Origin of the sequence: Pseudomonas eutrophicaquae (assembly GCF_023544715.1) — a bacterium.
Classification (GTDB): domain Bacteria; phylum Pseudomonadota; class Gammaproteobacteria; order Pseudomonadales; family Pseudomonadaceae; genus Geopseudomonas.
In genome coordinates this window covers 1-56,285 of the sequence record NZ_JAMJEZ010000001.1, presented here as the reverse complement: position 1 = coordinate 56,285, position 56,285 = coordinate 1, and the positions used below count along the sequence as shown (strand labels likewise).

54 protein-coding genes and 4 tRNA genes (1 of these 58 running past the window's edge) are annotated in these 56,285 nt (G+C 65.8%); 12 read left to right on the top strand and 46 right to left on the bottom strand.

What is annotated here, in order from left to right; translation table 11 throughout:
- The 11 genes from lipB to MXC11_RS00240 form a co-directional block, all read right to left on the bottom strand.
- On the bottom strand, positions 1-180 hold the start of the coding sequence (gene lipB / locus MXC11_RS00290) for a lipoyl(octanoyl) transferase LipB (protein WP_462938078.1). It extends 465 nt beyond the left edge of the window; only the first 180 of its 645 coding nucleotides appear in the window; it begins with the start codon at positions 178-180; the stop codon falls past the left edge of the window.
- Positions 180-461 carry a DUF493 domain-containing protein gene (locus tag MXC11_RS00285; protein ID WP_462938077.1) on the bottom strand — a complete coding sequence of 94 codons (282 nt, stop codon included), beginning with the start codon at positions 459-461 and terminating at the stop codon, positions 180-182. The genes lipB and MXC11_RS00285 overlap by 1 nt, the downstream gene beginning before the upstream one ends.
- A 70-nt stretch (positions 462-531) precedes the next feature.
- Positions 532-1,683 carry a D-alanyl-D-alanine carboxypeptidase family protein gene (locus MXC11_RS00280; RefSeq protein WP_250003973.1) on the bottom strand — a complete coding sequence of 384 codons (1,152 nt, stop codon included), beginning with the start codon at positions 1,681-1,683 and terminating at the stop codon, positions 532-534.
- A 72-nt stretch (positions 1,684-1,755) separates the two neighbouring features.
- On the bottom strand, positions 1,756-2,715 hold the full coding sequence (locus MXC11_RS00275; protein WP_250003740.1) for a septal ring lytic transglycosylase RlpA family protein: 960 nt from the start codon (positions 2,713-2,715) through the stop codon (positions 1,756-1,758).
- Positions 2,716-2,717: 2 nt separating this feature from the next.
- Positions 2,718-3,719 (bottom strand): lytic murein transglycosylase B, encoded by a 1,002-nt coding sequence (mltB, locus tag MXC11_RS00270; RefSeq protein ID WP_250003738.1) that lies wholly within the window; start codon positions 3,717-3,719, stop codon positions 2,718-2,720.
- A 17-nt stretch (positions 3,720-3,736) separates the two neighbouring features.
- Positions 3,737-4,840, bottom strand: a complete 1,104-nt coding sequence (rodA, locus tag MXC11_RS00265) for a rod shape-determining protein RodA (protein ID WP_250003971.1) — start codon at positions 4,838-4,840, stop codon at positions 3,737-3,739.
- A gap of 41 nt (positions 4,841-4,881) precedes the next feature.
- Positions 4,882-6,798, bottom strand: coding sequence for a penicillin-binding protein 2 (mrdA, locus tag MXC11_RS00260; protein ID WP_250003737.1), 1,917 nt, complete (start codon positions 6,796-6,798; stop codon positions 4,882-4,884).
- 9 nt (positions 6,799-6,807) lie between these two features.
- On the bottom strand, positions 6,808-7,275 hold the full coding sequence (rlmH, locus tag MXC11_RS00255) for a 23S rRNA (pseudouridine(1915)-N(3))-methyltransferase RlmH (RefSeq protein WP_250003735.1): 468 nt from the start codon (positions 7,273-7,275) through the stop codon (positions 6,808-6,810).
- A gap of 9 nt (positions 7,276-7,284) precedes the next feature.
- Positions 7,285-7,638, bottom strand: a complete 354-nt coding sequence (gene rsfS / locus MXC11_RS00250; RefSeq protein ID WP_250003969.1) for a ribosome silencing factor — start codon at positions 7,636-7,638, stop codon at positions 7,285-7,287.
- 10 nt (positions 7,639-7,648) lie between these two features.
- Positions 7,649-8,305 carry a nicotinate-nucleotide adenylyltransferase gene (nadD, locus tag MXC11_RS00245; protein ID WP_250003733.1) on the bottom strand — a complete coding sequence of 219 codons (657 nt, stop codon included), beginning with the start codon at positions 8,303-8,305 and terminating at the stop codon, positions 7,649-7,651.
- Positions 8,305-9,570, bottom strand: a complete 1,266-nt coding sequence (locus MXC11_RS00240) for a glutamate-5-semialdehyde dehydrogenase (RefSeq protein WP_250003731.1) — start codon at positions 9,568-9,570, stop codon at positions 8,305-8,307. The genes nadD and MXC11_RS00240 overlap by 1 nt, the downstream gene beginning before the upstream one ends.
- Positions 9,571-9,698: 128 nt before the next feature.
- Between MXC11_RS00240 and MXC11_RS00235 the strand changes: the two genes are divergently transcribed.
- Positions 9,699-10,412, top strand: coding sequence for a DedA family protein (locus MXC11_RS00235; RefSeq protein WP_462938076.1), 714 nt, complete (start codon positions 9,699-9,701; stop codon positions 10,410-10,412).
- Here the strand turns inward: MXC11_RS00235 and MXC11_RS00230 are convergent.
- Positions 10,409-11,107: an LrgB family protein gene (locus MXC11_RS00230; protein ID WP_250003730.1), complete on the bottom strand. Its 699-nt coding sequence runs from the start codon at positions 11,105-11,107 to the stop codon at positions 10,409-10,411. The two genes, MXC11_RS00235 and MXC11_RS00230, sit on opposite strands and share 4 nt — an antisense overlap.
- Positions 11,104-11,466: a CidA/LrgA family protein gene (locus tag MXC11_RS00225; protein ID WP_250003728.1), complete on the bottom strand. Its 363-nt coding sequence runs from the start codon at positions 11,464-11,466 to the stop codon at positions 11,104-11,106. Before MXC11_RS00225 ends, MXC11_RS00230 begins: the two co-directional genes overlap by 4 nt.
- A gap of 112 nt (positions 11,467-11,578) precedes the next feature.
- Between MXC11_RS00225 and MXC11_RS00220 the strand changes: the two genes are divergently transcribed.
- Positions 11,579-12,223: a Rossmann-fold NAD(P)-binding domain-containing protein gene (locus MXC11_RS00220; protein ID WP_250003726.1), complete on the top strand. Its 645-nt coding sequence runs from the start codon at positions 11,579-11,581 to the stop codon at positions 12,221-12,223.
- A 69-nt stretch (positions 12,224-12,292) separates the two neighbouring features.
- Here MXC11_RS00220 and MXC11_RS00215 read toward each other — a convergent pair whose 3' ends face one another.
- From MXC11_RS00215 to rnr, 9 genes are all read right to left on the bottom strand, one after another.
- Positions 12,293-14,560: a YgiQ family radical SAM protein gene (locus MXC11_RS00215; protein ID WP_250003724.1), complete on the bottom strand. Its 2,268-nt coding sequence runs from the start codon at positions 14,558-14,560 to the stop codon at positions 12,293-12,295.
- 77 nt (positions 14,561-14,637) lie between these two features.
- Positions 14,638-15,711 carry an alanine racemase gene (gene alr / locus MXC11_RS00210; RefSeq protein WP_250003722.1) on the bottom strand — a complete coding sequence of 358 codons (1,074 nt, stop codon included), beginning with the start codon at positions 15,709-15,711 and terminating at the stop codon, positions 14,638-14,640.
- Between the two features lie 49 nt (positions 15,712-15,760).
- Positions 15,761-17,155: a replicative DNA helicase gene (gene dnaB, locus MXC11_RS00205; protein ID WP_250003721.1), complete on the bottom strand. Its 1,395-nt coding sequence runs from the start codon at positions 17,153-17,155 to the stop codon at positions 15,761-15,763.
- A 115-nt stretch (positions 17,156-17,270) separates the two neighbouring features.
- Positions 17,271-17,717 (bottom strand): 50S ribosomal protein L9, encoded by a 447-nt coding sequence (gene rplI, locus MXC11_RS00200; RefSeq protein ID WP_250003719.1) that lies wholly within the window; start codon positions 17,715-17,717, stop codon positions 17,271-17,273.
- A 23-nt stretch (positions 17,718-17,740) separates the two neighbouring features.
- Positions 17,741-18,634: a hypothetical protein gene (locus tag MXC11_RS00195; RefSeq protein WP_250003717.1), complete on the bottom strand. Its 894-nt coding sequence runs from the start codon at positions 18,632-18,634 to the stop codon at positions 17,741-17,743.
- 36 nt (positions 18,635-18,670) lie between these two features.
- Positions 18,671-18,901 carry a 30S ribosomal protein S18 gene (rpsR, locus tag MXC11_RS00190; protein WP_250003715.1) on the bottom strand — a complete coding sequence of 77 codons (231 nt, stop codon included), beginning with the start codon at positions 18,899-18,901 and terminating at the stop codon, positions 18,671-18,673.
- A gap of 31 nt (positions 18,902-18,932) precedes the next feature.
- Positions 18,933-19,343 (bottom strand): 30S ribosomal protein S6, encoded by a 411-nt coding sequence (gene rpsF, locus MXC11_RS00185; RefSeq protein ID WP_250003714.1) that lies wholly within the window; start codon positions 19,341-19,343, stop codon positions 18,933-18,935.
- Between the two features lie 161 nt (positions 19,344-19,504).
- Positions 19,505-20,257 (bottom strand): 23S rRNA (guanosine(2251)-2'-O)-methyltransferase RlmB, encoded by a 753-nt coding sequence (gene rlmB / locus MXC11_RS00180; RefSeq protein ID WP_250003712.1) that lies wholly within the window; start codon positions 20,255-20,257, stop codon positions 19,505-19,507.
- Positions 20,254-22,905: a ribonuclease R gene (gene rnr / locus MXC11_RS00175; RefSeq protein ID WP_250003710.1), complete on the bottom strand. Its 2,652-nt coding sequence runs from the start codon at positions 22,903-22,905 to the stop codon at positions 20,254-20,256. Before rnr ends, rlmB begins: the two co-directional genes overlap by 4 nt.
- A 207-nt stretch (positions 22,906-23,112) precedes the next feature.
- Between rnr and MXC11_RS00170 the strand changes: the two genes are divergently transcribed.
- From MXC11_RS00170 to MXC11_RS00155, 4 genes are all read left to right on the top strand, one after another.
- A tRNA-Leu gene (locus MXC11_RS00170) sits at positions 23,113-23,199 on the top strand.
- Positions 23,200-23,275: 76 nt separating this feature from the next.
- Positions 23,276-23,362, top strand: a tRNA-Leu gene (locus MXC11_RS00165).
- 76 nt (positions 23,363-23,438) lie between these two features.
- Positions 23,439-23,525, top strand: a tRNA-Leu gene (locus tag MXC11_RS00160).
- Positions 23,526-23,601: 76 nt separating this feature from the next.
- Positions 23,602-23,688, top strand: a tRNA-Leu gene (locus tag MXC11_RS00155).
- 136 nt (positions 23,689-23,824) lie between these two features.
- Here the strand turns inward: MXC11_RS00155 and MXC11_RS00150 are convergent.
- From MXC11_RS00150 to MXC11_RS00095, 12 genes are all read right to left on the bottom strand, one after another.
- A complete protein-coding gene (locus MXC11_RS00150) occupies positions 23,825-25,120 on the bottom strand; it encodes an adenylosuccinate synthase (RefSeq protein ID WP_250003708.1) in 1,296 nt (431 codons plus the stop codon).
- A 54-nt stretch (positions 25,121-25,174) separates the two neighbouring features.
- Positions 25,175-26,362: an ATP phosphoribosyltransferase regulatory subunit gene (locus tag MXC11_RS00145; RefSeq protein ID WP_250003706.1), complete on the bottom strand. Its 1,188-nt coding sequence runs from the start codon at positions 26,360-26,362 to the stop codon at positions 25,175-25,177.
- A gap of 32 nt (positions 26,363-26,394) precedes the next feature.
- Positions 26,395-26,580, bottom strand: coding sequence for a DUF2065 domain-containing protein (locus MXC11_RS00140; protein WP_250003704.1), 186 nt, complete (start codon positions 26,578-26,580; stop codon positions 26,395-26,397).
- 106 nt (positions 26,581-26,686) lie between these two features.
- Positions 26,687-27,556 (bottom strand): protease modulator HflC, encoded by an 870-nt coding sequence (gene hflC / locus MXC11_RS00135; protein WP_250003702.1) that lies wholly within the window; start codon positions 27,554-27,556, stop codon positions 26,687-26,689.
- On the bottom strand, positions 27,556-28,725 hold the full coding sequence (gene hflK, locus MXC11_RS00130) for an FtsH protease activity modulator HflK (RefSeq protein ID WP_250003700.1): 1,170 nt from the start codon (positions 28,723-28,725) through the stop codon (positions 27,556-27,558). The genes hflC and hflK overlap by 1 nt, the downstream gene beginning before the upstream one ends.
- A 99-nt stretch (positions 28,726-28,824) precedes the next feature.
- Positions 28,825-30,126, bottom strand: a complete 1,302-nt coding sequence (hflX, locus tag MXC11_RS00125; protein WP_250003697.1) for a ribosome rescue GTPase HflX — start codon at positions 30,124-30,126, stop codon at positions 28,825-28,827.
- Positions 30,127-30,141: 15 nt separating this feature from the next.
- Positions 30,142-30,384, bottom strand: a complete 243-nt coding sequence (gene hfq / locus MXC11_RS00120) for an RNA chaperone Hfq (protein ID WP_250003695.1) — start codon at positions 30,382-30,384, stop codon at positions 30,142-30,144.
- Positions 30,385-30,471: 87 nt separating this feature from the next.
- Positions 30,472-31,437, bottom strand: a complete 966-nt coding sequence (miaA, locus tag MXC11_RS00115; RefSeq protein WP_250003693.1) for a tRNA (adenosine(37)-N6)-dimethylallyltransferase MiaA — start codon at positions 31,435-31,437, stop codon at positions 30,472-30,474.
- A 20-nt stretch (positions 31,438-31,457) separates the two neighbouring features.
- A complete protein-coding gene (gene mutL, locus MXC11_RS00110; RefSeq protein ID WP_250003692.1) occupies positions 31,458-33,347 on the bottom strand; it encodes a DNA mismatch repair endonuclease MutL in 1,890 nt (629 codons plus the stop codon).
- A complete protein-coding gene (locus MXC11_RS00105) occupies positions 33,347-34,888 on the bottom strand; it encodes an N-acetylmuramoyl-L-alanine amidase (RefSeq protein ID WP_250003690.1) in 1,542 nt (513 codons plus the stop codon). Before MXC11_RS00105 ends, mutL begins: the two co-directional genes overlap by 1 nt.
- A gap of 1 nt (position 34,889) precedes the next feature.
- Positions 34,890-35,357 carry a tRNA (adenosine(37)-N6)-threonylcarbamoyltransferase complex ATPase subunit type 1 TsaE gene (tsaE, locus tag MXC11_RS00100; RefSeq protein WP_250003688.1) on the bottom strand — a complete coding sequence of 156 codons (468 nt, stop codon included), beginning with the start codon at positions 35,355-35,357 and terminating at the stop codon, positions 34,890-34,892.
- A complete protein-coding gene (locus MXC11_RS00095) occupies positions 35,345-36,850 on the bottom strand; it encodes an NAD(P)H-hydrate dehydratase (RefSeq protein ID WP_250003680.1) in 1,506 nt (501 codons plus the stop codon). Before MXC11_RS00095 ends, tsaE begins: the two co-directional genes overlap by 13 nt.
- Before the next feature lie 62 nt (positions 36,851-36,912).
- Here MXC11_RS00095 and queG point away from each other — a divergent pair, with 62 nt between their 5' ends.
- On the top strand, positions 36,913-38,007 hold the full coding sequence (queG, locus tag MXC11_RS00090; protein WP_250003678.1) for a tRNA epoxyqueuosine(34) reductase QueG: 1,095 nt from the start codon (positions 36,913-36,915) through the stop codon (positions 38,005-38,007).
- An 11-nt stretch (positions 38,008-38,018) separates the two neighbouring features.
- Here queG and orn read toward each other — a convergent pair whose 3' ends face one another.
- The gene (gene orn, locus MXC11_RS00085) at positions 38,019-38,561 is read right to left on the bottom strand and encodes an oligoribonuclease (protein WP_250003676.1); all 543 of its coding nucleotides are present in this window, start codon (positions 38,559-38,561) and stop codon (positions 38,019-38,021) included.
- Positions 38,562-38,644: 83 nt separating this feature from the next.
- On the opposite strand from orn, the gene rsgA reads away from it, so the two are divergent.
- The 3 genes from rsgA (at position 38,645) to asd (ending at position 41,437) form a co-directional block, all read left to right on the top strand.
- Complete coding sequence (gene rsgA, locus MXC11_RS00080) at positions 38,645-39,676, top strand: small ribosomal subunit biogenesis GTPase RsgA (protein WP_250003674.1); 1,032 nt, start codon at positions 38,645-38,647, stop codon at positions 39,674-39,676.
- 70 nt (positions 39,677-39,746) lie between these two features.
- A complete protein-coding gene (locus MXC11_RS00075; RefSeq protein ID WP_250003672.1) occupies positions 39,747-40,562 on the top strand; it encodes a rhodanese-like domain-containing protein in 816 nt (271 codons plus the stop codon).
- 8 nt (positions 40,563-40,570) lie between these two features.
- A complete protein-coding gene (gene asd, locus MXC11_RS00070) occupies positions 40,571-41,437 on the top strand; it encodes an archaetidylserine decarboxylase (RefSeq protein ID WP_250003670.1) in 867 nt (288 codons plus the stop codon).
- 81 nt (positions 41,438-41,518) lie between these two features.
- Here the strand turns inward: asd and serB are convergent, their stop codons facing one another.
- A complete protein-coding gene (serB, locus tag MXC11_RS00065; protein ID WP_250003668.1) occupies positions 41,519-42,733 on the bottom strand; it encodes a phosphoserine phosphatase SerB in 1,215 nt (404 codons plus the stop codon).
- Between the two features lie 128 nt (positions 42,734-42,861).
- On the opposite strand from serB, the gene MXC11_RS00060 reads away from it, so the two are divergent.
- Positions 42,862-44,592, top strand: a complete 1,731-nt coding sequence (locus MXC11_RS00060) for a histidine kinase (protein ID WP_250003666.1) — start codon at positions 42,862-42,864, stop codon at positions 44,590-44,592.
- Between the two features lie 44 nt (positions 44,593-44,636).
- Here the strand turns inward: MXC11_RS00060 and MXC11_RS00055 are convergent, their stop codons facing one another.
- The 10 genes from MXC11_RS00055 to MXC11_RS00010 form a co-directional block, all read right to left on the bottom strand.
- Complete coding sequence (locus MXC11_RS00055; protein WP_250003665.1) at positions 44,637-45,359, bottom strand: PqiC family protein; 723 nt, start codon at positions 45,357-45,359, stop codon at positions 44,637-44,639.
- An 8-nt stretch (positions 45,360-45,367) separates the two neighbouring features.
- Positions 45,368-46,315, bottom strand: coding sequence for an MlaD family protein (locus MXC11_RS00050; protein WP_250003663.1), 948 nt, complete (start codon positions 46,313-46,315; stop codon positions 45,368-45,370).
- Positions 46,312-47,091 carry an ABC transporter ATP-binding protein gene (locus MXC11_RS00045; RefSeq protein WP_250003661.1) on the bottom strand — a complete coding sequence of 260 codons (780 nt, stop codon included), beginning with the start codon at positions 47,089-47,091 and terminating at the stop codon, positions 46,312-46,314. The genes MXC11_RS00050 and MXC11_RS00045 overlap by 4 nt, the downstream gene beginning before the upstream one ends.
- Positions 47,092-47,093: 2 nt before the next feature.
- A complete protein-coding gene (locus MXC11_RS00040) occupies positions 47,094-48,230 on the bottom strand; it encodes an ABC transporter permease (RefSeq protein WP_250003658.1) in 1,137 nt (378 codons plus the stop codon).
- A 19-nt stretch (positions 48,231-48,249) separates the two neighbouring features.
- Positions 48,250-50,499, bottom strand: a complete 2,250-nt coding sequence (gene parC, locus MXC11_RS00035) for a DNA topoisomerase IV subunit A (protein ID WP_250003657.1) — start codon at positions 50,497-50,499, stop codon at positions 48,250-48,252.
- Positions 50,500-50,607: 108 nt separating this feature from the next.
- Complete coding sequence (gene parE, locus MXC11_RS00030; RefSeq protein ID WP_250003655.1) at positions 50,608-52,503, bottom strand: DNA topoisomerase IV subunit B; 1,896 nt, start codon at positions 52,501-52,503, stop codon at positions 50,608-50,610.
- Positions 52,504-52,557: 54 nt separating this feature from the next.
- Entirely contained in the window at positions 52,558-53,145 is a 588-nt protein-coding gene (locus MXC11_RS00025; protein WP_250003653.1) for a YqiA/YcfP family alpha/beta fold hydrolase, read from the bottom strand.
- A 70-nt stretch (positions 53,146-53,215) separates the two neighbouring features.
- A complete protein-coding gene (gene cpdA, locus MXC11_RS00020; protein WP_250003652.1) occupies positions 53,216-54,028 on the bottom strand; it encodes a 3',5'-cyclic-AMP phosphodiesterase in 813 nt (270 codons plus the stop codon).
- 59 nt (positions 54,029-54,087) lie between these two features.
- Positions 54,088-54,561, bottom strand: coding sequence for a DUF1249 domain-containing protein (locus MXC11_RS00015; RefSeq protein ID WP_250003650.1), 474 nt, complete (start codon positions 54,559-54,561; stop codon positions 54,088-54,090).
- Positions 54,552-55,169 (bottom strand): NUDIX domain-containing protein, encoded by a 618-nt coding sequence (locus MXC11_RS00010; RefSeq protein WP_250003648.1) that lies wholly within the window; start codon positions 55,167-55,169, stop codon positions 54,552-54,554. The genes MXC11_RS00015 and MXC11_RS00010 overlap by 10 nt, the downstream gene beginning before the upstream one ends.
- Before the next feature lie 171 nt (positions 55,170-55,340).
- On the opposite strand from MXC11_RS00010, the gene MXC11_RS00005 reads away from it, so the two are divergent.
- A complete protein-coding gene (locus MXC11_RS00005; protein ID WP_250003646.1) occupies positions 55,341-56,093 on the top strand; it encodes an RsiV family protein in 753 nt (250 codons plus the stop codon).
- Positions 56,094-56,285: the final 192 nt, after the last annotated feature.

Genomic DNA, 56,285 nt, shown 5'->3' with positions numbered 1-56,285 from the left:
ACCGGGCAGCAACAGGTGCTCGGGCTTGCCGGCCTGGCCCTGGGTGAACACCGGCTCATGCTCGAGCAGCCAGATTTCGTCGGGCGTATCCGGGCCGCGCTCGTTGGTAAAGCGCTGCATGGCCTGCCAGACCGGCAGATACGGCTGAAGGCCCAGCCAGCGCACCCGCAGTGCGGCCATCAGAGCACCATATGTACGCGCCCGGTGGCGCGCAGATCACCGTGGATGGCCTGCAACTGCTCGACACCAGTGGCGACGATCGCCAACTGCACCGAGACAAAGCGGCCATTGCTGCTGTCGCGCACCTTGAGGGTGGTGACATCCAGATCCGGCGCGTGGCGCTGGATCACCTCGATGACCAGGTCATGGAAACCGGCGCCGGCATCGCCGATCACCTTGATCGGATAACCAGCACAGGGGAACTCGATTTTCGGGGCTTCGGTCTGCTTGTCGCTCATCATCACACTCGCGGCCGGCTTATGGCCGGCAGTCAGGACGGCCTCCCGGATCGGCAGGCCGCAGTCTCATCACTCAGCCCAACAAGCCTGAGAAAAACAGTCGGATACTATCCCACAGGCGGCGCAGCAGGCCACCCTTCTCGACCGCTTCGATGGCTACCAGCGGGGCGGTGTGCACCAGCTCCTCGCCCAGACGCAGCTCGACGCGGCCGATTTCCTGTCCGGCGGCAATCGGCGCCTCCAGCATCGGCTGCAGGCTGGTGCTGGCCTTGAGCTGATCCATCTGCCCGCGCGGCAGGGTCATGACCAGATCCTCGGCAAGCCCGGCACGCACCTGACGCTCGGCACCCTTCCACACCGGCGCACGCGCCAGCTCAGCACCTTGCTGATAGACCGGACGGGTCTCGAAGAAGCGGAAGCCATAGGTCAGCAGCTTCTGCACTTCCGCCGCACGGGCCTGCTCGCTGGCCGCCCCGAAGACCACGGCAATCAGACGCTGGCCATCGCGCACCGCCGAGGCCACCAGGCAGTAGCCCGCCTCATCGGTGTGACCGGTCTTCAGGCCATCAACGGTCTTGTCACGCCACAGCAGCAGGTTGCGGTTCGGCTGCTTGATGCCGTTCCAGAAGAACTCCTTCTGGGCGTAGATGGCGTAATGCGCCTGATCTTCGCGGATGATCGCCCGCGACAGCAGGGCCATGTCGCGCGGCGAGGAGTAATGCTCGGGGTGTGGCAGGCCGGTGGCGTTCATGAACTGCGAATTGCCAAGGCCCAGACGGCGGGCATGGCTGTTCATCAGGTCGGCAAAGGCTTCCTCGCTGCCGGCAATGTGCTCGGCCAGCGCCACGCTGGCATCGTTGCCGGACTGGATGATCACCCCGTGCAGCAGGTCATCGACCGACACTTCCTTGCCGACCTCGATGAACATCCGCGAACCCCCGGTGCGCCAGGCGCGCTCGCTGACCCGCACCATGTCGCTCTCGCGGATCTGGCCGCGGTTGATCTCCAGGGTGGCGATGTAGGCGGTCATCAGCTTGGTCAGGCTGGCCGGCGGCAGGCGCTCGTCGGCATTCTGCTCGACCAGTACCTTGCCGCTGTCAGCATCCATCAGGAACCAGGCCGTGGCGGCCAGCTGTGGCGCTTCCGGTACGGCCTGCTCGGCCAGGGCCAGCGGCGCCGTACCAAGCACGACCAGCAGGCACAGACGCTGCACAAGGTGGGTAATCTTCTTCACGCTCTCGAATCCTCTGGGTGAATGAGCCCGCCGGGCAGGCAGTGTGCCGGCGGGCAGTCGGGGTCAGTCGGCCTGCACCAGGGTCGGCTGGCCGAGGCTGGCGGTGCGCAGCGTATCCTGCAGGCGACGCGCTTCGGCCTCGCTGCCCAGCGGCCCCAGGCGCACGCGATGCAGCACCTGCTCGCCCCGGGCGATCGGGCTGATGAACGCCTGGGTACCGACCGTCCCCTGCACGCGGGCGCGCAACAGCTCGGCCGCATCGGGGTTGGCGAAGGCGCCCAGCTGCAGGTACAGCCCGGACGCCACCGGCGCTGCCGTCTGCTGCCCAAGCTCAGCCGCTGACAGGGCACCGGCGTGCTGGGTGGGCGGCGGCGTGTAGCGCTCGAAGGTCGCCGCACTCGGCTGGGCCATCACCGTGGCGGCGGCCACGGGCTGCGCCGCGCCCTGCCCGGCGATCCAGCGCTGCGGATCGATGCCCTCGATCCGCACCCGCGCCGTGCCACGCTCGGCAAAGCCGAGCTTCTTGGCGGCGGCAAACGACAGGTCGATGACGCGATCGGAATAGAACGGCCCGCGGTCATTGACCCGCACGATGATGCTGCGCCCATTCTCAAGACTGGTCACCCGCACGTAGCTGGGCAGCGGCAGGGTCTTGTGGGCGGCGGTCATGCCGTACAGGTCATAGGTCTCGCCGTTGGCGGTGGCCTGACCGTGGAACTTGGTGCCGTACCAGGAGGCTGTGCCCTCGACACGGTAGTTGCGGGCGTCCTGGATCGGGAAGTAGGACTGCCCCAGCACCGTATAGGGGCTGGCCTTGAATGGCCCGTGATGGGGCGTCGGTACCGCGTCGGGGATCTGCGAGACATCCACATCCCACCAGGGCGCACCGTCATTGAGCGGGCGGACATAACTGCCTTTGGCTGCCGGCGCTTTGGCGCTCGGCGCCGGGGCATCGCGCCCGGCACAACCAGCCAGCAGCAGGCTGCCGAGGGTGACCAGGGTCAGTGCGCGCAGCGCGTTCATGCTCAACGCTCCTGATGCCGGGCGCGCAGCGCCTCGGAGAGCTGATGCACGGCCATTGCATACATCACGCTGCGGTTATAACGGGTGATGACGTAGAAGTTGGGCAGGCCCATCCAGTACTCGGCACCGGCCTCCCCCTCCAGACGAAACGCGGTCACGGCCAGATTACCCTCGACCTTGTCCTCAGCCTGCCAGCCGAAGGCACGCAGATCCTGCACCGAGCGAGTCGGCTCCAGCCCCTGGGTCAGCCCCTGCTCGACCTTGCGACCCTGCACCCGGGCGCGGCTGACCACCGGATCCCCAGCCACCCAGCCATGGCGCTGGAAATAGCTGGCAACACTGCCGATAGCATCCACCGGGTTGTTCCAGATATCGATGCGGCCATCGCCATCAAAGTCCACCGCATAGGCGCGGAAGCTGCTAGGCATAAACTGCGGCAGGCCCATGGCGCCGGCGTAGGAGCCCTTGAGCGCCTGCGGATCCACCTGCTGCTCGCGGGTCAGCAGCAGAAACTCGCGCAGCTCCTTGCGGAAGAAGTCGGCGCGCGGCGGGTAGTCAAAGCCCAGCGTCGCCAGCGCATCCAGCACCGGCCAGGTGCCGGTGTGCCGGCCATAGAAGGTTTCCACCCCGATGATCGCCACGATCACCTCGGCCGGCACGCCATACTCGCGCTCGGCCCGCGCCAGCGCCTCGGCATGCTGCTGCCAGAAGGCAGCGCCCTGACTGATCCGCGCCTCGGTGATGAAGATCGGCCGGTACTCCTTCCAGGGCTTGACCCGTTCGGCCGGGCGCGAGATGGCGTCGAGGATCTTCTGCTGGCGCGTGGCACCGGCAAACAGCTCGCGCAGACCCTCTTCGGCAAAGCCGTGCTCACGGGTCATCTCGGCGATGAAGGGCTCCAGCTGGGCCGGGTTGTCGTAGGCCATGGCCACGCCGGGCGCAATGCCGACGGCACCGAGCAGGCCAAGGCCCGCCCCTCTGACCCACTGTTGCAATCTGTGCATGTTGTTCACTGTCAGCCTCAAGCCTGGGCGATCCATTTGCGATGGGTATGGATCGCCATCAAAATTCCGAACCCTGACATCAGGGTCACCAGCGAAGTTCCACCGTAGCTGATGAAGGGCAGCGGCACGCCTACCACCGGCAACAAGCCGCTGACCATGCCGATGTTCACGAAGACGTAGATGAAGAAGGTCAGGGTGATGCTGCCCGCCAGCAGCTTGCCGAACAGCGTCTGCGCCTGTATCGCGATGAACAGGCCGCGCGCCACCAGCAGCAGATAGACCACCAGCAGCAGACACACGCCGACCATGCCGAACTCCTCGGCCAGGACGGCAATGATAAAGTCCGTGTGGCTTTCCGGCAAAAAATCCAGATGCGACTGGGTACCCTGCAGCCAGCCCTTGCCCAGTACCCCGCCCGAGCCGATCGCCGCCTTGGACTGAATAATGTTCCAGCCGGTGCCCAAAGGATCACTTTCCGGATCCAGGAAGGTCAGCACCCGGCGCTTCTGGTAGGGGTGCAGCACGAAGTACCACATGCCGACCGCAATCGGCACCACCGCCGCCAGCGCCGTGGCGATCCACCACCAGCGAAGGCCGGCCAGAAACAGCACGAAGCCCCCCGGCACCAGCACCATCAGCGCGGTGCCCAGGTCCGGCTGCTTGAGGATCAGCACACAGGGCACCAGGATCAGCAGCAGGGCAATCGCCAGCTGCTTGAGGCTCGGCGGCAGGGTGCGCGTCGAAAGGTACCAGGCCACGGTGATCGGCATCAGCAGCTTCATGAACTCCGAGGGCTGGAAGCGGATCACCCCAGGGATGTTGATCCAGCGCGTGGCGCCCATCGCCGTATAGCCGAACAGTTCGACGATGATCAGCAGTAGCACACCGATGCCATAGGCCAGCGGCGCCCAGCGCGCCATGAAGCGCGGCTCGAACTGGGCGATCACGCACAGCGCCGCCAGACCGATGCCCAGCGAAGTGGCCTGGCGTTGCAGCAGCTCCCAGCTCTTGCCGCCGGCCGAATACAGCACGAACATGCCGATCACCGCGAGCGCCAGCAGCAACAGCAGCAAGGGGCCATCCAGGTGCAGACGCTGCAGCCAGCCACCGCGGCGGCGCAGCACATCTTCGCTGGAGAGGATCCGGTCAAAGGTCACGTTGCTCACGGCATATTCTCCTGCGCAGGGCGCATCCCGCCCGGATCAGCCTTGAGGCGGCCCTGCTCGTCCAGCAGCCAGGCATCCATCACCTGACGGGCAATCGGTGCCGCCACGCCCGAGCCGGACTCGCCGTTCTCGACCATCACCGCCACAGCAATCTGCGGGTTCTCTGCCGGGGCAAAGGCCACGAACAGCGCATGATCCCGGTGACGCTCGCGCAGCTTGTCACGGTCGTAGCGCTCGCCCTGACGAATGGCCACCACCTGCGCGGTGCCACTCTTGCCGGCGATCCGGTAGACCGAATCCTTGCCGACCTTAAACCCCGTACCACGCGGGCCATGCAGAACTTCGACCATGCTCTGGGTCACCTGATCCCAGTAACGCTCATCCTTGGCGACGAGATCGGGCGGCGTCTCGCGCGGCTCCAGCAGGCCCTGGGCCATCAGCTGCTCGGGACTCAGCCCTGCGGCATCGCGCAGCAGACGTGGACGGGTCCAGCGGCCACGGGTAGCAATCAGGGTGGTGGCCTGGGCCAGTTGCAAGGGCGAGGTGAGCATGTAGCCCTGACCGATACCGGTGATCACCGTCTCACCGGGGAACCAGGCCTGACGACGGTTGAGGCGCTTCCACTCGCGCGAGGGCATCAGGCCCGCCGCTTCCTCGAACAGATCGAGCGCCACCCGCTGGCCAAGGCCAAAGCCGCTCAGGTAATGATGCAGCCGATCGATGCCCAGCTTGATCGCCAGATCGTAGAAATAGGTGTCGTTGGAGCGCGCCATAGCCAGATTCAGATCGACCCAGCCATCGCCGCTGCGGTTCCAGTTGCGGTATTTGTGGGTGTTGCCGGGCAGCTGGTAGAAGCCCGGGTCCCAGACCCGGCTGAGCGGCGTGATCAGCCCGGCATCTAGACCGGCCAGCGCCACCTGTGGCTTGACCGTGGAGCCCGGCGGATAGAGGCCGCGCAGCGCGCGGTTGTACAGCGGCCGGTCGATGGAATCGCGCAGCTCAGCATAGTCCTTGAAGCTGATCCCGGTGACGAACAGGTTCGGGTCGAAACTCGGCTGGCTGACCATCGCCAGCACGCCCCCGGTGGCCGGCTCGATCGCCACGATCGCCCCGCGCCGCCCGCCCAGCGCCGCCTCGGCGGCCTTCTGCAGCGCAAGGTCCAGGTGCAGGGTGATGTCACGGCCGGGAATCGGTGCGGTGCGCTTGAGTACCCGCAACACCCGGCCACGGGCGTTGGTCTCCACCTCCTCGTAGCCGACTTGCCCGTGCAGCACGTCCTCGTAGAAGCGCTCGGCCCCGGTCTTGCCGATGTGGTGGGTACCGCTGTAATTGATGGTGTCGAGGCGCTTGAGCTCCTGCTCATTGATCCGCCCGACATAACCGACCGAGTGGGCAAAGTGCGCACCCTGCGGGTAATGACGCACCAGCTGGGCCGCCACATCGACCCCCGGCAGGCGGAACTGGTTGACCGCGATACGCGCGATCTGCTCCTCGGACAGCTCGAACATCACCGGCACTGGCTCGAACGGCCGACGCCCCTGGCGTACCCGGCGTTCGAACAGCGCGCGCTCCTCCTCGCCGAGCGCCAGTACCTCGACGATCACGTCCAGCACCTGCTGCCAGTCGCCGGCACGCTCGCGAGTCACGGTCAGGCTGAAACTTGGCCGGTTGTCGGCGAGGATCACCCCGTTGCGGTCATAGATCAGGCCGCGGGTCGGCGGCAGCGGCTGGACGTGGATGCGGTTGTTTTCCGCCAGCGTGGTGTGGTGCTCGTACTGGATCACCTGCAGGTAGAACATCCGCGCCACCAGCCCGAGCGCCAGCGCCAGCAGAATCGCTGCACCGACCAGTACCCGCGCACGCACCAGGCGGGCGTCGTGTTCGTGGTCCTTGAGCGGGATCGGTTGCGGCATGGGCGCGGGCTACTTGTGGTACGGATGGCCGGACAGCACGGTCCAGGCCCGGTAGATCTGCTCGCCGAGCAGCACCCGCACCAGCGGATGCGGCAGGGTCAAGGGCGACAGCGACCAGCGCTGCTCGCTGCGCGCGCAGACCTCCGGTGCCAGCCCCTCGGGGCCGCCGACCATCAGGTTGACGGTGCGCGCATCCAGACGCCAGCGCTCCAGCTCGCGGGCCAGCTGCTCGGTGCTCCACGGCTTGCCCTGCACTTCCAGCGTGACGATGCGCTCACCGGGCTGCACCCGGGCCAGCATCGCCTCACCTTCCTGACGGATCAGCCGGGCGATGTCGGCGTTCTTGCCGCGGGTGCTGAGCGGAATCTCCACCAGCTCTAGGGTCAGTTCGGGCGGCAGGCGCTTGACGTACTCCTGCCAGCCCTCCTCGACCCAGCGCGGCATCCGCGAGCCGACCGCGATCAACCGGATGCGCATGCCGGCTCCTTATTCCTGCAGCATCTGGATACGGTTCTGCTCGGCACCGCGCCACAGGCGCTCCAGATCATAGAACTCGCGGGTAGCCGGCTGCATGACATGCACCACCACATTACCGAGGTCGATCAAGCCCCACTCGCCGCCCTCCAGACCTTCGCTGCCGACCGGGCGGATGCCCTGTTCCTTGGCCTTTTCCAGCACGTTATCGGCCAGCGCCTTGACCTGGCGGCTGGAGCTACCGGTGGCGATCACCATCACGTCGGTGATGCTGGTCTTGTCACGCACGTCGATGCTGACGATGCCCTGGGCCTTGAGGTCCTCGAGGGCGGCAATCACCAGTTCGACCAGCTGTTCGGTTTGCATTGTCATGAAATCACTCTTGAGTCACAGAATCGGCACGGTACAGGCCGTGCGCATGGATGTAATGAAGTACCGCATCGGGTACCAAAAAACGGATTGAATGCCCAGCCGCCAGCCGCTCACGCAGCTGGGTAGCCGAGACTGCCAGCGGCATCTGCCAGACAAAGGCGATCTGCCCGGCCGGGCCGCTCAGTGCGCGCGGGTCGTTGACGCTGCGCGCGGCCAGCAGGTTGCGCAGGGCTTCGGGCGCCTCACTGTCGGCATCCGGGCGCTGCAGCACCAGAATGTGACAATGCGCCAAAAGCTCCTGCCAGCGGTGCCAGCTGGGCAGCCCACAGAAGGCATCCCAGCCGAGCAGCAGAAACAGACGCACCTCAGCGCCCAGCTCCAGGCGCAGGGATTCGAGGGTGTCGATGGTCCAGGAGGGCCGTTCGCGGTGCAGCTCACGATCATCCACACACAGCGGCGCCACGCCCTCGACCGCCAGTCGCACCATGTCCAGGCGCTGCTGGGCACTGACCTGCGGCGTGCCACGATGCGGCGGACGCGCGCTGGGAATCAGCCGCAGTTCATCGAGGGCAAACTGCTCGGCCACTTCCAGCGCGGCGCGCAGATGGCCAATGTGGATGGGGTCGAAGGTGCCGCCGAGCAGACCAATGCGCCGGCTCATCAGGTGCGCACGTGACCGTCGCCGAACACCACGTACTTCTCGCTGGTCAACCCTTCCAGACCGACCGGGCCGCGGGCATGCAGCTTGTCGGTGGAGATGCCGATCTCAGCGCCGAGGCCATACTCGAAGCCATCGGCAAAACGGGTCGAGGCGTTGATCATCACCGAGCTGGAATCCACTTCGGTGAGGAAGCGCCGTGCATCGGTGAAGCTCTCGGTGATGATCGCGTCAGTGTGATGCGAGCCGTAGTGGTTGATGTGCTCCATCGCCGCCTCCAGCGAGTCGACCACACGGATCGCCAGGATTGGCGCGTTGTATTCGGTGTGCCAGTCGTCCTCGCTCGCCTCCCGCACGTCCGTGCCGAGCAGCGCACGGGTCGCCGGGCAGCCGCGCAGCTCGACGCCCTTGGCACGGTAGATCTCGGCCAGCGGCGGCAGCACGCGGGCGGCAATCGCTTCATGCACCAGCAGGGTTTCCATGGTGTTGCACGGCGCGTAGCGCTGGGTCTTGGCGTTGTCGGCGACGCGAATCGCCTTGTCCAGATCGGCCGCATGGTCGATGTAAACATGGCAGATGCCATCCAAATGCTTGATCACCGGTACCCGCGCATCGCGGCTGATGCGCTCGATCAGGCTCTTGCCACCACGCGGCACGATCACGTCGACAAACTCCGGCATGGCAATCAGCGCACCCACCGCAGCGCGGTCGGTGGTTTCCACCACCTGCACGCAGGCCGCTGGCAGGCCGGCCTCAGCGAGACCCTGCTGGATGCACGCAGCGATCGCGCGGTTGGAGTGGATCGCCTCGGAGCCACCGCGCAGGATGGTGGCGTTGCCGGATTTGAGGCACAGGCTGGCGGCGTCGATGGTCACGTTCGGGCGCGACTCGTAGATGATGCCGATCACCCCGAGCGGTACGCGCATCTTGCCGACCTGGATACCCGAGGGCAGGTAGCGCATGTCGCGGATGGTGCCGATCGGATCCGGCAGCGTGGCGACCTGGCGCAGGCCCTCGATCATGTCGTCGATACGCGCCGGGGTCAGCGCCAGGCGATCGAGCATCGCCTCATCGAGACCATTGGCGCGGCCATTGGCCAGGTCCTGGGCGTTGGCCTCGATCAGCGCCTCGCGGGCGGCATCCAGCGCGCGGGCAGCGGCCAGCAGAGCGTTGTTCTTCTGCGCGGTGGTGGCGCGGGCGGTGATGCGCGACGCCTCACGGGCGGCGCGACCCAGGCGGGTCATGTAGTCGAGTACGGACTCGGTCATGGTCTCGGCGTTCCGGGGGCGAAAAATGGCCGCCGATTATAGCCCTGCGATCACCCCACATCCCAGCACCACCGCCAGATGGTCGCTTGCTATGCTGCGCGCATCCCGTTCCAGCGTGGAGGCCCTCCATGTTCGAGCTGCATTGGGGTGCCTGGCAGGCCTGGCTCGGCGCCCATCCCGACTGGCTGGGCGCGGCAGTGTTTCTGATCGCGCTGGTCGAGTGTCTGGCGCTGGTGGGCCTGCTGATTCCGGGCGTGACATTGCTGTTTGCCGTGGCGGCGCTGGCCGGCAGCGGCGCGCTGGGTCTTGGGGAAACCCTGCTGCTGGCCTGGTGCGGGGCGCTGCTGGGCGATGGGCTGTCTTACCTGCTCGGGCGCCTGTTTCATCAGCGCATCCGCCAGTTGCCGCCACTGCGCCGTCACCCCCACTGGCTGGTTGCCGCCGAGCTGTACATGCAGCGCTATGGCGCGGCAGGGCTGCTGATCGGGCGCTTCATCGGCCCGCTGCGCCCGCTGCTGCCGATGACCGCCGGGATGCTCGACATGCCCGCCGGACGCTTTGCCGCGCTCAGCCTGCTGGCCTCCAGCGGCTGGGCGCTGGCTTATGTGCTGCCCGGCTGGAGCACGGGGGCAGCGCTGCGCCTGCCGCTGCCGGAGGATGCCTGGTGGCATCTGCTGCTGGCGCTGCTGCCGGGCGCGCTGGGTGCCTGGGGGCTGCTGCACCGCCGGCAAACGCCCCGCTCGCGCCGCCGGTGGCTGCTGTGCGGCGCTCTGCTGGCCGCCAGCCTGCTGGGCCTTGGGCTGCTCGCCTGGCAATGGCTGGGAGCCATGCCGCCGCGCTAGAGCACCAGCATGGCTACCGGCAGCAGGGTCGCCGTTGCCACCCCCATCAGGCTCATGCCCAGCGCGGCAAAAGCGCCGGCTTCCTCGCTTTCCTGCAGGGCATGGGCGGTGCCGACCGCATGGGCAGTCAGACCCAGTGCCATGCCGCGCGCGGCCGGATGCCGGACCTGCAACCAGTTGAGCACGAACGGCCCACAGATGGCGCCCAGCACGCCGGTGATCAGCACAAAGATGGCCGCCAGTGCCGCCAGCCCGCCGAGCTGCTCGGCCACCAGCATGGCGATCGGCGAGGTCACAGACTTGGGCAGCAGGGTCATCTGCAGTACCTGATCCACGCCCAGCAGGTAGCCAATGCCAATCCCCAGCGCCGTAGCCAGGCTGCCGGCCAGCAGCAGAGTCACCAGCACCGGCCAGAACAGCGCACGGATCCGCCGCAGGTTGAGAAACAGTGGCACCGCCAGAGCTACGGTGGCCGGGCCCAGAAACACGCTGAGCATCTGCACGCTGGCGCGGTAATCGGCGTAATCGATTCGGCACAGCAGCAGCACCGCAATCACCAGCAGCATCGACAGCAGCACCGGCTGCAGAAAGATCAGCCGGGTACGCTCAAAGAGTGCCAGCGCCAGCTGATAGGCCCCCAGGGTGATGGCAAAGCCGAACAGCGGGTGTTCCAGAATGGCGGTCAGTGCGTTCATTGCCCGGACTCCCGCCGCGCCTTGCGCGTGATCAGGCGCTGCATCAGCCAGCCGGCGAAAGCCAGCGAGATCAGTAGCGACAGCAGCAGGGTGGCCGCCAGCGCCCAGAAGTTGGCCGCCAGCACCTCGGCATAAGCCATCACCCCGACGGCCGGTGGCACCAGCAGCAGCGGCAGATAGCGCAGCAGCGCCGTCCCTGCTTCCTGCACCGACGCAGGCACCTCGCCGCGCATCAGCAAAAAGCCCAGCAGCAGCAACATGCCAAGGATCGGCCCCGGCAACGCCGGCAGCCACAGTGCATTCAGTCCCGTACCCAGTAGCTGGAACAGCACCAGCCAGGTGATTCCCCGCAACAACATCCGCCCCCTCCTGCCAGCACCCCCGGCGCCAGCGCTTGACCGGCCTGATCGGGCCGTGCTGATCTACAGTGAAAGGCGATACTGCCTCTCCACCTTGCAGCGAGTCCAGGCCATGTCCAACCCTTCTCCCCACCGCATCCTGATTGTCGGCGCCAGTGGCCTGAGTGGCGAGCATCTGCTGGATCGCGCCCTGAGCGAGCCGAGCATCGAGCAGGTGCTGGCGCCCAGCCGGCGCCCGCTGGCCGCCCACCCGCGCCTGTGCAATCCGCAAGGTGAGCTGCAGAGCCTGCTGCCACAGCTGGCCGGGCCGATTGATACCGCGTTCTGCTGCCTGGGCAGCACGCTGCGCGAGGCCGGCTCCGAACAGGCGCTGCGCCGGATCGAGCATGATCTGGTGCTGGCCTGTGCGCAGCGCGCCCGGGATCTGGGCGCGCGACATTTCATCCTGGTCAGTGCGCTGGGCGCAGATCCCCAGGCCCGCAACGGGTACAGCCGGATCAAGGGAGAAGCCGAGCAGGTACTGATCGAGCAACACTGGCCCCAGCTGACCATTGCCCGCCCGGCACTGCTGCTCGGGCCGCGGCGTACGCCGCGTCTGGGCGAGCAACTGGCCGCACCGGTGGCCCGGCTGCTGCCGGGCAAGTGGCGGGCCATCAGTGCCGCGCGTCTGGCGCGGGCTCTCTGGCGGCTGGCGCTGGAGACGCAGCCGGGGGTGCGGATCGTCGAATCCGACGAACTGCAGCAACTGGGCCGCTGATCAGCCGCTGTCATCCGCCAGAGGCATACGCCTCATAAAGCGGGCGTGTGCCAGCGGAACCCTCGCGACTCAGCGCGCGCCCGGCCGCTTGCCGGATGGCTTCTTCTTGCCCCGGGCAAACGCCTGCGCCTTGCCCTCCTCACCCTTGTTCCATGCCTTGCTGCCGTTACTGGCGCGCGGCGGCAGGCCGTTGTGCTGGGTCAGCAGCGGCTTGCCGGAGGCGGCCCCGCCAAGCTTCTTGCTGCCGGCCGGGGTGGAGTTCTTGCGCCGGGCGCTCTGGTAGGTGCCATCGCCCGCCGGCTGGGTGGCCGGGATCAGCTGATGCTTGCCCGGACCGATCAGGTCGCTGCGCCCCATGTTCTGCAGCGCCTCGCGCAGCAGCGGCCAGTTCTTCGGATCGTGATAGCGCAGGAACGCCTTGTGCAGACGGCGCTGACGCTCACCCTTGACGATCGGTACACCTTCACTTTTATAGGTGACTTTGCGCAGCGGGTTGCGCCCGGAGTGATACATGGCAGTAGCGGTGGCCATCGGCGAGGGATAGAAGGCCTGCACCTGGTCAGCGCGGAAACCGTTGCGCTTGAGCCACAGGGCGAGGTTCATCATGTCCTCGTCGGTGGTGCCCGGGTGCGCGGCGATGAAGTACGGGATCAGGTACTGCTCCTTGCCCGCCTCCTTCGAATACTTCTCGAACATCTTGCGGAAGCGGTCATAACTGCCGATCCCAGGCTTCATCATCTTATCCAGCGGACCGCGCTCGGTGTGCTCCGGGGCGATCTTCAGGTAGCCGCCCACATGGTGGGTGACCAGCTCCTTGACGTACTCCGGCGACTCCACGGCCAGGTCATAGCGCAGGCCAGAGGCGATCAGAATCTTCTTCACTCCGGGCAGCGCGCGCGCGTCGCGGTAGAGCTGGATCAACGCCGAATGGTCGGTGTTGAGGTTGTCGCAGATCCCCGGATAGACGCAGGACGGCTTGCGACAGGCGGCCTCGATCTCCGGGCTCTTGCAGGCGATGCGGTACATGTTGGCGGTCGGCCCGCCCAGATCGGAGATCACCCCGGTAAAGCCCGGCACCTTGTCGCGAATCTCCTCGATCTCGCGCAGGATCGATTCCTCGGAGCGATTCTGGATGATCCGGCCCTCGTGCTCGGTGATCGAGCAGAAAGTGCAGCCGCCAAAGCAGCCGCGCATGATGTTCACCGAGAAGCGGATCATCTCGTAGGCCGGGATTTTCTCGCCGTTGTAGGCCGGGTGCGGTACGCGGGCGTAGGGCAGGCCGAAGACGTAGTCCATTTCCTCGGTGGTCAGCGGGATCGGCGGGGCATTCAGCCAGACATCCTGATCGCCGTGGCGCTGCACCAGCGCGCGGGCGTTGCCAGGGTTGGTTTCCAGGTGCAGCACGCGGTTGGCGTGGGCGTAGAGTACCGGGTCCCCCTTGACCTTCTCGAAGGACGGCAGGCGGATCACCGTGCGGTCACGCTCCAGCTTGGGGTGCGGCAGCAGCTCGACCGGCTTGGCCAGGTTGGGGTCTTCCGCCCCGCCTTTGGCCTGCTCGATGGCACAGGCGTCGAGATCCTGAGTGTTGACGTAGGGGTTGATGATCTTGTCGATGCGCCCCGGCCGATCGATACGCGTGGAGTCGATCTCGAACCAGCCCTCGGGGGTGTCGCGGCGCACGAAGGCGGTGCCGCGCACGTCGCTGATCGACTGGATCGGCTCGCCGGCGGCCAGGCGCTGGGCGACCTCGACAATCGCACGCTCAGCGTTGCCGTAGAGCAGGATGTCGGCCTTGGCGTCCATCAGGATCGAGTGGCGCACCTTGTCCTGCCAGTAATCGTAATGGGCGATGCGGCGCAGGGAGGCCTCGATGCCGCCGAGCACGATCGGCACGCCCTTGAAGGCTTCGCGGCAGCGCTGGCTGTAGACCATGCTGGCCCGATCCGGACGTTTGCCGGCTACGCCGCCGGGGGTGTAGGCATCGTCGGAGCGGATCTTGCGGTCGGCGGTGTAGCGGTTGATCATCGAGTCCATGTTGCCCGCCGCCACGCCAAAGAACAGGTTCGGCTTACCCAGCTTCATGAAGTCATCTTTCGACTGCCAGTCCGGCTGGCTGATGATCCCGACGCGGAAACCCTGGGCCTCGAGCAGGCGGCCGATGATCGCCATGCCGAACGACGGGTGATCTACGTAGGCATCACCGGTGACGATGATCACATCGCAGGAGTCCCAGCCGAGCAGATCCATCTCCTCCCGGCTCATCGGCAAGAAGGGCGCGGGCCCGAAACACTCGGCCCAGTACTTGGGATAGTCGAACAGCGGCTTGGCGGCTTGCATGGGGATGACCGGCACTCGTGGAGGGTGTAAAGCGGGCGGCGAGGATAGCACAAAAAGTGTACAGACCGGACCGCGCCTCAGCCGTGATAGTGGCGCGGCACCCGAGCGGCCAGCTTGCTGAGCAGCTCGTAACCGATGGTGCCGCAGGCGCTGGCCACCTCATCGACCGGCAGCGTGCGCCCCCACAGCTCGACCGGCGTGCCGACCTGTGCCTCGGGCACCGCAGACAGATCGACGGTGAGCATGTCCATCGAGACCCGCCCGACCAGCGGCACCCGCCGCCCGGCCACCAGTACCGGCGTGCCGGGCGGTGCGCTACGCGGATAGCCGTCGGCATAGCCGCAGCTCAGGGTGCCGATACGGGTCGGCTGCGCCGCCACCCAGCTGGCGCCGTAACCGACGCTCTCCCCAGCCGCCACTTCACGCACGCCAATCAAGGCCCCCTGCAGGTGCATTACCGGCTGCAGGCCCAGTGTCGCGGCTGGGCGCTCGACGAACGGACTGGCCCCGTAGAGCATGATGCCGGGACGCAGCCAGTCGCGGTGCGCGGCGCGGCAGGCAAAGATCGCCGCCGAATTGGCCAGCGAGCGCTGGGTAAAAGACAGGTCATCCAGCGCCGTAAAGGCGTCCAGCTGCTGACGATTGAGCGGATGCTCCGGTAGATCCGCACAAGCAAAGTGGCTGAACAGGTTAAGCTCGGCCACCTGCGCCGCGCCCTGCAGACGCGCATGAGCCTCGCGCAGCGCCGCAAGGTCAAAGCCCAGACGGTGCATGCCGGAATCCAGCTTGAGCCAAAGGCGCAGCGGCTGCACCACCTGACAGGCCAGCAGGCTTTCCAGCTGCTCGCGCCCTTGCACCGCCACATCCAGCCCCAGCTGCGCGGCGTGCTGCCAGTCCTCGCTGCCGAACACACCCTGCAGCACCAAGATACGTGCCTGCGGGCGGCAACGGCGTACCTCGAGTGCTTCCTCCAGACAGGCGACGGCAAACCCATCGGCCTCGTCCAGGGCCTCCACCACCGCGCGCACGCCATGCCCGTAGGCATTGGCCTTGACCACCGCAAAGGCCGGGCGATCGCCGGCCTCGCGCCTGGCGAGGGCGTAGTTATGGCGCAGGGCAGACAGATCGACATGGGCAACCAGCGGGCGCATCAGGCGGACTCCTGGCAGGCAAGGGGCAAAGACGGTTAGGGGGCAGCACTCACTCTTCGTCGAAGTTGTACATGCCCGGCGCCAGATTCTCGAAACGGGTGTACTTACCGAGGAAGGCCAGACGCACGGTGCCGATCGGCCCGTTACGCTGCTTGCCGATGATGATTTCGGCCACGCCCTTGTGCTCGGTTTCCGGGTGATAGACCTCGTCGCGGTAGACGAACATGATCACATCAGCATCCTGCTCGATGGCGCCGGATTCGCGCAGGTCGGAGTTGATCGGCCGCTTGTTGGGGCGCTGCTCCAGCGAGCGGTTGAGCTGCGAGAGGGCAATCACCGGGCAGCTGAACTCCTTGGCCAGCGCCTTGAGCGAGCGGGAAATCTCAGAAATCTCGTTGGTCCGGTTCTCACCGCCACTGCCGCCCAGCTGCATCAGCTGCAGGTAGTCGACCATGATCAGCGCCAGCTCGCCATGCTCGCGCACCAGACGGCGGGTGCGGGCACGCATTTCCGAAGGGGTGATGCCGGCGGTGTCATCGATGAACAGCTTGCGCTCGTTGAGCAGGTTGACTGCTGAGGTCAGGCGCGGCCAGTCGTCCTCGTCGAGGCGACCGGAGCGCACCTTGGTCTGGTCGATGCGCCCGAGCGAGGAGAGCATACGCATCACCAGCGATTCGGCAGGCATTTCCAGCGAATAGACCATCACCGCCTTGTCGCTGCGCAGCACCGCGTTCTCCACCAGGTTCATGGCGAAGGTGGTCTTGCCCATCGAGGGACGGCCCGCGACGATGACCAGATCACCCGGCTGCAGACCGCTGGTCTTTTCATCCAGGTCGGTAAAGCCGGTGGACAGTCCGGTGATCGCCTCATGGCTGTTGAACAGGGTATCGATGCGGTCAATCGCGCGGGTCAGCAGCTCATTGAGCCCGATCGGCCCGCCGCTCTTGGGCCGCGCCTCGGCGATCTGGAAGATCTTGCGCTCGGCCTCATCGAGGATTTCCTCGGCGCCCCGGCCCTGCGGGTTGTAGGCACTGTCGCCGATCTCGTTGCTGATGCCGATCAGCTGACGCAGCGTGGCACGCTCGCGGATGATCTGCGCATAGGCCTTGATATTGGCGACCGAGGGAATGTTCTTGGCCAGCTCGCCCAGATAGGCGAGACCACCGACTTGACTGAGCTGGCCTTCCTTGTCGAGCTGCTCGGACAGGGTGACCACATCGAACGGCTGGTTGCGTTCGGCCAGGCGGTAGATGGCGCGGAAGATCAGGCGATGATCGTGACGGTAGAAGTCGCCATCCGAGACCAGGTCAAGCACCCGCTCCCAGGCGTTGTTGTCGAGCATCAGGCCGCCCAGCACCGCCTGCTCGGCCTCGATGGAATGAGGCGGCACCTTGAGGGCGGCGGTTTCCAGATCGTACTGCTCGGAGAGGCTGATATCGTTCATCGCGTATCTGCTGAATCGGCTACGGCATAAAGACAAAGGGCACGCCTGCCGAAACAGTGCGTGCCCGATGTTGCAGGCCCGGCATCAATGCTGCGCGGGCCGGTCACGGCATGCCTCAGGCAGCCACGACCACCACGCGGACGGTGGCTTCGACGTCGGTGTGCAGGTGCACGGCCACGTCGTATTCGCCGACCTGACGGATGGTACCGTTGGGCAGGCGGACTTCGCTCTTGGCCACTTCCACGCCGGAGGCGGTCAGGGCGTCGGCGATGTCGTGAGTACCGATGGAGCCGAACAGCTTGCCCTCATCGCCCGCAGTCGCGGTGATGGTGACTTCCAGCTCGGCCAGCTCGGCAGCGCGGGATTCCGCGTAGGCCTTCTTCTCGGCCGCCAGACGCTCCAGCTCGGCACGACGGGCTTCGAACGCCGCAACGTTCTCGGCGGTGGCCATGGTGGCCTTGCCCTGCGGCAGCAGGAAGTTGCGAGCGTAACCGCCCTTGACGTTCACCTTGTCGCCCAGGTTGCCCAGGTTGGTGACTTTTTCCAGCAGGATGACTTCCATTTGGCTTTTGAACCTCTTGACTTTTAACCTTCACCGCCCGTGGAAGACCCGCCGCCATTGCGGGCGGCCCGACCACGGAAATCAAACAGACTGTCGACTGCAGCCATCACGACCAGCAGCGGGTAGATCACCTGCATGAACATCAGCAGGGCGACATAGAAACCGACCAGCACAAATCCACCGCGCCCCTTCTGGGCCGACAGGCCATGCAGCAACGCCAACCCGGCAAAGGCCAGTGGCAGACTGCACAGCGGCGTCAGCATGGCCAGCTGTGCCTGCAATCTCGGCAATAAAAAGATGCCCAGAAGCAGCAGCAAGGCCAGAGGCACCGGCAGGCGTATCGCCTGAAACTCGCGGGCAAAGCCTCCCGGGTTGTACAGCAGCGACTGCCAGTAGCGCGCCAGCACCAAGCCCAGCAGGCAGAGTAGCTGTAAAACAGCCGCCATCAGCCCGACCAGTACCGGAACCAGCAGCGCTTCGACCTGCAGGCGCTCGGTCGGCGGGATCTGCTCCCACGCCGCACCCAGTACCTGCGGCATGGCGCTGCGAATCTCGGTGGCCACTGCCTGCACGGACGCACCGAGCAGCAGGTTGATCAGAACGCCGAAAGCGGCCCCCAACAACAAGCTGAACAGCAGCACGCGCAACCAGGAGGCGCTACTGCGCAGAACGCTAGCCAGAGCCAGCGTGCCCGCAATCACCAGCAACGCATTGGGTTCGCCTTGCGTCCACCAGAGCAGTGCCGGTAGCAGCGCCCAGAGGGCGACACTCAACGCATCTGCACTGCCGCGACGCAGCAGCACCAGTGCAGCGCTGGCTGCACTGATCCAGTAGGTCATCGGCAGGGCAGCGGTGAGGGCTGCCACCAAGCAGGCCTGCACCTTGCCACGCATGATGAAGTCGGCCAGTAACCGCATGCGGATCGTCTATTGTCTGCCGTCGACTACGGAACCTTAACGGCCGTGGCTGTCGGTGTAGGGCAGCAGGGCCAGGTAGCGGGCGCGCTTGATGGCGGTGCCCAGCTGACGCTGATACTTGGCTTTGGTGCCGGTGATACGGCTCGGGACGATCTTGCCGGTTTCGGAGATGTAGGCCTTCAGGGTGTTGAGATCCTTGTAATCGATCTCGACAACGCCTTCAGCGCTGAAACGGCAGAACTTGCGACGACGGAAAAAACGTGCCATGAACGTGGCTCCTCAATACAGGTTACGAAGATTACTCGTCGGCGTTGTCGCCGTCGGTGCCTTCAACGAGGCCTTCACCGGCATCGCTGCGGTCACGGCGCTCGCGGCGCTCGTTGCGGCTTTCTTCGGCCTTGAGCATCTCGGACTGCTCGGTCACGGCGGCATCGCGGCGAATCACCAGGTTACGGATGACCGCGTCGTTGTAGCGGAAGTTGTCTTCCAGCTCAGCCAGGGCAGCAGCGCTGCACTCGACGTTCATCAGCACATAGTGAGCCTTGTGCACGTTGTCGATGGCGTAGGCCAGCTGACGACGGCCCCAGTCTTCCAGGCGGTGTACTTTGCCGCCGTCTTCTTCGATGGTCTTGGTGTAACGCTCGACCATGCCGCCGACCTGCTCACTCTGATCCGGGTGAACCAGGAAGACGATTTCGTAATGACGCATGCAATGCTCCTTACGGGTTATGCAGCCTGCCGCCCATTGGCGGTCAGGCAAGGAGTGGATAGTTCGTGTGACTTGCCGGCCCGCCGCTCTTGCAGAACGATGGAGCAACAAGGGCCGGCATTGTACGGACCCCCCTCCCCCCCTGCAAGCACGGAGACCGCTCAGGAGGCCGTCTGCGGCCTGCGCTGACGAACGGCCTCAAACAGACAGACTCCGGTGGCCACCGAGACATTCAGACTGCTGACACTGCCCGCCATCGGCAGGCGCGCCAGGTAATCGCAGTGCTCGCGCGTCAGCCGGCGCATGCCACGCCCCTCGGCGCCCATCACCAGCACGGTCGGACCGCGCAGATCCAGATCATAGATCTCCTGGCTGGCCTCACCGGCGGTACCCACCACCCAGAGGCCCTGCTGCTGCAGTTTCTCCAGCGTGCGCGCCAGATTGGTCACCGCCACCAGTGGAATGACCTCGGCAGCGCCGCAGGCCACCTTGCGCACCGTAGCGTTGAGCGTCGCTGACTTGTCCTTGGGCACGATCACCGCCTGCACGCCGGCCGCCTCGGCCGTGCGCAGACAGGCGCCCAGGTTATGCGGATCCGTCACACCATCCAGCACCAGTAGCAATGCCGGTCCCGTGCCGCGAGCCAGGATCTCCTCCAGGGCATTCTCACCCCACACCTGACTGGGACTGACCTCTGCCACCACGCCCTGATGGACGCCCTCCACCCATTCGTCCAGCTCACGACGCTCGCGCTGCCCGACAGGTACGCGGGCCTGCTCAGCCAACTGCAGCAACTCCTGCACCCGCGGATCCTGACGCCCCTGAGCCAGCCACAACTGCTTGACCCGCTTGGGGTGATGGCGCAGCAGCGCCTCGACCGCATGTACGCCGTAAATCGTTTCCCACTGACTCATTTCTTGCCCTTGTGCTTGCGCTTGCCCGGCACGGCCTCGGCAGCCTTGTGCGCCTTGCCAGCCCCTTTGGCAGACTTGGGTGCCTTGCCGCCCTTCTTCTTGCCCTTGGCGGATTTATCCGACTTGCCGGAGGCAGCAGGCTGCGCCGCATCGCTCAGCAGCTTCTTCTTGAGCGAGCGACTCTTGGCCCGCTCGGCATCGGCCAACAGTTGCTCGGCCTGCGCCAGCAGCTCCGGGGCAACCGCCGGCAGCGCCTGCACACGACCACTGGCCCGCTTGCGCCCACCCGCCGGGACAGTCGCCGACTCACCACCCGCCTCTGCTCCACGCTCGCGCTCGCGCTTGCGCGGCACGCGCGGCACCTCAGCGCCGCCTTCGACAGCGCGCGCCCCGCGACGCGGCATGACCGACAGCGGGTTCTCAGACAGCTCGAAGTCAATGCGCCGCTCATCCAGATCCACCCGCGCCACCAGCACTTCAACCGTGTCGCCCAGACGGAAACTGCGCCCAGAGCGCTCACCGGCCAGACGGTGGTGCATCGGGTCGAAGTGGTAATAGTCGGCCGGTAGCGCGGTGATGTGCACCAGGCCCTCAACGTAGATGTCTGTCAGCTCGACGAACAGGCCAAACCCGGTCACCGCCGAGACCACCCCAGGGAAGGCCTCGCCAACATGCTCGCGCATGTATTCACACTTGAGCCAGTTGACCACATCGCGGGTCGCCTCATCGGCGCGGCGCTCGGTCATCGAGCACTGCTCGCCCAGCTGCTCAAGCTGCGCCTCGTCATAGGGATAGATCCGCGCCTTCGGCAGGCTGGTCGCGCCCGCGCGCAGCACCTTGTCGGTCTGCCGCTTGGAGCGGATCACACTGCGGATGGCCCGATGTACCAGCAGGTCGGGATAGCGGCGGATCGGCGAGGTGAAGTGGGTGTAGGCCTCGTAATTCAACCCGAAGTGCCCGGCATTCTCCGGGCTGTACACCGCCTGACTCAGCGAGCGCAGCATCACCGTCTGGATCAGGTGATAGTCAGGACGCTCGCGCACCGTCTCGAGCAGGTTCAGGTAATCCTTGGGAGTCGGCTCACCCTTGCCGCGATACAGGCTCAGCCCAAGTTCGGCCAAGAAGCCGCGCAGCTTTTCAAGTTTTTCCGCAGGCGGACCGTCATGCACGCGGTACAGACCCGGCACCTCATGCTCTTCGAGGAAGCGCGCGGTCGCGACGTTGGCGCACAGCATGCACTCCTCGATCAGCCGATGCGCATCGTTACGCTGGGTCGGACGGATCTCGGTGATCTTGCGGTCCGCACCGAAGACGATGCGTGTTTCCTGGGTCTCGAAATCGATCGCGCCGCGCTGCTGACGCGCCGCCAGCAGCACCTTGTACAGCGCATACAACTGGCGCAGATGCGGCACCAGATGCGGCATCTGCTGACGCAAGAACTTGGCTTCGGTGGAGTTGGGCCGCTCCAGCAGCTGACTGACCTTGGTGTAGGTGAGGCGCGCCTGGGAGTGGATCACCGCCTCATAAAAGCGGTAATCGGTCAGCTCGCCCTGCCGCGACACGGTCATCTCGCAGACCATCGCCAGGCGATCGACCAGCGGATTGAGCGAGCACAGCCCGTTGGACAGCGCCTCGGGCAGCATCGGGATGACCCGCTCCGGGAAGTACACCGAGTTACCGCGCAGCGCAGCCTCAGCATCCAGCGCCGAACCTACCTTGACGTAGTGGGAGACATCGGCAATAGCCACATACAGACGCCAGCCATCGCCCTTGATCGCCTCGGCATAGACGGCATCATCAAAGTCGCGCGCATCCTCACCATCGATGGTGACAAAGGGCAGTGTGCGCAGATCGATGCGCTTCTCCTTGTCCTTATCATCGACCTCTGACTTGAGCTTGCCAGCCTCCTTGAGCACAGCCTCCGGCCAGATGTGCGGCAGATCATGACTGCGCAGCGCTACCTCGATCTCCATGCCCGGGGCCATGTAGTCACCGAGCACCTCGACCACCTCGCCCTGCGCCTGGCGGAAGGCGGTCGGCCAGAGATCGATACGCACCTGCACGAATTGACCGTGCTGCGCCTGCCCCTGCTTGCCCGCCGCAATCAGTACCTGCTGCTGGATCTTGGGATTGTCGGCCACCACACTGGCGATGCCGTTCTCATCAAAGAAGCGGCCCACCAAGGTCTCATGCGCACGCTCAAGCACTTCGACCAGCGCGCCTTCGCGGCGCCCCCGCCGATCAAGGCCAGCCACGCGGGCCAGGGCGATATCACCATCGAACACCAGACGCATCTGCGCCGGGCTCAGGAACAGATCATCGCTACCGTCCTCAGGGATGAGGAAACCAAAGCCATCACGGTGGCCACTGACGCGGCCGCGGATCAGATCAAGCTTGTCCACCGGGGCATAGGCGCCGCGACGGGTATAGATCAACTGCCCGTCACGCTCCATGGCGCGCAGGCGGCGGCGCAGGGCTTCTTCGGACTCTTCGCCGGCCAGGCCCAGCTCTTCGAATAATTGACTGCGAGTGGCCGGCGCACCGCGCTCGGCCAGGTGCGCGAGGATCAGCTCGCGACTGGGAATCGGGTTGTCGTACTTCTGCGCCTCGCGGGCGGCTTCGGGGTCGAGCGTTTGCCAATCGGCCATGTGCGGGTATTTACCTTATGTTGTCTTACGTAGACTCATGACGCTATTGAAGCGCGAAAGTGCCTTGCGGGTCAGTCATCGGCACAATAAATTTTTTCACATCAGGGGTTTACAAGACTTCCGGGGCAACCTTATGATGCGCGCCCACAGCAGCAGTGGCCCTGCAGGCTGTAACGATAGAGCAGATGAGCAATCATCGCACTATTTGCCCAGGTGGCGGAATTGGTAGACGCGCTGGTTTCAGGTATCAGTGGTAGAAATACCGTGGAAGTTCGAGTCTTCTCCTGGGCACCAATTCCAAGCAGTCGCGCAAGCGAATGCTGGCAATAAAGAAGCAGTCAGGCTTCGCCGGTAACGGCAGACATGGCACGCCCAGGTGGCGGAATTGGTAGACGCGCTGGTTTCAGGTATCAGTGGTAGAAATACCGTGGAAGTTCGAGTCTTCTCCTGGGCACCAATTCCAAGCAGTCGCGCAAGCGAATGCTGGCAATAAAGAAGCAGTCAGGCTTCGCCGGTAACGGCAGACATGGCACGCCCAGGTGGCGGAATTGGTAGACGCGCTGGTTTCAGGTATCAGTGGTAGAAATACCGTGGAAGTTCGAGTCTTCTCCTGGGCACCAATTCCAAGCAGTCGCGCAAGCGGATGCTGGCAATAAAGAAGCAGTCAGGCTTCGCCGGTAACGGCAGACATGGCACGCCCAGGTGGCGGAATTGGTAGACGCGCTGGTTTCAGGTATCAGTGGTAGAAATACCGTGGAAGTTCGAGTCTTCTCCTGGGCACCAACTCCAAAAAACCGAATCGAAAGATTCGGTTTTTTTTCATCTCGAGAAAGCCCACAGTGGGTTACGCAGGCACCGCCGCGCTTTCTCTATAACGAAAAGGCCGCTTTCGCGGCCTTTTCCTGCTGCACAACCCGCCTTAGGCGTACGGGTGACGCAGCACGATGGTCTCGTTGCGGTCCGGACCCGTAGAGACAATATCAACCGGCGCACCCACCAGCTCTTCCACGCGCTTGATATAGGCACGCGCGTTGGCCGGCAGTTCATCCAGCGATTTGGCACCGACGGTGGATTCACTCCAACCCGGCATCTCCTCGTAGACCGGCACCAGACCGACATAACTGTCGGCATCGGTCGGCGCATCGCCCATCAGCTCGCCAGCGGCGTTCTTGTAGGCCACGCACAGCTTGACGGTTTCCAGGCCGTCGAGCACGTCGAGCTTGGTCAGGCACAGACCGGACACCGAGTTGATCTCGATGGCGCGGCGCAGGATCACCGCATCGAACCAGCCACAGCGGCGGGCACGGCCGGTGGTCGAGCCAAACTCGTGACCCTTCTCGGCCAGACGCGCACCGACTTCGTCGAACAGCTCGGTAGGGAACGGACCGGAGCCGACGCGAGTGGTGTAGGCCTTGGTAATGCCGAGGATGTAATCCAGATACAGCGGACCGACGCCGGAACCGGTAGCCACGCCACCGGCAGTGGTGCTGGAACTGGTCACGTAGGGGTAGGTGCCGTGATCGACGTCGAGCAGCGAGCCCTGGGCGCCTTCGAACATGATGCAGGCGCCGGCCTTACGCAGCTCGTGCAGGCGCGCAGTGACATCCAGCACCATCGGCTTGAGGATCTCGGCATAGGCCAGTGCGTCGGTGAGGGTCTTCTCGACATCGACCGGTGCGGCCTTGTAGAAGTTCTGCAGCACGAAGTTGTGGTATTCCATCAGCTCGCGCAGCTTCTTCTCGAAGCGCTCCGGGTTGAACAGATCGCCGATGCGCAGACCGCGACGGGCCACCTTGTCCTCATAGGCCGGGCCGATGCCGCGACCGGTGGTGCCGATCTTGCCTTCCGAGCGGGCCGCCTCGCGGGCCTGATCAAGGGCCACGTGGTAGGGCAGGATCAGGGTGCAGGCCGGGCTGATGCGCAGGCGCTCACGCACCGGCACACCCTTCTCTTCCAGCTTGGTGATTTCCTTGAGCAGCGCATCCGGCGCCACCACCACGCCATTGCCGATCAGGCACTGCACGTTATCGCGCAGGATGCCGGACGGAATCAGGTGCAGCACGGTCTTCTCACCGTCGATCACCAGGGTGTGACCGGCATTGTGGCCACCCTGGTAACGCACCACAGCGGCAGCCTGATCAGTCAGCAGGTCGACGATCTTGCCCTTGCCCTCATCACCCCACTGGGTGCCCAGGACTACGACATTCTTACCCATAAAACGTGTCCCCTCACGGAAGGTCGAAGCCGGCGCTGGGCCGGCGCAAAAAACTCAGGAGGCCAGCGGCGAAACCTGCCAGCCACCCTCCTGGAAAATCAGTTGCTCGCTGCAGCCAGCGGCCTTTGCCGCCTCGAAGGCCTGTCCCGGCAGGGCCTGTACCACCCGCACGCCCTGACGACGCAAGGTCTGCACGGCATTCCAGAGCGCCTCATCAGCCTGCGCCGGTGCCCAGACACCGCCACTCGGCGGCGCAACAATGCCATCCCCCAGACTCACCAGGGTTTGCAGATCGGTCGAGAAACCGGTGGCCGGACGGGCGCGGCCGAAGTCTGCACCGATGTCATCGTAACGGCCGCCCTGGGCAATCGCCTGCCCGATGCCGGGCACAAAGGCCGCAAACACCACACCGGTGTGATAGTGATAGCCGCGCAGCTCACCCAGGTCGAAGTACAGCGGCAGCGCCGGGTAACGGGCCGCCAGCACATCCGCCAACTGCTCAAGCCCCTGCAGGGCTTCCAGCACGGCCGCTGGCGCACCGGCCAGCCGCTGACGCGCCACGTCCAGCACCTCGCGCCCGCCACACAGCTCGGCCAGCGCGCGCAGCATGCCTGCCAGCTCAGCCGGCAGCGGCGCCGTCAAGGTCTCTACTTCGTCGATGGCCTTGCGCTGCAAGGCATCGAACAACTGCTGCTCCACCTCGCCACACAGCCCGGCGGCGCGGGCCAGGCCGCGATAGATCCCGACATGCCCAAGATCCATGTGCACCTGAGCAATGCCAGCCACTGCCAGCACTTCCAGCATCAGGCAGATGATCTCGCTGTCACTGTTGGCGCTGGCATCCCCATAGAGCTCGGCACCGATCTGGATCGGACTGCGCGACAACCCCAGCGGACGGGGACGGGCATGCAGGACGCTACCGGCGTAACACAGCCGGCTGGGGCCCTCGCGGCGCAGCGTGTGGGCATCCAGACGGGCAACCTGCGGCGTGATGTCCGCGCGAAAGCCCATCTGCCGACCGGACAGAGGGTCGGTCACCTTGAAAGTACGCAGCTGCAGGTCCTGACCGGCCCCAGTCAGCAGCGATTCGAGATATTCGATATGGGGCGTGATGACCAGGTCATAACCCCAGTTGCAGAACAGATCCAGCACCTGACGGCGGGCCGCCTCGATGCGGGCTGCCTCCGCCGGCAGCACGTCCTCGATTCCATCCGGCAGCAGCCAGCGATCCAGCGTTGCCATATTGCCCCTCCCCTTTCAGCCGGGCGATGTATTCAACGAAGCCAGTAGAGCAGGCTCACGCCCAGCAGCATGCTGGCCAGCCCGATGGCGCGCAGTCCGCGATCATCGAGCTGCAGCAGCGTGATGACCGACTCGCGCCAGCCCCGCGGCCACAGGAAGGGCAGGATGCCTTCCAGCACCAGCAGCAGTGACAGCGCGATTCCGAGTTCTTGCCACATGGTTCCCGCAGACGCAAAAAAGCCGGGAAATCCCGGCTGCCGCATGATAACACGTTTTGTCCGCGATCATCCCGGCGGCTGCAACGGCAGCCGCCGGGGCGGCGGATCAGCGCGTGGGCTGCTCCATGTAACGGAAGAATTCGTTCTTCGGATCCAGCACCAGCACATCGCGCTTGTCCGCGAAGCTCTCGCGATAGGCCTGCAGGCTGCGGTAGAACGCATAGAACTCCGCATCCTGCCCATAGGCCGCTGCATAGATCGCCGCCGCCTGAGCGTCACCGTCACCGCGGGTCTCCTCGGCTTCGCGATAGGCCTCGGCCAGCAGCACACGGCGCTGACGGTCGGCATCGGCACGGATCCCCTCAGCTAGCTCACGACCCTTGGCGCGGTGCTCGCGGGCTTCACGCTCACGCTCGGTGCTCATCCGCTCGAATACGCTGCGGTTGACCTCGCGGGGCAGGTCAATGGCCTTGACCCGCACATCCAGCACCTCAATACCCAGCTCACGGCGCGCCATGCGATCCAGCGAACGGGTGATGTCCGCCATCAGCGCATCACGCTCACCGGATACCACCTCATGCAGAGTGCGCTTACCGAACTGGTCACGCAGCCCTGCCTCCAGGCGCCGCGCCAGACGCTCATCGGCAATCTGCTTGACGCCCGAAGTCGCGGTGTAGAAGCGCTCGGCATCTGCCACCCGCCACTTGGCGTAGGAATCCACCATGACTGCCTTCTTCTCCAGCGTCAGGAAACGCTGAGTCGGCGTATCCAGGGTCAGCAGACGGGCATCGAATTTACGGACCTGATTCACATAGGGAATCTTCACATGCAGGCCCGGCTGTACATCCGGCTCGACGATCTTGCCGAACTGCAGCAGCACCGCACGTTCCGTCTGCAGGACGATGTAAAAGCAGTTCCAGGCCACCAGCCCCAGTACAGCAGCAGCAACCAGAGTGATCAGCGACTTGTTGCCCATCAGCGGCTCTCCCTCGAACGCAGTTCACGCTGCGGATCACTGGTCGGACGCGGCGCTGTCGTGGCGCCCGCCTGCGCGGGCGACAGCAGGCTGCTGCCGGCAGGCGCGGCAGCAGCGCGCCCATCGATCATCTTGTCCAGCGGCAGGTACAGCAGGTTGTTCTGCCCCTCGCCCCCGCTCACCAGCACCTTGCTGGTGTTGCCCAGCACTTCCTGCATGGTTTCTAGGTACAGGCGCTCGCGGGTGACCGCAGGCGCCTTGCGGTACTCGACCAGCAGGCGATTGAAGCGCTCGGCTTCACCGCGCGCACGGGCCACCACCTCTTCACGGTACCCGTTGGCATCCTCGAGCAGGCGCTGAGCCTGACCGCGCGCCTCGGGGATCACGCCATTGGCGTAGGCTTCGGCCTGATTCTTCTCGCGCTGCTCGTCCTCGCGGGCACGGATCACATCATCAAAGGCATCCTGCACCTCACGCGGCGCCGCTGCGCTCTGGATGTTGACCTGAGTGACGGTGATACCGCTCTTGTAAGTGTCCAGGAAGCGCTGCAGGCGCTCGCGCACCTCAGCTGCCATCTGCTCGCGGCCCTCGGTCAGTACCTGATCCATCGAGGTGGAGCCGGCCACATGCCGCAGGGCGCTATCGGTGGCGTGCTGCAGACTCAGCTCAGGCTGATCGACGTTCAGCACGAACTCCTGCAGGTTGCTCACCCGGTACTGCACAGTCAGCGGCACCTCGATGATGTTTTCATCCTCGGTGAGCATCTGCCCCTGCTTGCTGTAGGCCCGCTCGCGGGTCACGTTTTCCTGGAACTTGCGATCAATCGGCGGCAGGTAGATGTTCAGGCCGGGACCGACGGTTTCGTGATACTTGCCAAAGCGCAGGATCACCGCCTGTTCCTGTTCATCCACCACATAGACCGCGCTGTACAGCCACAGCGAGGCCAGCGCCGCAAAGGCGACAGCCAGCAGACCCAGGCCACCACCACTGCGCGGGCTGCCGCCGTCGCCGCTGCGACGCTTGCGACCGCCGAACAGGCCATTCAGATTGTCCTGCAGCTTGCGCAGGGCCTCGTCCAGGTCAGGCGGACCCTGGCGGTCACCACCACCCCGGCGACCACCCCACGGATCATTGTCGTTCGAGTTGCCACCCGGCTCGTTCCAGGCCATAGCGTTCTCTCCACTGGTCACGCACAGATGCACACGCGCTGCGCACCGCTGAATGCTACAGAAAGCGCCTTTGCCACGGCAAAAGCGCATCCTGATGCTTTATTGCAAAGTATGTTGCGCAATGAACGCCTGCGGCTCCCAGCCATCACGGCTGAGCAGACGATTGAGATCGGCGCGCGGCAGGCGCACCTGCAGCAGGATCGCCCCTTCCTCGTCATGGGACTCACCCTGCACCGCCCCCTGAGCGAACAGCTGCGCCCGTAGCCGGCCAAGACGCTGCGGCAGGCACAGGGTGCCGATGAACAGATCCTCACCCAGCAGTTCACTGATCGCTTGCTGCAGCAGGTCCAGCCCCTTGCCCTCGCGGGCTGACAACCAGACGCGCACCGGCTTGCCCTGATCATCACGCTGGATCTGCGGCGTGAAGTCGGGCAGCAGGTCGATCTTGTTGTAGACCTCAAGGGTCGGCAGGCTCTCGGCACCGATCTCCCGCAGCACGGCATAAACCTGCTCGATCTGCAGATCCCGCTCCGGCTCGTGGGCGTCGATCACGTGCAGCAGCAGATCGGCGTTGCTCGACTCTTCCAGCGTGGCGCGGAAGGCCTCGACCAGCTTGTGCGGCAGATGCCGGATAAAGCCCACCGTGTCCGCCAGGATCACCGGCCCGACATCGGCAAACTCCAGACGACGCAGGGTCGGGTCCAGAGTCGCGAACAGCTGGTCGGCCGCATAAACCTCTGCGGTCGTCAGGCTGTTGAACAGGGTCGATTTGCCGGCGTTGGTGTAGCCGACCAGCGAGACCACCGGCACTTCAGCGCGCTGGCGGCCGCGACGAGCCAGCTCACGCTGGCTGCGGACCTTTTCCAGGCGCTGCTTGATCTGGCGGATCCGCACCCGCAGCAGGCGACGGTCGGTTTCAAGCTGGGTTTCACCCGGCCCGCGCAGACCGATACCGCCCTTCTGCCGCTCCAGGTGAGTCCAGCCACGCACCAGGCGGGTGCTCATGTGCTCCAGCTGGGCGAGTTCAACCTGCAGCTTGCCCTCGTGGGTACGGGCGCGCTGGGCGAAGATGTCGAGGATCAGCCCGGTACGATCTAGCACCCGGCACTCGAAGACCTTCTCGAGGTTACGCTCCTGGCTGGGGGTCAGCGTGTGGTTGAAGATCACCAGCTCGACCGCCTCAGCGTGTACCTGCTCGCGGATCTCGTCAACCTTGCCGCTACCGATCAGAAAGCGGGCGGTCGGCTGATGGCGCGGCACGCGCACCATCGTCACCACATCGGCGCCGGCCGAGCGGGCCAGCTCGAGGAACTCGTCTGGGTCCTCACGCACATCCGGCGCCTGACCCTCGAGGTGAACCAGCATGGCGCGCTCGCCGCCGCCGTGGCGTTCAAAGAACAAGGTCGTCTGCCTCGCTTACTCGGCCAGCTCGCCGGTTTCGCTGCTGGGCAGACGCACCGGACGGCTCGGCACCACAGTGGAAATCGCGTGCTTGTAGACCATCTGGCTGACGGTGTTCTTCAGCAGAATGACGAACTGATCGAAGGATTCGATCTGGCCCTGCAGCTTGATACCGTTGACCAGATAGATGGACACCGGCACACGCTCCTTACGCAGGGTGTTGAGGTAAGGGTCTTGTAGGGAATGCCCTTTTGACATGTTGCTACTCCTTGAGGGGGGAATCAGTTGCGGTGATGGGTGAGCGGATCAGGTCAGCGCCAGAGGCCTGGCGCGCATCAGGTATTGCTAGGTGGCGACGCCGCGCAGGTATTTCAAGGCCTGTGCCACATTGTCAGCGGCCAGGCTGTCCAGCCAGTGCAGCGCCGGCCAGCTGCGCAACCAGGTGAACTGACGCTTGGCCAGCTGGCGGGTGGCGATGATGCCGCGCTCAGTCATGGCCTCGTAGCTCAACAGGTCCTCCAGATGCTCCCAGGCCTGCCGGTAGCCCACCGAGCGAATAGAGGGCAGCCCCGTGTGCAGATCACCCCGGGCACGCAGCGCATGCACTTCGTCGAGAAAGCCCTGCTCAAGCATCAGGCCAAAGCGCCGAGCGATACGCTCATGCAACACCTCACGGCGCTCTGGGGCGATCGCCAGTTGCGCGACAGTATAAGGCAAAGCACCGCCCTGCACTGCCGAGCCCGGGAGATTTTGCGCCGCTTGCAGGCGGCGGTGTTCCGTCATCGACAGGCCACTGACCCGATAGACTTCCAGCGCCCGGATCAGGCGCTGCGGATCGTTGGGATGGATGCGTGCCGCCGACTGCGGATCGACACCGGCCAGCTCGGCATGCAGCGCGGCCAGCCCCTCGGCGGCCATCTGCGCCTCCAGCTGTGCGCGGACCAGAGGATCAGCCGCCGGCATGTCGGCCAGCCCCTCCAGCAACGCCTTGAAGTAGAGCATGGTGCCGCCCACCAGCAGCGGGATGCGCCCGGCGGCGCTGATTTCCGCCATTGCCGCCAGTGCATCGCGGCGAAACTCCGCGGCGGAATAACTCTCGGCCGGATCGCGGATATCGATCAGCCGATGGGGAAACTCGGCCAGCAGGGCCCGCGAGGGCTTGGCAGTCCCGATGTCCATACCGCGGTAGATCAGCGCCGAGTCGACGCTGATCAGCTCGCACGGCAACACCCGCGCCAGCTCCAGGGCAAGATCGGTCTTGCCCGAGGCGGTCGGACCCATGAGGAAGATGGCAGGAGGCAGTCGGGACATCACAACTCTCGTCTTCGGGCTCAGCGGCCACGCAGGAACAGCTTGTCCAGCTCGTCCATGCCCAGCTGCGTCCAGGTGGGACGCCCATGATTGCATTGACCACTGCGCTCGGTGTGCTCCATGTCGCGCAGCAGGGCGTTCATTTCCGCAAGGCTCAACCGGCGATTGGCGCGCACCGCGCCGTGGCAGGCCATGGTCGCCAGCAGCTCGTTGAGATGCGCCTGGATACGATCACTGCTGCCGTATTCGAGCAGATCACTCAGCACATCACGCACCAGCGCCGCCGCCTGCGCTTGCTTGAGCAGCGCCGGGATCTGCCGGATCGCCAGGCTTTCCGGCCCAAGACGCTGCAGCTCAAACCCGAGCCTAGCAAACCACTCGGCATGCTCCTCAGCGCAGTCCGCCTCGCGCTGGCTCAAGGCCAGTGTCTCGGCCATCAGCAAGGGCTGGCCACGCAGCCCCTCGGTGGCCATCGCCTGTTTGAGCCGCTCATACATGATGCGCTCGTGCGCTGCGTGCATGTCGACCAGCACCAGCCCACGGGCATTCTCAGCGAGGATATACACGCCCTTGAGCTGCGCCAGCGCATAGCCCAGCGGCGGGATATCACCCTCACTGGCCGGCAACGGCGCGGCGGCGGGCAGCGGAGCAAAGAACTCGCGATAAGCGCCCTGCAACTCGGCCTGCACCGTAGCAGCCCCCGGCGAGACCGGTGCCAGGCGGTAGGCGCCCGCCCCGCGACTTTCATGCACGACGGGCGCGTCCGGCTCCGTAAAGGCCACCGGCGCAGCCTGGCGAGCCAGGCTCATCTCCTGCTGTCCGGCAAACTCGCCAGCCTGCACCCCGCTCAGGCGCGGCGGCTCCAGAGCCGCTGCGGCCGGCGCGGGCTGATCCTGCGGGCGCAGATCGGCCAGCGCGCGGTGCAGGCTGCCATACAGAAAGTCATGCACCATACGGCTGTCACGAAAGCGCACCTCATGCTTGGTGGGATGCACGTTGACATCGACACTGGCCGGATCCAGCTCCAGAAACAGTACAAAGGCCGGATGACGGCCGTTGTACAGCACATCCCGGTAGGCCTGGCGCACCGCATGGGCTACCAGCTTGTCACGCACCATGCGGCCGTTGACGTAGAAGTACTGCAGATCCGCTTGGCTTCGGGAAAAGGTCGGCAGGCCCACCCAGCCCCACAGCCGCAGGCCGCTGCGCTCGACCTCGATCGGCAGAGCCTGCTCCAGAAAAGCCGGTCCGCAGACATGGGCCACGCGCCGCGCGCGCTGGCTCTCGTCCAGCGCCGGGTGCAGCGCCAGCACCTCCTTGCCGTTGTGGCGCAAGTGAAAGCCGACTGCAAAATGCGTCAGCGCCAGACGCCGCACCACTTCCTGCAGGTGGTCGAACTCGGTCTTTTCCGCCCGCAGGAACTTGCGCCGCGCCGGGGTGTTGAAGAACAGGTCACGCACCTCGACAGTGGTGCCCTCGGGATGGGCCGCCGGCTGCAGATTGGCCTGCATGTCGTGCCCCTCCACCTCGACCTGCCAGGCTTGGGCACTGCCACGCCGGCGCGAGGTGAGCGTCAGACGCGCCACCGAACTGATCGAGGCCAGCGCCTCGCCGCGAAAGCCCAGGCTCAGCAGGTGTTCCAGATCGTCCAGGTCGCGAATCTTGCTGGTCGCGTGACGCGCCAGCGCCAGCGCCAGGTCATCCCGCTCGATGCCCGCGCCGTCATCGCGCACCCGCAGCAACTTGACGCCGCCCTGCTCGACCTCGATCTCGACCCGCTGGGCGCCGGCATCCAGGCTGTTTTCCAGCAATTCCTTGATCACCGAGGCCGGCCGCTCGACCACCTCGCCGGCGGCAATCTGGTTGGCCAGCCGCGGGCTCAGCAGCTGGATACGCGCCGCCTCCCCCATCACTGGCCCGCCAGGGTTTGCGCCGGAATCACCAGCAGCTGCCCGACTTTCAGGCCGTCGCTGCGCAGGCGATTGGCCTGACGCAGGGCCGGCAGACTGACCTGATAACGCTGCGCCAGCAGCGCGAGGGTTTCCCCCGGGGCGACCAGATGTTCACGCTCGCCCAGACGAATCTTGCCCTGATCGCGCAGCCAGGCAATGTAGCTGCCGGGCGGCGGATTCTCATGGAAGAACTGCCGCACACCGCTGTGGATCGAGCGGGCGAGAGCCTGCTGATGGGCGCGGGTCTTCAGCTTACGCGCCTCCTCAGGGTTGGAGATGAACCCGGTTTCCACCAGGATCGAGGGAATATCCGGCGATTTCAGCACCATGAAGCCGGCCTGCTCGACGCGCCGCTTGTGCAGCGCCGCGATCCGCCCCATGCCGCTTAGCACCTTCTGACCGACATCCAGACTGGAAGACAGCGTGGCGGTCATCGACAGATCCAGCAGCACGCTGGCCAGCATGCGGTCCTTGTTGTCGAGACTGACGCTGCCGGCACCCCCGATCAGGTCGGAGCGGTTTTCCCGGTCCGCCAGCCAGCGGGCCGTCTCCGAGGTCGCACCGCGATCGGAGAGCGCATAAACCGAGGCACCATACGCCGTGCGCCGCGGCGCGGCATCGGCGTGTACCGAGATGAACAGATCCGCGCCCTTGCTGCGGGCAATCGCCGGCCGGCGGGCCAGCGGGATGAAGTAGTCGCCGGTGCGCACCAGCTCGGCGCGAAAACCGCGCTCCCGGTCGATCACCTGCTTGAGCTCACGGGCGATGGCCAGTACCACGTCCTTTTCACGCTCGCCGTTAGGGCCCAGCGCCCCAGGGTCCTTGCCGCCATGTCCGGCATCAATGGCAATGACGATGTCACGCTGACCGCCAGCGCTCGACGGCAGCGGTGCACTGCGCCGGGTGCTGGCCAGCGGTGTAGCGGTCGCCGGCGGCTTGCTCGGCACGCTGGCCACTGAGCGCGCGGGCGGCGCACTCGGGGAGGTGCGCGCTACCGCCGCTTCCGCCACAGGGGCGCGCACCGCTGCCGGTGCACCGGCCATGACCTTATCCGGCGCCGGAGCAGACCCTGCCGAGGCTTTAGACGCTGCGGCGCTGGTGACGTCCTTGAGATCGACCACCAACCGGTGGCCGTACTGCTGGTTGGGCGCCAGACTGAAGCTGTTGGGCTGCACGGCACTGGCCACATCCAGCACGATGCGCAGCTGATCGGCCGAACGCGCCGCCGCCCGCAGGCCACTGATCGGCGTTTTTGCGGTGCCCAACTGCTCGAGGGAGGTGGCCATCTTCGCCCCCTCCAGATCAATGACAATGCGCTCGGGCGCACTCAGGGTGAAGACGTTGTGACGCACCGGACCGCTGAGGTCGAATACCAGGCGGGTGTTATCCGCGCTGCGCCACAGCCGCACGCTGCGCACCTCACTGGCGGCCAGCGCCAGCTCGGTCAGCAGCAGGCTACCGAGCAGGGCACACAGGGCGAAGAATCGTGATCGACGCATCTCAGTTCACCTCGCTCAGGGCCGCACACCAGGCTTCGCCCCGCGCACCGTGGGGCTGCAGACGCAGACGCCGCTCCTCCCCCTCGGCCTGAATATGAATCTGCAGATCTGCTGGCGGCAGCACACCGGCACCGCGCTCCGGCCACTCGATCAGGCACAGGGCATCACCACTCAAATAGTCGCGGATGCCGAAGAACTCCAGCTCCTCCGGGTCGGCCAGACGGTACAGATCAAAATGATAGACGCGCCGCTCGCCCAGCTCATACGGCTCGACCAGCGTGAAGGTCGGACTCTTGACCGCCCCGGTGTGCCCAAGCCCGCGCAGCAGGCCACGCGACAGGGTGGTCTTGCCCATGCCCAGGTCGCCCTGCAGGAAGATCACCCCGCAGGCGCCACTCACCGCGGCCAGTCGGGCACCGAAGGCCAGCATGGCCGCTTCATCGGCCAGATACAGCATCACTTCAGACACGGACTATGCTCCTCCAGCACTTGACGGATTGCCTCACAGAGTTCTCCAGCCGCCAGACCCCGGCCTGCACCCGCCAGCCGCTCACCGGCCACGGCATGCAGCCAGACCCCCAGACGCGCGGCCTGATCGGGCACCAGCCCCTGAGCCAGCAACGCGCCGAGCAGCCCCGCCAGCACATCACCGAATCCGGCACCGGCCATCACCGGATGCCCGCGCTCGCACAGATACAAGCGGCCTTGCGGCTCGGCCACCAGCGTACCCGCGCCCTTGAGCACCACCACCGCCTGCAGGCGCTGCGCCAGCGCGGCCGCGGCGGCGGCTCGATCGGCTTGTACCTCAGCCACCGAGACACCCAGCAGACGCGCCGCCTCCCCCGGATGCGGCGTGGCGATCCACGGGCCGTCAGGCGCCCGCAGCACACCCGCGGCGAGCAGATTGAGCGCATCGGCATCCCAGACCTGAGGTACAGCAGTGCCCGCCAGACTGCCCAGCAGACTGCGCGCCCAAGCCCCCTGGCCGATCCCCGGCCCCAGCACCAGCACATCAGCCGCTTGCGCCAGCGCCCGCACCTCATTACCCGACTGCACGCCCCGGCACATCACCTCCGGGCGGCGCGCCAGGGCTGGGGCGACATGCTCGGCGCGGGTGGCCAGCGTCACCAGCCCGGCACCGCCACGCAGGGTGCTTTCCGCCGCCAGCAGCGCGGCACCGCCCAGGCCGTTGTCACCACCCACCACCAGTACGCGGCCAAACTGGCCCTTGTGGCTGTGGCGTGCGCGCGGCGCCAGCACGGGTAGCTGCTCGCCGGCCAGTCGCCAGGCGGCTACCGGCATGGCCGCCACCTGCAGCGGGTCGGCCTGCAGGTCGGCAAAGACCAGATGCCCGGCCTGCGCGCTGCCATCGAGCTGAAACAGGCCGAGTTTGAGACCGATGAAGGTCACGGTGAGTTCGGCGCGCACCGCACAGCTCAGCACCCGGCCGCTGTCCGCGCACAGGCCGGAGGGAATATCCACCGCCAGCACCGGCCGCTCATGCTCGTTCAGGGTACGAATCACCGCGGCAAAGGGCTCGCGCACGGCACCCTGCAGCCCCGTGCCCAGCAGCGCATCGACAATCACGCCCTGCAGGGAGCTGTCCACCTGCCAGGGCTGGATCGATACCCCCGCGGCACGCGCCGCCGCGAAGGCACTGGCGGCATCGCCATTGAGCCGCGCCGGATCGCTGACCGTCAGCACCTGAACCGCCATGCCCGCCTGCTGCGCCAACAGCGCCAGCAGATAGCCGTCTCCGGCGTTATTGCCGTGACCGGCCAGCACGGTCAGCGCCGACGCACTCGGCCAGCGCAGGCGCAGCGCCTGCCACAGCGCCCGGGCGGCACGCTGCATCAGCACATACCCGGGCGTGCCGGAGGCGATCAGCCGCGCATCCAGGTCACGCACGGCAGCGGCGCGGTACAGCGCGAGGGGCAGAGGCTCAGCGACAGTGGCGGACATGAGGTCATTCACACAAGGATTGAGGCACAATTATACGCCCTGCGCCCCGGAGCACCGCCAGCATGCAGATCAATGAAATCGACCTTGAGGCCCTGGCCGAGCAGATTCGCGACTGGGGGCGCGAGCTGGGCTTTGCGCAGGTCGGCATCAGCGGCATTGATCCGGGCGAGCACACCGAACACCTGCAGCGCTGGCTGGCCGCCGGCCATCATGGCGAGATGGACTACATGGCCGCCCACGGCAGCAAGCGCTCGCGCCCGGACGAACTGGTGCCCGGCACCATCAGGCTGATTTCGCTGCGCATGGACTATCTGCCCGGCGACACCCGCATGGCCGAACAGCTGGCCGATCCGGAGCGCGCCTACCTGTCGCGCTACGCGCTGGGCCGCGACTATCACAAGCTGATCCGCAAACGCCTGCAACAGCTGGCCGAGCGCATCCAGAGCGCCATCGGCCCGTTTGGCTACCGCGCCTTTGTCGACAGCGCGCCGGTGCTGGAAAAGGCCTTCGCCCTGCAGGCTGGCCTTGGCTGGATCGGCAAGAACACCCTGCTGATCAACCGCCGCGCCGGTAGCTGGTTCTTTCTCGGTGAACTGTTCGTGGATCTGCCGCTACCAACCGACGCCCCGATGCAGGACGAGCACTGCGGGCGCTGCCAGGCCTGCCTGGATATCTGCCCGACCGCCGCCTTCGTCGCGCCCTATCAGCTGGATGCGCGGCGCTGCATTTCCTACCTGACCATCGAGCTCAAGGGCAGTATTCCGCTGGAGCTGCGCCCGCTGATCGGCAACCGGGTGTTCGGCTGTGATGATTGCCAGCTGGTCTGCCCGTGGAACCGCTTTGCCCGCCCCACTGGCGAGCATGACTTTCAGCCCCGCCATCAGCTCGACAGCAGCAGCCTGGCCAGCCTGATGCGCTGGAGCGAGGCGGAGTTTCTTGCGCGCACCGAAGGCTCGCCGCTGCGCCGCGCCGGTTACGAGCGCTGGCTGCGCAACCTGGCCGTCGGGCTGGGCAACGCGCCCTCGACGATTGCGGTGCTGGAGACGCTGCGTCTCTACCGCGATCATCCCTCGGCGCTGGTGCGCGAGCATGTCGAGTGGGCGCTGGCCGAACATGCTAGGCGGGCGGACGCAACCGAGATCACGGCCCCCGCCTGAGCATCATCGGTTCAGCACTTGAACATCTGCTCGCGGTAATAGCGCAGCTCCGCGATCGACTCATAGATGTCGTCCAGCGCCAGGTGCACGCTGTTCTTGCTAAAGCCCTCGCGCACCGCCGGCGCCCAGCGCGCCGCCAGCTCCTTAATGGTTGAGACATCCAGGTTGCGGTAGTGGAAGAAGGCTTCCAGCTGCGGCATGTAGCGAACCAGAAAACGCCGATCCTGCCCGATGCTGTTGCCACACATCGGCGAGGCACCCGCCGGCACCCACTCAGCGAGAAACGCCAGCGTGCGCCGCTCGGCTTCGGCGGTATCGATCGTGCTCTCGCGCACCCGCTGGGTCAGGCCGCTGCGGCCATGATGCTCGACGCACCAGGCACTCATGCCCGCCAGCACCTCGTCACTCTGGTGCACCACCATCGACGGCCCCTCGGCCAGCACGTTGAGCTGCGAGTCGGTGATCACGGTGGCGATCTCCAGAATCACATCCAGCTCAGGATCAAGGCCGGTCATTTCCAGGTCGATCCAGATCAGATTCTGCGGGTTTTGCATGATGATTTTCCTCGGCGAATCCGAGGATTTTAGCAGGCCCGGCCCATGCTAGACTGCCGGCGATTTCAGGACACGGAGCCATCATGGCCAAACGCCAACTGAGCCGCCGGCAGAGCTGGCGCATCGAGAAGATCCAGGACGAACGCGCCGCCCGGGCCGCCCGCCGCGAACACCGCGCCCTGGAGGAGCTGGAAGGTGGCGATCTTGGCCCCGAGCAGCAAGGCCTGGTGATCGCCCACTTCGGCGTGCAGGTCGAGGTCGAGGCCCTCGATGGTGAGCAGCGCGGCCAGCTGTTCCGTTGCCACCGGCGAGCCAATCTGCCGACCCTGGTGACCGGCGATCGGGTGGTCTGGCGTCCGGGCAATCAGGGTATCGGCGTGATCGTCGCCCAGCTGCCGCGCAGCTCCGAGCTATGCCGCCCGGACATGCGCGGCGTGCTCAAGCCGGTGGCGGCCAACGTCGATCAGATCGTCATCGTCTTCGCTCCGCTGCCAGAGCCCCACGGCAACCTGATCGACCGCTACCTGATCGCCGCCGATCACGCGGGCATCCAGCCGCTGCTGCTGCTGAACAAGGCCGATCTGATCAATGAGGAGAATGCCGCGCGCCTCGATGCCCTGCTGGCGGTCTACCGGGCGCTCGGCTATCCGCTGCTGGAAGTCTCCGCCCATCACGGCAATGCCATGGATGAACTGCGCGAGCGGCTCGACGGGCGAGTCAGTGTGTTCGTTGGTCAGTCGGGGGTCGGCAAGTCCTCGCTGGTCAATGCCCTGCTGCCTGGGGTCGATCTGCGGGTCGGCGCGCTGTCGGAGCTGACCCAGAAAGGCACCCACACCACCACCACCGCGCGGCTGTTCCACTTCCCCGGCGGCGGGGATCTGATCGACTCGCCCGGCATCCGCGAATTTAGCCTCGGTCATGTCACCCGCGCCGATGTGGAGGATGGCTTCATCGAGTTTCGCGACCTGATCGGCCGCTGCCGCTTCCGGGATTGCCGGCATGAACAGGAGCCTGGCTGCGCGCTGCTCACGGCGCTGGCGGAAGGCCGCATCCACCCGCAGCGCCTGGCCAGCTACCGGCACATCCTCGCCTCGCTGCCGCAGGAAACGTACTGAGCAGAGCCGGCGTACTCCGGGCACTTTCCGTTACACTCGGCGCTTTTCCGAGCCTGCGAGGATGTTCGCCATGTCCGTGTTTGCCGACCTGCCGCTGTTGATCGAGCCGGCCGAGCTGGCCAGTCGTCTGGAGGCGCCTGAGCTGATCCTGGTCGATCTGACCCCCGCCGAGCGCTACGCCGAGGGACATATTCCCGGCGCGCGCCATGTCGACAGCAAGCGCACCCAGCTGGGCCTGCCGCCGGCGCCGGGACTGCTGCCGGACTGGAACGACTTCCAAGCACTGCTCGGCGAGCTGGGCCATCGCGAGGAGGCCGTGTATGTGCTGTATGACGCCGAAGGCGGCCCCTGGGCCGGGCGTTTTGGCTGGCTGCTTGACCTGATCGGTCATCGCCGCTGGCATCACCTCAACGGCGGCCTGACCGCCTGGCTGGCCGAGGGCCGGGCGCTGAGCACCGCGGTGCCGGCGCCGGTTGGTGGCCCGGTCAGCGTGCAGCCGGTGGCCGATGTGCTGGCGACCCGCGAGGACCTGCTGGCCCATCTGCATGATCCGCAGCGGCTGATCTGGGACGCCCGCTCTCCCGAGGAATATCGCGGCGAAAAGGTGCTGGCGGCGCGTGGCGGGCATATTCCCGGCGCCATCAACCTGAACTGGACCGACTGCCTGGACAGCCAGCGTGCCCTGCGCCTGCGCCTTGACCTCGCCGCGCTGCTCGCCGCCCACGGCATCAGCGCTGACAAGGAAATCATCACCCACTGCCAGACCCATCGCCGCTCCGGCCTGACCTACCTGGCCATGCGCGCCCTGGGTTATCCACACATCAAGGCCTACGCCGGCTCCTGGTCCGAGTGGGGCAACCATCCCGATACTCCGGTTGAATGCTGAGAATTGTCATGAACATCAAGGAACGCCTGTTTCTCGCCGGACAGCACCTGCTGCCGCACCATACCCTGTCACGCCTGATCGGCTGCGCCGCCGAGTGCCGCAAGCCATGGTTCAAGAACCGCCTGATCGATGCCTTTATCCACCGCTACCAGGTGGACATGAGCGAGGCGGAGATCGGCAACCCGCACGCCTACGAGCATTTCAACGCCTTCTTCACCCGCGCGCTACGCGACGGCAGCCGGCCACTGGACCCGACGCCGGGCGCAGTGCTGTGCCCGGCCGACGGGGCGATCAGCCAGCTGGGGCCGATCGAGTATGGCCGCCTGCTGCAGGCCAAGGGCCACAGTTTCAGTGTGCTGGAACTGCTGGGCGGTGATGCGGAACGCGCTGCACCCTTCATCGGCGGGCAGTTCGCGACCGTCTATCTGTCGCCACGCGACTACCACCGCGTACACATGCCTCTGGCCGGCACCCTGCGCGAGATGGTCTATGTGCCGGGCAAGCTGTTCTCGGTCAACGGCTTTACCGCCGAGCAGGTGCCGGAGCTGTTCTCGCGCAACGAGCGGGTGGTCTGTCTGTTCGATACCGAACGCGGTCCGATGGCGGTGGTGCTGGTCGGGGCGATGATCGTCGCCAGCATCGAGACCGTCTGGGCCGGTCTGGTGACCCCACCCAAGCGCACCCTCAAGACCTTCAACTACGGGGTGAGCGAGCCGATCCATCTGGAAAAAGGCGCTGAGCTCGGCCGCTTCAAGCTGGGCTCCACGGCCATCGTGCTGTTCGGCCCCGATCAGGTGCGCTGGGCCGAGGAACTGGCGGCCGGCAGTGCGGTGCGCATGGGCCAGGCGCTGGGCGGTCCGCTGCAGGACGCCTGAGCCACGCAGACTGCCCACCCCCACGCAGGCGGGCAGCTTTCGGCGGAGCGCCGTGCGCGATCCGCCGACGCTGCGCAGGATTCAGTCGTGCCCTTCGCGGTCGCGATAGCCCAAAAGGTAGAGGATGCCATCCAGCCCCAGGGTCGAAATCGCCTGCTTGGCCGACTGCTTGACCAGCGGCTTGGCGCGGAAGGCGACGCCCAGGCCGGCAATGGCCAGCATCGGCAGGTCGTTGGCGCCATCACCGACCGCAATGGTCTGCTCCAGACGCAGCCCCTCGCGCTCGGCCAGCTCACGCAGTAGATCCGCCTTGCGCTGGGCATCGACAATCGGCTCGACCGCCACGCCCGTCACTTGGCCATCGACGATCTCCAGCTCATTGGCAAACACATAGTCGATGCCGAGCTTGTGCTGCAGCTGGCGGGCAAAGTAGGTGAAGCCGCCGGAGAGGATCGCGGTCTTGTAACCCAGGCGCTTGAGCTCGGCAAACAGTGTCTCGGCGCCCTCGGTCAGGCGCAGCGAGGCGCCAATCCCTTCCAGCACTTCCTCGGAGAGCCCCTTAAGCAGCGCCAGACGCTCCTTGAAGCTCGCGCGAAAATCCAGCTCGCCGCGCATCGCACGCTCAGTGATTTCGGCGACCTGCTCACCCACGCCGGCCGCCTTGGCCAGCTCGTCGATCACTTCTGCCTCGATCAGCGTCGAATCCATGTCGAACACCGCCAGACGGCGATTGCGCCGGAACACGCTGTCACGCTGGAAGGCAATGTCCACGCTAAGCTCCTGAGCCACGCTAAGGAACTCGGCCCGCAGGGTCGCAGGATTGGCCGGCTCACCGCGCACCGAAAACTCGATGCAGCCCTTGCCGCACTCCTCCGGGGTATCCAGCGGCATCCGCCCGGACAGACGGTCGATATGGTCGATATTCAGGCCATGCGCGGCCGTGATGGCACTGACCCGATGCAGCTGTTCGGCGGTGATGCGCCGGGTCAGCAGAGTGACAATATGGCGCGGCTTGCCCTGCCCGGCCACCCATTGGCGGTAGTCGTCCTCGGAAACCGGGGTAAAACGCACCTGCTGATCCAGCTCATAGGCGGTGAACAGCACCTCCTTGAGCACCGCAGACGCCTGTGCGGTGTGCGGGATCTCCACCAGGATGCCGAACGACAGGGTGTCGTGGATCACCGCCTGACCGATGTCGAGAATGTTGACGCCGCCCCGGGCCAGCACGCCGGTGATGGCCGCGGTCAGCCCCGGACGGTCTTCCCCGGTAATGTTGATCAGGACGATTTCGCGCACGGCACACCCCCAAGGCAGAAAAGTGCCGATTCTACCTGCAATCCCGGCAGCCGGGCAGCGTGCTTTGCCCGTGCGGCAAGCGCGCGGCTATACTCCGCATCCTTTCCCTGCAGTCGAGTCTCCTGCTCGTGAGCCGGCCATCGCCCGTCAAATCCGACAACCTGTTCGTATCCATGCTTGGCGCCTCGCAGCGCCGGCGCTTCCCGCTGACCGTGCGCCTGGTGCTGCATACCCTGCTGCTGCTCGGCACCTGCCTCTTGGTCTTTATCTGGGTGACAGGCCTGCAGCTGCGACAGGCCACTGATCAGCAGGCGATTGCCGTCGGGGAGGCCCTGCGTGCCCAGGCCGTGACGGCGGCCAGCGACCTGCTGGTCGCCAATGACCGGCTGAGCCTCAATGTGATGCTCGACAAGCTGGTGGACAACCCGCTGGTCGCCCACGCGGTGATTCAGGATGCCAACCAGCGAGTGAGTGCCGAGGCCGGCCAGCGCCCGCTGGGGGCCTGGCCGCCGCATACCGACAACATCACCACCTTCAGCGCGCCGATCGCCATCCAGGACGATCGTACCGCCGCCCAGCTGTACCTGACCCTCGACCGCGCCCAGCTGGCGGCGCCGCTAGCCGACAGCCTGCAGAACCTGGGTATCCTCGCCGCCATCCTGATGACCGTGGCGCTGGCCTTCAGCCTGCGGCTGGGCAGCCAGCTCAGCGTGCCGCTGCTGCAGCTGCGCCTGTGGCTGCGCGACCCGATCGACAATGCCCCGGCGCTGGAGCGTCAGGATGAGATCGGTGATCTGGCGCGCCAGCTCGATGCGCGGCTGGCGCCGCCGCCTGAGCTGCAGCCCGAACCCGAGCCGCCCTTCGAGCAGGACGACGAAATGCTGCTGGACACTATTCGTGCCGACCTCGATGACAGCGTGCCGCAGCGGGTCCGCGCCCGCCAGAGCAGCGCGGCAACTCCGGCCACGAGCCTGACCGCTGCTGAACCGGATGAGCCGGACTTTGACCTGGATTTTGCGCTGGACCTTGAGGAGCCGGACGAGATCGACACGCAGCAGCACCGCCCGGCCCCCGCCCAGCCAGCGCCCGCGCAGGCCAGTCCCGCCGCCCCCCGTCCGCTATCCGCCCGGCGCAGCGTGCTGGAGGATGAAGAGGACTTCGGCCTGCAGGCGGCTGATCTTGGGCTGGACAACGAGCCCTTCGTGCCCGCCGCAGCCCCCATCGCCCCGGCACCGCAGCCCGTCGCACAGGCCGCACCATCCGTCCCGGCGGATGCTGTAGCCGAGCGACCGATCCCCAGTGCAGTGCTGTGCGTGCAGCTTGGCGGTCAGCATGAACTGCAGCAGCTGCCGCGCCCGCGGCTGCTGGCGCTGCTGCAGCGCTATCGTGACTGCCTGGATGAGGCGACCCGTACCTATCAGGGCAGCCTGTACAGCCTCGATGATGGCGGCAGCCTGATCCTGTTCCATGACCAGCAGCAGGACGAGCGCTATCTGGTGCGTGCCCTGTGCTGCGGTGAACTGCTGCGCATCCTCAGCCATGAGCTGCAGGTGCTGATCGCTGATAGCGGCCTGACCCTGCAGCTGCAGCTGGCCATCAGCCGCGGCAACAATCTGTATGGGCTGACCCAGGGTGAACTGCTCCTGCAGCCGGCCAGCCAGCAGGCGATCGCCCTGAGCCGCGACAGCCGCAATCTGGTGCTGCTGGATGCTGGGCTGAGCGGTGATCCCCAGCTGCAGCACTATGCACAGATCCGCAGCATCAATAGCCCCGCGGGCGCCAGCTGCATCAAGAGCCTGCAGCCGCCGCTGCCAGCGGAACTCGAGCAACAGCTCGGCCGGATCCTCGGCACCCCCTGAGTGCGCTGCCGGCACTCAGGGCATCGCCCGCGCAGAGCGCGTACTCAGAAGCGATAGACTTCGACCGGCGTCGAGACCGGGGAGACTGGCGAGCGGCGGGTGCGCTCTTCGCGGGTGACGGAAGATGCCGTGCGCGGCGCACGCCGTGATGTGGTCGCACCCGCCTCCTCGCCCAGCAGCGTCTCAGGCAAGGCCTTGATGGCCTGCGCCAGACGCTCGGCCAGTTGGTGCAGCAGCTGGCTCTGCATGCGGACCTGATTGACCAGCGATCCGGTATGCGGATGCTCAAGGCGCAGCACCTGGCTGTGACGCATCGTGCCTGCGGCATCCAGCAAGCGCCACTGCGCTTCCAGCACGGCTGGCTGATCGGGCCCGGCATCAAAGCGTGAAATGCTGAGCAGCACCTGCACCTGCGGCGTAAAGCCGACCCGATCCGGGTAGAGCGCCACCTGGCTGCTGCCGGTCCGAACGGACAGCTCGCGCAGCAGCACGCGGGCGATGTCGTCCTCAAGGCTACCGGCCCAGCGCGCCGCGCCACCGAGCTGCAGATTACCCTCAAGCGTGCGCTGCACCACCACCTCGCGCTGCAGGTAGTCCGCCACCTCCAGCGGCCCGAGCAGGATGGCCGGGCCCTGATTCTCGGCCGCCAGCGCCAGCTCACTGGAGGTCTGCAGTTGATAGAAGGCCGAGGGCGGCGTCGAGGCACAGCCGCCCAGCGCCAGCAATGCTGCCAGACAGCCCATCCGGCTATAGGGCGCTATACGCATGGAATGGTTCACCGTTGCTTGCCAAAGATAAGGGATTCAGGGTGCTGCTCGAGACTCTCGACCGTGCGCTGCAGCGCCTTGCTGCTGCGGGTCAGGGCCTCCAGGGTGGAGAGCAGCTGGTACTGGTTTTCCGACTCCGGCCCCAGACCGCGGCGCAAGTCGTGCGCCAGTATATCCATCTGCTCCAGCGCCAGGCGCGCACTGTGCATGGCCTGCCGGGCATCGTCCAGCGCCAGACGCAGTGACGCGCTGCTGTCGCGCGCCTCACTCAGGATCGCCGGCAGCTGCGTCTGCAAGGTGCCGCTCAGTTGCTCCAGATGCGCCAGGCTGCGCCCGAGATTCCCCAGCCCCTGCCCCAAGGCGGGCGAGGTGCTGAAGCGCTCCAGCGCCTGCAGACTGTGATGCGCCGATTGCACCAGCTCGCGCAGCGGCATCTCACGAAGGCTGGCCAGCAACTCGCGCAGCACATCCGCCGCCTGATCGACCCGCGACGGCACACTGGGAATCACCGGCAGATCCAGCGCCTGGGGATCGCCCAGATACCCCGGCTGGCCCGGAAACAGGTCCAGCGCCACGATCGACTTGCCGGTCAAAAGACTCTGGGTCTGCAACTGGGCGCGCAACCCACGCTCGATCAGTGGCTCCAGCACCGGGCCGATCGCATTGCGGCTGCCCGCCAGATTCGGCTGGATGCGCAGCACCACCGGGATCATCACCTCTTGCAGCTGCTGATCGTAGGCCAGGCGAATCTCCCGTACGGTACCGACCTTGACCCCGCGGTAGGTGACATCCGCACCGACATCCAACCCATCGAGGCTGCCGGTGAAGTACACCGCGTAGTCGCTGGGCTGGCTGAACCAACTGTCGCGGGCCAGCAGCAGCAGACCGGCCGCCAGGAGGGCGATGCCGCTGAGCAGAAAAGCCCCGATCCAGAAGGGTTTGCGGGTTTCGTTCATCGGTGGATCTCCCGGGTTGCAGCCGGCGCTCCCTCACCCCGGCGCAGAAAGCGCTGCACGACCTCAGGGCCATGCGCCAGCAGCTCTGCCAGCGGACCAAGGGCCGCTTGGGTGCGGGTCTGGTTATCAAGAAACAGGCAGGTATCGGCCACGGCAAAGATGCTCGGCAACTCATGGGTGACCAGCACGATACTGGCCCCCAGGCTGTCGCGCAGCTCAAGAATCAGCTGATCCAGCGCCTGCGAGCTGAGCGGATCGAGCCCGGCCGAGGGCTCATCAAAGAACAGGACCTGCGGATCCAGCGCCAATGCCCGCGCCAGCCCTGCGCGCTTGCGCATGCCACCGGACAGCTCGGCCGGATACAGCCCCTCGCAGCCCGCCAGACCGACCAGCGCCAGCTTGAGGGCGGCTAGCTCGTCCAGCTCATCGCCGCTCAGGTGCGGGTGATAGGTGGCCAGCGGCAGGGCGATGTTGTCGCGCAGGGTCATGCCGCTCCAGAGCGCACCGTCCTGATAGAGCACGCCGAACTGGCGTTGCAGCTGGGCGCGCCGAGCGCTGTCTTGCGCCCAGAAATCCTCGCCATGCAGCCGCATGCGCCCGGCCAGTGGCCGGTTGAGGCCGATCAGGTGACGCAGCAGGGTGCTCTTGCCGCAGCCGCTGCCGCCCATCACCACGAACACCTCGCCACGGCGCAGGCTGAAGTGGATATCGCGCAGCACGACCTTTTGCCCGTAGCCAGCGCTCAGCCCCTCCACCTGGATCACGCACTCTTCCATGCTCAGATCCCCAGTTGCGTGCAGATCAGCGTGATCAGCGCATCGCTGACCACCAGCGCGACGATGATGCTGACCACCGCATGGGTGGTCGCCTGCCCGACTGCCTGGGCATTGCGGCCACAGGCCAGCCCGTAGTGGCAGCCGATCAGGGCGATCAGCACGGCAAACACCAGACTCTTGAAGAGACCGAGCAGAAAATCGGTCAGGGTCAGCATCTCAAGACTCTGGCTGAGGTACAGCGGCGCCGAGATGTCGAAGAGCCCCGCCCCAATGATGAAACCGCCGAGAATGCCCAGTGCATCGGCAAACACGCACAGGATCGGCATGCTCACCAGCAGCGCCAGCAGGCGCGGCAGGACCAGAAATTCCAGCGGCGGGAAGCCAAAGGTGCGCAGGGCGTCGATTTCCTCGTTGGCCTGCATGCTGCCGAGCTCCGCCGCATAAGCCGCGCCGGTACGCCCGGCCATGATTACCGCGGTCATCAGCGCGCCCATCTCGCGGGTCATGCCGATGGCTACCATGTTGGCGATATACAGCTGGGCGCCGAAGGCCTGCAGCTGGGCGGCGCCAACGAAGGCCAGAATCAGCCCGACCAGGGTGGCAATCAGCGCAACGATCGGCAGCGCCCCCGGCCCGCATTGCGCCAGCGCTGCGGCGAAATCCTGCCCGCGCATCCGCGCCCGACCACGCAGCAGACGCCCCAGCCCGAGCAGCACCTCACCGATGAAGATGCAGGCCTGGCTCAACGCCTGCTGACGCTGCAGCACCTGCCAGCCCAGCCGGACCAGCAGGGGCTGATGCACCAGCAGGGGCTCGCTGACCTGCGTGGAAGGACGACTGGCCAGCTGCAGCAGCCGGGCGACCCCTTCGGGCAGCGCCTGGTACTCGAGGGTGTGGCCGTGCGTCTCGGCCAGGCGCTGCAGGCGGCGCAGTACCGCCAGCAGGCTGCTGTCCCATTGCCCTAGCGCCTCCAGCTGCACACACAGACGCGCAGGCTTGCTGGCCTGACTGTGCCAGACGCTCAGCAGATCCGGCTTGGACGCGGCCAGCGTCCAGTCGCCGTGCAGCGCCAGATGCAGCACTCCGTCCTGCTCGCCCGCCCAGCACAGCGCGGCCCGGGGGCGGCTGGCTTCCTGCATATCCAACTCCTCGGGTGGGTTATTCGACCAGCAAGGCATCGACCCGCTGGAAACCACGCGGCAACAGACTGCCGCGCCGGCCACGCTCGCCGCAATAATGCTCCAGATCGCTGCCGCGCAGCGACAGGGTACGCTTGCCGGCCTGCAGCACCAGCGTAGCGCCGGCGGGCAACACTTGCAGATCGACGACATACTCCTCACGGCGCGCCACCCGCTCACCGGGAATCCCGATGATCTTGTTACCCTTGCCCTTGGCCAGCTGCGGCAGATCGCTGACCGCAAATACCAGCAGACGCCCCTCGCTGGTCACCGCGGCCAGCTGCTCGCTGCTCACATCATTGAGCCGACGCGGCGCCATGACCCGCGCACCCTCGGGCAGGCTCAGCAGCGCCTTGCCCGCCTTGTTCTTGGCCAACAGATCAGCGCCCCGCAGCACGAAACCATACCCCGCATCCGAGGCCAGCACATACAGCGCGTCCTCATCCGGCAGCAGCAGACACTCGAAACTGGCCCCTGCCGGCGGACTCAGCCGGCCGGTCAACGGCTCACCCTGGCCACGCGCCGAGGGCAGCGAGTGGGCCGGCAGCGAGTAACTGCGCCCGGTGGAATCCAGGAAGACCGCCTGCTGGTTGGAGCGCCCCGGCGCGGCAACACGGAAGGCATCACCGGCCTTGTAGGACAGCCCCGCTGCGTCGATGTCATGCCCTTTGGCGCAGCGCACCCAGCCCTTCTCCGACAGCACCACGGTCACTGGCTCGCTGGGCAGCAGCGCCGCTTCGCTCAGGGCGCGGGCTTCGGCGCGCGCCACGATCGGCGAGCGCCGCGCATCGCCATACTGCTCGGCATCCTCAAGCAGCTCCTTGCGCACCAGCCGCTTCAGCTTGGTTTCGCTGCCGAGCAGCGCCTGCAGCTTGTCGCGCTCCTTGGCCAGCGCGTCCTGCTCGCCGCGGATCTTCATTTCCTCAAGACGCGCCAGCTGACGCAGGCGGGTGTCGAGAATGTACTCGGCCTGCAGCTCGCTGAGGCCGAAGCGGGCGATCAGCTCGGCCTTGGGCTGGTCTTCCTCGCGGATGATGCGGATCACCTCATCCAGGTTGAGGAAGGCAATCAGCAGGCCTTCCAGCAGGTGCAGGCGCTTCTCCACCTTGTCGAGGCGGAACTGCAGCCGCCGGCGCACGGTGCCGATACGGAAGGTCAGCCACTCGGCCAGCAACTGGCGCAGGTCCTTGACCTGCGGCTTGCCGTCCAGGCCGATGACGTTCAGGTTGACCCGGTAGCTGGATTCCAGATCAGTGGTGGCGAACAGGTGAGTCATCACCTCATCGGCGTCGATCCGCCCCGAGCGCGGCACGATGACGATCCGGCAGGGATTTTCATGGTCCGACTCATCGCGAAGATCGGCGATCATCGGCAACTTCTTGGCCTGCATCTGCGCGGCAATCTGCTCGAGCACCTTGGCACCGGAGACCTGATGCGGCAGCGCCGTGACCACGATGTCGCCATCCTCGACGCGGTACAGCGCGCGCATGCGCACCGAGCCGCGGCCGCTCTGGTAAATCTTCAAAAGGTCGGCGCGCGGGGTGATGATTTCCGCCTCGGTCGGGTAATCCGGCCCCGGCAGCAGCTCGCAGAGGCGCTCGACCGTGGCCTGCGGCTCATCCAGGAGGTGCACGCAGGCCATCGCCACTTCGTGCAGGTTATGCGGCGGCACATCGGTGGCCATGCCCACGGCAATGCCGGTGGTGCCGTTGAGCAGCAGGTTGGGCAGCCGCGCCGGCAGCACCGCCGGCTCATCCAGCGTGCCATCGAAGTTGGGCACCCAGTCCGCCGTGCCCTGGCCCAGCTCACTGAGCAGCACCTCGGAATAGCGCGACAGACGCGCCTCGGTGTAACGCATGGCGGCGAACGACTTGGGATCGTCCGGCGCCCCCCAGTTGCCCTGGCCATCGACCAGCGGATAGCGGTAGCTGAACGGCTGGGCCATCAGCACCATTGCCTCATAGCAGGCCGAGTCGCCGTGCGGGTGGTATTTGCCCAGTACGTCGCCGACGGTGCGCGCCGACTTCTTGTGCTTGGCATCGGCGGACAGGCCCAGCTCGCTCATTGCATAGACGATGCGCCGCTGCACCGGCTTCAGGCCATCGCCGATATGCGGCAGGGCGCGGTCCATGATCACGTACATGGAATAGTTGAGATAGGCCTGTTCGGTGAACTCGGCCAGCGGACGACGTTCGACGCCGTCCAGGCTCAGATCGAGGGATTCACTCATCTGCGTTCTCAGAAAACGGGTGTATTCAGGGCGCGCCCGCCGAGGGCCGGCACGCCGGAGGAAGGCCTGCTCAGCCGCGACCGCGGGTGCTCGGCGAAGAGGGCCGCATCACAACAGCACCTCGGCCAGATTGCCCTTGCGCTCCAGCCAGCTCTTGCGATCGCCGGCGCGCTTTTTGGCCAAAAGCATGTCCATCAGCTCGCGGGTGCCATCGAAATCATCCAGGGTCAGCTGCACCAGGCGGCGGGTGTTGGGGTCCATGGTGGTCTCGCGCAGCTGCAGCGGGTTCATCTCACCGAGGCCCTTGAAGCGGGTGACCTGCGGCTTGCCGCGCTTCTTCTCGGCGACCAGGCGCTCGAGGATGCCGTCGCGCTCGGCCTCGTCCAGCGCGTACCAGACCTCCTTGCCCAGGTCGATGCGGTACAGCGGCGGCATCGCCACGTAAACATGCCCAGCCTCGACCAGCGGGCGGAAGTGGCGGACGAACAGCGCGCAGAGCAGCGTGGCGATGTGCAGACCGTCGGAGTCGGCGTCGGCGAGGATGCAGATCTTGCCGTAGCGCAGCTGGGACAGGTCCGCAGAGCCCGGATCAATGCCGATCGCCACGGCGATGTCATGCACCTCCTGGGATGCCAGCACCTCGCCGCCATCGACTTCCCAGGTATTCAGGATCTTGCCGCGCAGCGGCATGATCGCCTGGAACTCCTTGTCGCGCGCCTGCTTGGCGCTGCCGCCGGCAGAATCCCCTTCCACTAGGAACAGCTCACCGCGCATCGGGTCTTGCCCGGCGCAGTCGGCCAGCTTGCCGGGCAGCGCCGGGCCCTGGGTGATCTTCTTGCGCTCGACCTTTTTACCGGCTTTGAGGCGCCGCCCGGCGTTGCTGATCGCCAGTTCGGCCAGGGCCAGACCCAGCTCGGGATGGGCGTTGAGCCACAGGCTGAAGGCATCCTTGACCACCCCGGAGACGAACGCCGCCGCCTCGCGCGACGACAGCCGCTCCTTGGTCTGCCCGGAGAACTGTGGCTCCTGCAGCTTCATCGACAGCACGAAGGCGATGCGCTCCCAGATATCCTCGGGCGCCAGCTTGACGCCGCGCGGCAGCAGGCTGCGGAACTCGCAGAACTCGCGCATGGCATCCAGCAGACCCTGACGCAGGCCGTTGACGTGGGTGCCGCCCTGGGCGGTGGGGATCAGGTTGACGTAGCTTTCCTGCACGCTCTCGCCGCCCTCCGGCAGCCACAGCACCGCCCAGTCGACCGCTTCGGTGTTGCCGGCGAAGTTGCCGACAAACGGCTCCTCGGGCAAGCGGACGAACTCGCGCACCGCATCGGTGAGATACGAGCGCAGACCGTCCTCATAGCACCACTCGACTTTCTCGCCGCTGGCCTTGTCCTCGAAGGACACACTGAGCCCCGGACAGAGCACTGCCTTGGCTTTGAGCACATGCTTGAGGCGGCTGATCGAGAACTTTGCCGAGTCGAAGTAGCGCGGATCCGGCCAGAACTGCACGCTGGTGCCGGTGTTGCGTTTGCCGACCGTGCCGACCACCTGCAGCTCGCTGGCCTTGAAGCCATCGGCAAAGCAGATGGCGTACTCGTTGCCATCGCGTCTGACGCGCACCTCGACGCGGGTCGACAGCGCGTTGACCACCGAGATGCCGACGCCGTGCAGGCCGCCGGAGAACTGGTAGTTCTTGTTGGAGAACTTGCCGCCGGCATGCAGCTTGGTGAGGATCAGCTCGACGCCGCTGACGCCCTCCTCCGGGTGAATATCCACCGGCATGCCGCGGCCGTCGTCGATCACCTGCAGCGAGTGGTCGGCATGCAGGATCACCTGCACGCTTTTCGCGTGGCCGGCCAGCGCCTCGTCGACACTGTTGTCGATGACTTCCTGGGCCAGGTGGTTGGGACGGCTGGTGTCGGTGTACATGCCCGGGCGCTTGCGCACCGGGTCGAGGCCGGAGAGGACCTCGATGGCTTCGGCGGTGTAGCTGGTAGTGGCCATGAATGCGGTATCTGTCTGGCGAAAGGAGTGCCCGCGCAGGATGCGGGGCGCAATTCAGGGGCGGAGCAGGCCGGCGAAGGCCAAGAGCTCTGGGATGCGCGCGGCAAAGCCCTGGTAGCTGTGGTCACCGCCCTCCTCGATCTCTAGCGTGCAGGCGCGGTAGTAGTCGGCGGCGTCGCGGTAGTCGAGGGTCTCGTCACCGGTCTGCAGCCAGACCACGAAGCGCTCGGGGTCACGAGGCGGTGGAACTTCCAGCGCCGCCAGTGCCTCGACGTGGGCGGCGGTCAGCTCCCAGCGCTCGCCGCTGTAGAAGTTCTGCTGCGGGCCGAGGTAGCGCTGAAAATAGCGCTGTACACGCACCGCCGGGTTGATCAACAAGGCCTTGAGGCCATAGCGCTCGGCGAGATGGGTCGCATAGTAGCCACCCAGGGAGCTGCCGACCAGCGTTACCCGGCCCTCGGCGGCGCAGATGTGCGCCTCGAGCAGGGTCATGGCCTGGCGCGGATCATGGTGCAGGGCCGGAATCTGCAGCTGTGCGGCCAGGCCACGCTGCGCGCAGGCGGCCATCAGCTCGCGCGCCTTGTGGGAGGCTGGCGAGCTGTTGAAACCATGAATGTAAAGCAGGGTAGGCAGAGCCGACATGGTGGATAAATCCGAAGCGCTGTATGGATGTACAAGCAAACCATGATCCGGACGGCAGCTTCAAGCCGGATCAGTAACCACGCTGCAGATCCGGCTGCCAGGCAAAGTGTGCCAGTCGCTCAACCCCGGTATGCAGCTGGCCATCGGCATCCAGCCGTAGCCAGCGATAACCCGGCAGTCGCTCATCGATTGCGAAGTCCACGCTATTGGGAGCGAACTGTACACAGGTCGAGGGGCTGGCCAGCAGCCGTACCCCCTGTCGCCACAGATCGACTTCCTGATGCACATGACCGAACAGTATGGCCTTGAGGTTGGGGTACTGGTCGGTGATAGCGAACAGTGCCTCGGCATTGTTCAGGCCTATCGGATCCAGCCAGGCGCAGCCGACCGGCAGCGGGTGATGATGGAAGGATAGGAGGACCGGACGACCATCAGCCCCCTGTAGCGCCTGCTCGAGCAACGTCAGTTGTGAGGCATCCAGATGCCCTGCCACCTGTCCAGCCTGGCTGGAGTCCAGCAGGATCAGTCGCCAGCTCCCCAGATCCACCACCGTATCCCGGCGCGCGTCATCGGCGCAGAGCGCCTGCAGCACATCGGCTTCATCGTGATTGCCGGGGTACCAGCGGGCCGGGGCCTGCAACGGGCGGGTCAGTTCGGCAAAGCGCTGGTAGGACGCCACCGAGCCGTCCTGGGAGAGATCACCGCTGGCCAGCAGCAGATCGATGCGCGGGTGGCAGGCAGCTACCTGTGTCACCACCTGACGCAGGCTTTCTGCGGTATCCATGCCCAGCAAGGTGGCATCGGGCGTACCAAACAGATGGCTGTCGGTGAGCTGTATCAGCCACAGGCTGCGCTCGGGGGCGGGTGCAGGATCGGCAGACACGCACGGACTCCCTGTATCAAGAAATGGAAAGAATCAGGCCATGCCCAAGGGTGCTGGTTTCAGTGCTCAGGCGTCAGCGGTTGCCAGTGCAGCGGCTCATCCAGTGGGTAGCCGGTACGCAGGCCATGGGTCAGCCACTCGCCGAGGAACAGATTGAGCTGCAGCTTCTCATCCGGCTGGTGCATCGCGGGATTGGGATAGGCATAGCGGGGCCTCAGGGTGCGGCAGTGCGCCGCGGAAATCACCTCGGCCATCCGTGCATCATGATAGACACGCACCTGCAAAAGCGGTGCCGGCAACCAGGCGTATCCGCCCTCCTCGCGCACCTCAACCAGACTGGTGTAAAGCCCGCAGGCCGTGGTCTGCAGCCACAGCACCTGGGTGGCGGGCGGTCCATCCAGTGCAATCCGCCGCTGGCTGGTCTGTTCACGCATGCGCGGCAACAGACTCAGCAGACGCGCATAGTTGGCCTCGCAGGTGGCCTGAAGGCCTGGCAGATCGACCCGATAACGCTCAGCCAGCCTCATGCCCATCGACGCCTGACCTCATCACGGTTGAGTTGCAGCCACTGCAGGGCAATGATGCTGGCCGCATTGTCGAGTCGCCCGGCATGCATGGCGGCCAAGGCGCCTTGGAAGCTCAGCACCTGAACGCGGATATCCTCACCCTCCTCCGCCAGTCCGTGCAATCCACCGGCATGCTGGCTGTCGCAACAACCAACGAAAAGATGCACACGCTCATCGGATCCACCCGGCGAGGGGTAATAGGTGGTCAACGGCCACAACTCAGTGAGGGCAATGCCCGCCTCTTCTCGGGCCTCACGCATCGCCACCGCCTCGGGTGATTCGTCTGGATCGATCAGCCCTGCAACCAGCTCCAGCAGCCAGGGATGCTCGCTCTTGGTCAGTGCACCGACGCGGAACTGCTCGACCAAGACCACCTCGTCGCGGCGCGGATCGTAGGGCAAGACACAGACGGCATCCGGGCGGATAAAGAGCTCTCGACTGATCTGCGGCCCCATCCCGCCCGCGAACAGACTGTGGCGCAGATGGATCCGGTCAAGGGCGTAAAATCCACGAAAACAGGCTTCACGCTCGATGATGTCTACCTGCAGGTCGCTGGACTGCGTCGTTGGGGGCATGAGCAATACCTGTAATCTGGGCTGTCCTGGCAAGAGCAGCGGATGGTCATGGAACGTATCCGCGCACGTTGCGGGGACTCGCCGCGCATTTTAACCCTGCAACCCCCTTACGTCGCTGGGCGGATTGCATCGAAAATGTACAACCACTGCTGTCATGCCTTTGGAGACCTCATGCAACGCACTACTCTTCTTGCCCTCGGCTGTCTGCCCTGGCTGACGGCCTGCCAGTGGTTGCCGAATATGCCGGGATGGCCAGCCACAGAATCACAGCTGCAGCCGCGGTCCATCAACTGGGAGCGCCAGGCGGCAGGCTGCCAGGGCGAACTCTGCAGTCTGCTGCATGTAGAGAGCCTGAGCTTTCCCGGTGAGCCTGAACTGGATGCGCTGATTGAGGCGCGTCTGCTGGAGCTGGCACTCTCGGAAGAGGCAACACCCGGGGCGCGCTCACTGCTCGAGCATGCCGGGCGCTTGCTGCCCAATGCACCGGAGCGCTGGCAAAGCTGGCTGCAGGCCAAGCTGATCGATCAGCATGGGGATGTGCTGGTGGTCGAGCTGTCCAGCTATCTGTTTACCGGTGGCGCACATGGCATCCCGGGACGCGGCTTCATCAATTACTCGCGCAGTCGTAAACAGGCGTTGAGGCTGACGGATATTATCCTGCCCGGCCGGGAAGATGCGTTCTGGAATCTGGCGCGTGCCGCCCGGCGTGCCTGGCTGCAGAGTGAGGGGTTGGATCAAGATCGTGATTTTCAAGCCAGCTGGCCGTTCGTGATGACGGACAATGTCGCCTTGCTGCGTGATCGCATACAGCTCAAGTATGACGTCTATGCCATGGCGCCCTACTCGATGGGACATCCGGTGCTCGATATCCCTTATGGCCACTTGCAAGAGGTATTGCGCCCGGAGTTTCTGCCAAAGCCCTGAAAAGACTGGCGGCTTCGCACCGGTGGAGCCGCTGCCTTCGCAGGGTGCTGGGAGCCAATTTGACCGGTTTTAGTATTTCCCGCGCAAAGACAAACCCCCGACCAGCATGCGCGGGTCGGGGGTTTGGGATAGGTGCTTGACGATGACCTACTCTCACATGGGGAGACCCCACACTACCATCGGCGATGCGTT

Coding starts and splice junctions, on each gene's coding strand:
- MXC11_RS00055 (WP_250003665.1), bottom strand. CDS start 45,359: ATGCGTATAGCGCCCTATAGCCGGATGGGCTGTCTGGCAGCATTGCTG.
- queG (WP_250003678.1), top strand. CDS start 36,913: ATGCAGATCAATGAAATCGACCTTGAGGCCCTGGCCGAGCAGATTCGC.
- MXC11_RS00075 (WP_250003672.1), top strand. CDS start 39,747: ATGTCCGTGTTTGCCGACCTGCCGCTGTTGATCGAGCCGGCCGAGCTG.
- MXC11_RS00050 (WP_250003663.1), bottom strand. CDS start 46,315: ATGAACGAAACCCGCAAACCCTTCTGGATCGGGGCTTTTCTGCTCAGC.
- asd (WP_250003670.1), top strand. CDS start 40,571: ATGAACATCAAGGAACGCCTGTTTCTCGCCGGACAGCACCTGCTGCCG.
- mrdA (WP_250003737.1), bottom strand. CDS start 6,798: ATGCCGCAACCGATCCCGCTCAAGGACCACGAACACGACGCCCGCCTG.
- mutL (WP_250003692.1), bottom strand. CDS start 33,347: ATGGGGGAGGCGGCGCGTATCCAGCTGCTGAGCCCGCGGCTGGCCAAC.
- MXC11_RS00105 (WP_250003690.1), bottom strand. CDS start 34,888: ATGCGTCGATCACGATTCTTCGCCCTGTGTGCCCTGCTCGGTAGCCTG.
- MXC11_RS00150 (WP_250003708.1), bottom strand. CDS start 25,120: ATGGGTAAGAATGTCGTAGTCCTGGGCACCCAGTGGGGTGATGAGGGC.
- miaA (WP_250003693.1), bottom strand. CDS start 31,437: ATGTCCCGACTGCCTCCTGCCATCTTCCTCATGGGTCCGACCGCCTCG.
- rlmB (WP_250003712.1), bottom strand. CDS start 20,257: ATGAGTCAGTGGGAAACGATTTACGGCGTACATGCGGTCGAGGCGCTG.
- rpsF (WP_250003714.1), bottom strand. CDS start 19,343: ATGCGTCATTACGAAATCGTCTTCCTGGTTCACCCGGATCAGAGTGAG.
- MXC11_RS00195 (WP_250003717.1), bottom strand. CDS start 18,634: ATGCGGTTACTGGCCGACTTCATCATGCGTGGCAAGGTGCAGGCCTGC.
- hflC (WP_250003702.1), bottom strand. CDS start 27,556: ATGGGCAACAAGTCGCTGATCACTCTGGTTGCTGCTGCTGTACTGGGG.
- MXC11_RS00145 (WP_250003706.1), bottom strand. CDS start 26,362: ATGGCAACGCTGGATCGCTGGCTGCTGCCGGATGGAATCGAGGACGTG.
- dnaB (WP_250003721.1), bottom strand. CDS start 17,155: ATGAACGATATCAGCCTCTCCGAGCAGTACGATCTGGAAACCGCCGCC.
- MXC11_RS00040 (WP_250003658.1), bottom strand. CDS start 48,230: ATGCAGGAAGCCAGCCGCCCCCGGGCCGCGCTGTGCTGGGCGGGCGAG.
- MXC11_RS00045 (WP_250003661.1), bottom strand. CDS start 47,091: ATGGAAGAGTGCGTGATCCAGGTGGAGGGGCTGAGCGCTGGCTACGGG.
- MXC11_RS00005 (WP_250003646.1), top strand. CDS start 55,341: ATGCAACGCACTACTCTTCTTGCCCTCGGCTGTCTGCCCTGGCTGACG.
- MXC11_RS00095 (WP_250003680.1), bottom strand. CDS start 36,850: ATGTCCGCCACTGTCGCTGAGCCTCTGCCCCTCGCGCTGTACCGCGCC.
- rlmH (WP_250003735.1), bottom strand. CDS start 7,275: ATGCGCATCCGGTTGATCGCGGTCGGCTCGCGGATGCCGCGCTGGGTC.
- hfq (WP_250003695.1), bottom strand. CDS start 30,384: ATGTCAAAAGGGCATTCCCTACAAGACCCTTACCTCAACACCCTGCGT.
- MXC11_RS00240 (WP_250003731.1), bottom strand. CDS start 9,570: ATGACCGAGTCCGTACTCGACTACATGACCCGCCTGGGTCGCGCCGCC.
- hflK (WP_250003700.1), bottom strand. CDS start 28,725: ATGGCCTGGAACGAGCCGGGTGGCAACTCGAACGACAATGATCCGTGG.
- MXC11_RS00235 (WP_462938076.1), top strand. CDS start 9,699: ATGTTCGAGCTGCATTGGGGTGCCTGGCAGGCCTGGCTCGGCGCCCAT.
- MXC11_RS00010 (WP_250003648.1), bottom strand. CDS start 55,169: ATGCCCCCAACGACGCAGTCCAGCGACCTGCAGGTAGACATCATCGAG.
- parE (WP_250003655.1), bottom strand. CDS start 52,503: ATGGCCACTACCAGCTACACCGCCGAAGCCATCGAGGTCCTCTCCGGC.
- MXC11_RS00220 (WP_250003726.1), top strand. CDS start 11,579: ATGTCCAACCCTTCTCCCCACCGCATCCTGATTGTCGGCGCCAGTGGC.
- orn (WP_250003676.1), bottom strand. CDS start 38,561: ATGCAAAACCCGCAGAATCTGATCTGGATCGACCTGGAAATGACCGGC.
- MXC11_RS00025 (WP_250003653.1), bottom strand. CDS start 53,145: ATGTCGGCTCTGCCTACCCTGCTTTACATTCATGGTTTCAACAGCTCG.
- MXC11_RS00275 (WP_250003740.1), bottom strand. CDS start 2,715: ATGAACGCGCTGCGCGCACTGACCCTGGTCACCCTCGGCAGCCTGCTG.
- rsgA (WP_250003674.1), top strand. CDS start 38,645: ATGGCCAAACGCCAACTGAGCCGCCGGCAGAGCTGGCGCATCGAGAAG.
- rsfS (WP_250003969.1), bottom strand. CDS start 7,638: ATGCAAACCGAACAGCTGGTCGAACTGGTGATTGCCGCCCTCGAGGAC.
- MXC11_RS00140 (WP_250003704.1), bottom strand. CDS start 26,580: ATGTGGCAAGAACTCGGAATCGCGCTGTCACTGCTGCTGGTGCTGGAA.
- rplI (WP_250003719.1), bottom strand. CDS start 17,717: ATGGAAGTCATCCTGCTGGAAAAAGTCACCAACCTGGGCAACCTGGGC.
- MXC11_RS00225 (WP_250003728.1), bottom strand. CDS start 11,466: ATGTTGTTGCGGGGAATCACCTGGCTGGTGCTGTTCCAGCTACTGGGT.
- nadD (WP_250003733.1), bottom strand. CDS start 8,305: ATGAGCCGGCGCATTGGTCTGCTCGGCGGCACCTTCGACCCCATCCAC.
- MXC11_RS00285 (WP_462938077.1), bottom strand. CDS start 461: ATGATGAGCGACAAGCAGACCGAAGCCCCGAAAATCGAGTTCCCCTGT.
- rpsR (WP_250003715.1), bottom strand. CDS start 18,901: ATGGCACGTTTTTTCCGTCGTCGCAAGTTCTGCCGTTTCAGCGCTGAA.
- mltB (WP_250003738.1), bottom strand. CDS start 3,719: ATGCACAGATTGCAACAGTGGGTCAGAGGGGCGGGCCTTGGCCTGCTC.
- rnr (WP_250003710.1), bottom strand. CDS start 22,905: ATGGCCGATTGGCAAACGCTCGACCCCGAAGCCGCCCGCGAGGCGCAG.
- MXC11_RS00015 (WP_250003650.1), bottom strand. CDS start 54,561: ATGGGCATGAGGCTGGCTGAGCGTTATCGGGTCGATCTGCCAGGCCTT.
- parC (WP_250003657.1), bottom strand. CDS start 50,499: ATGAGTGAATCCCTCGATCTGAGCCTGGACGGCGTCGAACGTCGTCCG.
- MXC11_RS00230 (WP_250003730.1), bottom strand. CDS start 11,107: ATGAACGCACTGACCGCCATTCTGGAACACCCGCTGTTCGGCTTTGCC.
- MXC11_RS00215 (WP_250003724.1), bottom strand. CDS start 14,560: ATGCAAGCCGCCAAGCCGCTGTTCGACTATCCCAAGTACTGGGCCGAG.
- alr (WP_250003722.1), bottom strand. CDS start 15,711: ATGCGCCCGCTGGTTGCCCATGTCGATCTGTCTGCCCTGCGCCATAAC.